Origin of the sequence: Glycomyces harbinensis (assembly GCF_900101745.1) — a bacterium.
In the GTDB taxonomy this organism is placed as follows: Bacteria; Actinomycetota; Actinomycetes; order Mycobacteriales; family Micromonosporaceae; genus Glycomyces; species Glycomyces harbinensis.
In genome coordinates this window covers 1-55,317 of the sequence record NZ_FNAD01000008.1, presented here as the reverse complement: position 1 = coordinate 55,317, position 55,317 = coordinate 1, and the positions used below count along the sequence as shown (strand labels likewise).

Here is a 55,317-nt window from a genome sequence, read left to right as displayed (position 1 = left end):
ACTCGCGTTTGGAGACCAGCCGCTCCTACGGCCGGTTCATGCGCGATTCACTGCCGCCGTTCTGGTACACGACGAAGTCCGATTCGGTGGCGGGCGCTCTGGGGCGCCTCGCGGACGACTCGGCGAAGATCGGCGCCGGGGCCGCGTCGTAGCGGCCGGGCCCTATCCCATTCACGTATCGACGCTCGTGAGTGCCGTTCTGCGCGATGCTTAACGCGCGGCCCTGCGGGGAACCCGGCCGAGCGGCGACGGCGGGCGCCCGCTCGAGCGTCGGCCGCGCCCGTCGAAGCCTAAGGTTAACAATAGATGAATTCAAGTGAAACCTTTGCATAACCCCAGCTTAGAGCGGTTTCGTGGAGTCTCACACAGGCGACTTCACAAGCTTGTCTCGCGTTCACCTGGATGTTAACTTCGCGGAGACGAATTCCAGCCCTCCTCTGGACCTATCGGTACAGTGAGGACAGACAAAGCGACCGAAAGCAGGGGTGCCCGGTGCGGTTCTCGCTGAAGCCTCAGGACGACACGTTCTACGCCTTCTTCAACGAAGCGGCGGACAACATCCGCCGCGGCGTGGTGATCCTGGGCGAACTGGGCGACGACACGCCCGACTACCAGAAGATCTCCGAGCGCCTCGTCGACGTCGAGCACGACAACGACCAGCTGACCCACCGCCTGTTCACCAAGATCAACTCCACGTTCGTCACCCCGATGGACCGCACGGACATGTACCACCTCGCCGGCAAGCTCGACGACATCCTCGACCACATCGAGGCCGCCGCGAACCTGGTCTACCTCTACGGCCTCTCCGACCTCCCGGCCCTGCCCCGCGAGATGATCGAGCAGATCACCGTCCTCGCCTCCCAGGCCGACCTCCTCGTGGAGTTCATGCCCAAGCTCAAGGGCCTCAACGAGACCATGAAGGAATTCTGGGTCGAGTGCAACCGCCTGGAGAACGACGGCGACCGCGCCTACCGCATGCTCCTGGTGCGCCTGTACTCCGGTGAGTACCCGGCCCTGACGGTCATGAAGCTCAAAGAGGTCGGCGACGAGCTCGAGGCCGCCTGCGACTCCTTCGAGTCGGTCTCCAACGTCGTCGAGTCGGTCTACGTCAAGGAATCCTGAACGTGGACAGTGTGCTCGTCGCGGTCGTCGTCTGCATCGGCGCCGCGCTGCTCTTCGGCTACACCAACGGCTTCCACGACTCCGCCAACGCGATCGCGACCTCCATCTCGACCAGGGCCCTGCGGCCCCGCGTCGCCCTGGGCATGGCCGCGATCGGCAACTTCATCGGCGCGCACCTCGGCGGCAAGGTCGCCGCGACCGTGGCGAGCGGCCTCGTGGAGCTCCCCGGCGGACTCGACGGCATCCTCATCGTCATCGCGGGCCTCCTCGGCGCGATCACCTGGAACTTCATCACCTGGTACTTCGGCCTGCCGACCTCCTCGTCGCACTCGCTGTTCGGCGGCATGGTCGGCGCGACCATCGCCGGCGGCGCCGTCGTCCTGTGGAGCGGCATCGTCGACAAGATCGTCCTGCCCACGCTCATCTCGCCGCTCGTCGGCTTCGTGCTCGGCTTCCTGGTCATGATCGCCGTCTACTGGCTCTTCCGCCGGGGACGCCCCGACAAGCTCAACCGCGGCTTCCGCCACGCCCAGACCGTCTCGGCCGCCGCCATGTCGCTCGGCCACGGCATGCAGGACGCCGCGAAGGTCATGGGCATCATCGTCCTCGCCCTGACCGTCGGCGGGTACTACACCGAAGGCGCCCCCATCCCCGAATGGGTCTACCTCGCCAGCGCCGCCGTCATGGCCGCCGGCACCTACGCGGGCGGCTGGCGCATCATCAAGACCATGGGCCGGCGCATCATCGACCTCGGCCCGCCCCAGGGCTTCGCGGCCGAGACCGTCGCCAGCGCCGTGCTCTACGCGAACACGTTCATGCTGGGCGCGCCGATCTCGACCACCCACACCATCACCTCCGCGATCATGGGCGTCGGCTCGACCGGCGGCAAGCGCGCGGTCCGGTGGGGCGTGGCCCGCTCGATCGTGATCGCCTGGATCATCACGTTCCCGATCGCGGCCCTGGTGGGCGCGCTGTTCTACCTCCCGATCCAGTTCCTCGGTTAGGCACGGGAGCGGCCGCGGCCGGTCCCGGTACGGCCTCGCGGCCCGGCTTCGGCCGGGCCGCGCCCGTTTCCCCCGAAGCGCCCGGGAAGGCCCTGCTCTTGGGCTAGCGTGGGGGACATGTCCATCCAGCGCTTCGGCAAGTGGGACTTCAGGGCTGTCGACTCGGCGTCGGCCGTCCGGGCTCTCGCCCGGCTCAAGGAGCAGGGCGCTCCCGCCGAGCCCGAGCGCGCCGCCGCCGTCGTCCTCCTGCGCGAGGCCCCGCTGCGGGTCTTCCTGCTGCGGCACGCCGCGAAGGAGCCGTTCGGCCTGCCGGTCCTCGACCGCTCCGACCTGCCCGTGGTCGTCGTCCGCGAGCGCTGGGCCCACCTGGACGTGGACGGCTACGACGGGCGAGTCGTCAACGGCCGCACCGTGCCCCGCAACGTCCTGTACGGCTTCCCCGGCGGGCGCCACAAGCCCGACGACCCCGACGTCGCCATGACCGGGGTCCGCTCGGTCGAGGAGGAGACCGGTGCGATGGTCGCCCTCCAGCGGGCCTGGTCGCGGTGGGTCACGCCCGAGTACGAGCCGGTCAGGTTCGACTCCTGGATCTACGTCGCCACGCTCGCCGAGGGCTTCCAGCCGCGCATCCGCGTGCGCGAACCCGAGTACGCGACCTGGATCGGCCCCGAGCAGGCCGTGTGCCAGTACGGCGGCCAGATGTCCATGCCCGAGGCCACCACGCTCGCCGAACTCGCCCGCTATTCCACCGTGGGCGAGGTCTTCGCCGCCGCCGAGCAGCGCGACATGTCGCCGATCCTGCCGCGCGTGAGCCTGGGCGACGGGACCGCCAGGCTCGTGCTGCCCGGTGAAGAGGACTACCCGGCCGACGCCCTCGCCTCGGCCTGACCGACATTCCGGATATGCCCTTACCGAAGGCCCCCTGGCGAACCAAGGCGGCCGCAGGGGCCGACAGCACTCGGCGGTGAGGCGACGCCGGTCTTGCGGGGAGGCGAGGCGTCCTCGCTCCCTACAGCCGCCTGGTCCACTGCACGTCGGTCCTGACCACTTCGAAGCCCTGCGACCGGTACAGGTTGACGGCCTTGGTGTTCGACTCGTCGGCGTACAGGTCGACCTGCCGGATGCCGTGCGCCGCAAGATGGGCCAGACCGGCCAGCGTCAGCGTCCGGCCCAGTCCGGTGCCCTGGGCCCTGGGGTCGACGCCGAGGACGTACACCTCGCCGACGCCGTGCTCCACTTTGGTCCAGTGGAAGCCGAGCATGCCCGCGTCGTCCTCGGCGACGATGAGCCCGTCGGGGTCGAACCAGGTCTCCGCCTCGCGCGCGGCCAGGTCCGCCGCCGTCCAGCGCCCCTGCTCGGGGTGGGCGGCGAAGGCCGCCGCGTTGACCCGCAGCCACGACGCCTCGTCCGCGCCCACCCTGAACGGCCGCAGGCGGACACCGGGCCGGAGCACAGCATTCGGCGCGTCGCCGGTCGGCCAGTTCCGGCCGATCCCCTCGGGCCACGCGGCCGGCCATGCGAACCCTTCGAGGCCCCGTGCGAACTGGAACAGCACCCGGGACCGCTCGAAGCCCCTCGATGCCGCGAACGCGCTCGAATCGGGCCGGTCGCCGTGCGCCCACACCCGCAATTGCGTGATCTCGGCCTCAAGCCAGGCCGTGACCTCCGCGAGGAGCGCGGTGCCCACACCGCGCCCGCGATGGTCCGGATCGACCGCCAGCTCCGCTTCGGCGCCGTCCCCGACGACCTCCGCGCCCGCGTAGGCGATGACCGTATCGTCTTGCCGCACAAGGAAATGCATGCGACCAGGCGCTGCCCCGCGGGACAGTGCCAAGGTGGTCTGCTCGTTGAAGGGGGCGATGCCGTCCGCCGATTCGCAGCGGTGCGCCATCGTAACGATTCTGTGAATATCCCGACCCGGAAGTGAAGCATGTTGCGCCATGGGGTTACCCTAATCATGGACTCAGCACCGTGCCGGGGTGCTGAGTCCTTTTTCCTGCCTCGGGCAGGGATCTTTCCTGAAGCGCGACAGGCATCGCCGTCGTTTCCGGGGTTGCGCCGCAGCAGGCGCGCGATCGTGGTGGCGGAGAGGGTGGGATTCGAACCCACGGTGAGCTTTGACACCCACGGCGGTTTTCAAGACCGCTGCACTAGTCCACTATGCGACCCCTCCAGGGCCCCTTGAGGCAAGCGCCAATCTACCAAACGGTGCGCGGCGGCGTCAGCGCTGCTCGGTGCGGACGCAGCACGTCGAGCAGGTGCGACTGCCCTCGATGGTGAGCGCGAGGCAGCAGGTGCGGCGCTGGTAGACCAGGCGCCCGGCCTCGTCGGTCGCGACGTCGACCAGGTGGCTCACGTCGAACACGTCCAGGAGGGTCTTGGCCACGACCTCGTCGGGCTCGGGCACGACCTGCGCCATCGAGGCGACCGCGTACGACAGCCCCGAGGCCAGCGACCCCATGAGCGTCCGGCGCCCGACCCGCACCCGCGCCAGGAACGCGTCCAGGACCGGGGACAGGTGGCCCTCGAACACGCCGGCGCGCAAGCGGTCCAACAGGTCGCCCTCGTTCGCCGCCACCTCGGTGCCCGGCGCGCCCGCGCACGGGTCGTGGGGCAGGACCAGGAAGCGGGGCCGGATCTGGCGGACCGCGAACATCGGGGCCCGGGGCGACACGGAGAAGACGGTGTTCGCGGCGTCCATGACCGGGACGCGGCGGTCGGCCAGGTAGCCGAGCACGACCGGGGCCACGGTCCAGTAGCAGTAGGTCTTCCACGCGAGCGCCGCGTTGGCGTGGGCCGAGCCGCCCCACAGCGCGGCGGCCGCGCCCATGAGCTCGTCGAGGCGCCGGCCCGAGGCCAGTTCGGTCGCGGGGAACTCGACCGCGCCCTCGCGGGAGCCGCCGTCGAGCCAGTCGCGGAGGCCCGCGACCGGATGGGTGCCGACCTGGTGCTCGACCCGGTCGGCGACGTCGCGGAGCGCGTCGATCGGCCTCGGGATCGGGCGTAGTCCGGGGCGGCGTGCGACGGCGGGCGCGCTCAGCACGCCAGGGCCTGCGCACTCGTGGGCCGCATAGACTACCGCCTCTCAGGTAAGGACTGGCTAACCTTACCTGATTGAGGCGATCCAGTGTCAAGAAACCGACAGACGCCGCGCCGACACAGGGTGTAGGGAAGCGAGGTGCCGTGAGGGTGAGCGTCGCCGAGTGGGATGAGTTTCACAGCACCTCGCTTACGGATCGATCATCCCCTTGACGAGGGGCGACGTGTCGCACACGCGGTGCGACCGGACCGCGGCGCTTCCCGCGGACGTCCCGCCTCGGTGCTCTGGCACTCTGGTGCGCATGTCTAACCGCTCCGATGCCGCACCGCTCCTCGCCCCCCGCGCGATCCGGCGCGAAGTGGTCGTCGTCCTCGCCGTCTCCCTGGGCGCCTCCGCGATCTGGTCGATCGTCGACATCATCGGCACCCTCACCGAGCCGGGCGGCCTGGCCGACAGCGTCCAGTCGATGAACTCCTCGCGCGCCGAACCCGAACGGCCCTGGTACGACCTCGCGCAGCAGCTGGTGAGCCTCGCACTCGCCATGGCGCCCGTCGCGCTCGCGCTCCACCTCCTGAGCCTCGACCGCGGCAACCCCTTCCGCGCCATCGGCCTCGACGCCCGCCGGCCCGCCTTCGACCTCCTCGGCGGGGCCGCCCTCGCCGCGTGCATCGGCATCCCCGGGCTCGGCCTCTACTTCACCGCCCGCGCGCTGGGGCTGAACGCGACGATCAGCGCGGCGAACCTGAACGACGTGTGGTGGGCCGTCCCGATCCTCGTGCTCGCCGCGTTCAAGAACGCGATCGTCGAGGAGGTCGTGGGCGTGGGCTACCTCATCACCCGCTTGCGGCAGCTGGCCTGGCGGCCCGCGGCGATCGTCGCGACCCACGCGCTCCTGCGCGGGACCTACCACCTCTACCAGGGTTTCGGCGGCTTCATCGGCAACGCCGTGATGGGCGCGGTCTTCGCGCTGTGCTTCATGAAGTGGAAGCGCACCGGCCCGCTGGTGATCGCCCACACCCTCCTGGACATCGCCGCGTTCGTCGGATACCTGCTGGTCGCGCCCCACGTGGGCTGGCTCTGATCGACCCGAACCCGCTTGGGGAACGGGGGATCGGACCGGTATGCTCTGTGCTTGGTACGTGCTCCGGCGCGTCCTGGAGGATTCGCATAGTGGCCTAGTGCGCCCGCCTGCTAAGCGGGTTTCGGGTGATACCCGATCATGGGTTCAAATCCCATATCCTCCGCCACTTTTGCTTATAGCAATGTAGATGACCTGCGGGGACACTGTTTTTGACAGTGTCCCCGCAGTCGTCTTCCCCGCGGTCATGCGCACCCGGCCCGTGCCTCCGCCGTTCGGGTGTGACGCAGACTTCGTCGTTGTTCAATCGTGATCTTTTCGAGTTCGTTTCGCAGCGGTCGGGTTGTAGGTTCAGTTAATCGTTTAACTGTGGCCGTCCAGTCTGCGGCGGACTTAGTTAATCGATTGACCGATTGGAGCTTGTCGATGGTGACCAGACCGCCCCGCCTGACCGACGTGGCCAAGGCCGCCGGGGTCTCTACGGCGACGGCCTCCATGGCGCTCAACGGGACCGGTGGCAACCGCATCGGCTCCGAGACGCGCGACCGGGTCCTCGCCGCCGCCGCCGCGCTGGGCTACCGGCCCAACACCGTCGCCCGGGGCCTGCGCACCCGGCGCACCCAGATGATCGGGTTCGTCGGGGACAACGTCGCCACCACTCCCTTTGCGGGCCAGATGATCCGCGGCGCGCACGACGCGGCCCGCGAGGCCGGGTTCCTCCTGCTCATGATCGACACCACGGGCGACCCCGAGGAGACCGGCGAGGCCATCGCCGCCCTCCAGGAGCGCCAGATCGACGGGATCCTCCTGGCGACCATGTACCACCAGGCCATCGACGTGCCGAAGGAGATCAAGTCCACGCCGGTCGTGCTGCTGGACTGCAGCGCCGACGGCACGGTCTCATCGGTGGTGCCCGACGAGCGCGGCGGCACGCTCGGCGTCCTCGCGGAGCTCGCCGCGGCCGGCCACCGGCGCATCGGCCACGTCACCACCGCCGAAGACGTCGAGGCCCGCCACATCCGCCTGGCCGCCTGGCGCGAGCACGTCACCGCCTACGGCCTCGACGCCGGCGACCTGCTGGCCGAGTCCCCGGAGGCGCGGACCCACGACGGCTACGAGGCGGCCATGCGCCTGCTCGGCCGACCCGAGCGGCCCACGGCGATCTTCTGCTTCAACGACCGGATGGCCATGGGCGTCTACCGCGCCGCCGCCGAACGCGGACTGTCCATTCCGGGCGACCTCTCCGTCGTCTCCTACGACGACCAGGAACTCATCGCCCCGGAGCTCGCTCCCGGGCTGACCTCGGCGGCCCTGCCCCACTACGAGATGGGCAGCTGGGCCGTCAAAGAGCTGCTCCGCAGGCTCGACGAACCCGACGCCGAGCCCGTCCAGCACCTCATGCCCTGCCCCACGGCCCGCCGGCAGTCCGTGGCCGCACCGCGATAGCCCTTCAGCCGCATTCACATTGGAGTGACCACCATGCAACGACGACACTTCTTCCAGCTCGCGGCCGCCACCGGCGGCGCCGCGCTCGCCGGGCCCGCGCTCGCCTCCTGCTCGACCTCCGCGGGCGCCGCCGACGGCGAACTGGTCCTGTGGAGCCACAACGCCGGCAGCCCCCTGGAAATCGCCGTCACCGAGGACATCATCGCGGCCTTCAACGCCGCGCAGGACGAGTACTCCGCGAAACTGGAGCCGTTCCCGCAGGACGTCTACAACGACACGGTCGCGTCCGCTTCCATCTCCGGCGACCTCCCCGACCTGCTCACCGTGGACGGACCCAACATCGCCAACTGGGCCTGGGGCGGCTACCTCCAGGTCCTCGACCTCCCCGCCGAGGTCACCGACCGGTTCCTGCCCTCCACCCTCGGCCGGTTCCAAGGCGAGATCTACGGCATCGGCCACTGGGAGGCCGCGTGCTCGATCTTCGCCCGGCAGTCGGTGCTCGAAGCGGCGGGCGTGCGCATCCCCACCATGGACGCGCCCTGGACCCGCGAGGAGTTCGACGACGCCCTCCAGCGGCTCGTCGCCGACGGCGCCTACAAGCACGCGATCGACTTCTCCACCGCCGACACCGGCGAGTGGTACCCCTACGCGTACTCGCCGTTCCTCCAGAGCTTCGGCGGCGACCTCCTCGACCGCGAGACCCACCTCTCGGCCGACGGGAAGCTCAACGGGCCCGAGGCCCTCGCCTGGGGCGAATGGTTCCAGGGCCTGTTCACGGGCGGGCTCGCTAGCGTCGAGTCCCCCGGCGGCGCCGAGGACTTCATGCAGGGCAAGGCCGCGATGGCCTACCACGGCAACTGGGGCGCCCTCGCCGCGATGGACCTGTACGACGACATGCTGTTCCTGCCCCCGCCGGACTTCGGCACCGGCCCCAAGATCGGCGGCGGCTCCTGGCAGTGGGCGGTCTCCGCGACCGCCGAGACCGCCGGGGCGGGCGAATGGCTCGCCACCGCCACCACCGACGAGTACGTCGCCCAGTACGCCGAGCAGACCGGCCTCATCCCCGCCACCGACGCCGCCGCCGAGCTCACCGAGCACTACGGCTCCGAAGGGGACCTGCGGATGATGGTCGAGTACTCCAAGGCGTACGCGGTGCTGCGCCCCGAGACGCCCGCCTACACCGTGATCGCCTCGGTGTTCAACCAGTACGCCGGCGACATCATCCACGGCGGCGACGTCCAGCAGAGCCTCGACGCGATGGTCGCCGAGATCGACGCCGACATCGAGTCGAACGGCGGATACGGGTTCTAGCCATGCCGATCCCGGTCTCCAGCCGCAGCGCGCCGCCCGCCGGCGCCGGGCGGCCGGCGGCGGCCCCCGCGCGGCCGGCCCCGGCCGCCGCACGGCGCCGCCGCAGCCACTCCCGCACCGAGCAGCGGGCCGGGGCGGCCTTCGCCGCCCCCGGCGTGGTGCTCCTGCTCGTGTTCGTCATCGGACCCGCCGTCGTCTCGCTGGTCCTGGCGTTCACCAACGCCCGGCTCGTCTCCCCGACGCCGCCGGAGTTCATCGGACTCGACAACTTCGAGCGGGCCTTCACCGAGGACGCCGCGTTCCACCGGTCCCTGCTGAACACCTTCGTGTTCGCCGCCGTCGTGGTGCCGCTCCAAGGCGGGCTCGGCCTGGTCCTCGCGCTCCTGGTCAACCAGCGCCTGGCCGGGCGCAACATCTTCCGCACCGTCTACTTCCTGCCCGTGATCACCTCGATGGTCGTCGTCAGCCTCCTGTGGCGCTTCCTCTACCAGGAGGACGGCCTCGTCAACTCCGGGCTGTCGATGATCACCGGCGGCGCGTGGGCCGGGCAGGCCTGGCTCGCGAACCCCTCGACCGCCATGGGCGCCATCGTGGTGATGAGCGTGTGGCAGGGCGTGGGCTTCCACATGATCATCTGGCTCGCGGGACTCCAGACCATCCCCGAAGAGGTCTACGAGGCCGGCGCGCTCGACGGGACCACCCCGTGGCAGCGCTTCAGGCACCTCACGCTGCCGCTGCTCAAACCCACGTTCGTGTTCGTGCTCATCACCATCACGATCGCCGCGATGAGCCTGTTCGTCCAGGTCAACATCATGACCGGCGGCGGGCCCGTCGGGTCCACCAGCACGCTGGTGCTCCAGATCGTCCAGAAGGGCTTCCAGCAGCAGCAGATGGGCTACGGCGCCGCGCTCTCGCTGGTGTTCTTCTGCGTCGTGCTCGCGCTGGCGCTCGTGCAGCGCCGCCTCACCAGGGACAGGGACTGACATGGCAGCGACCTTCAAGCCGCTCTCGCGCCGCCGGTCGAGCGGTCGACTGTGGACTTACGTGCCGATGTCGGTCCTCGCGGTGTTCTTCCTGTTCCCGATCGTGTTCATGCTCGTCGCGAGCCTCAAGAGCGACCACCAGATCTTCGCCGACATGGACTCGCTCAGGGCGTTCCTGCCGGTGGGGGAGCTCTCGTTCGCGAACTACGCGGCGGTGTTCGACCGGGTGCCGTTCTGGCGCTTCCTCGGGAACACGCTGTTCGTGACCTTCATGGTCACCGCGTTCGGGCTCATCGTGAACTCCATGTGCGGCTACGCGCTCGCGCGGATGCGCTGGAAGGGCCGCGGCCTCGTGTTCGGCCTCGTCATCGCCACGCTCATCCTGCCGTTCGACACCACGATCGTCCCGCTGGTGTACCTGGTCGCGAACCTGCCCTGGATCGGCTTCGACGGCCTGACGCCGGTGCTCGAGACCGGCTGGCTCAACACCTACCGCGTGCAGATCATCCCGTTCATCGTGAACGCCTTCTCGATCTTCCTGTTCGCCCAGTACTTCAAGAGCCTCCCCAAGGGACTCGAAGAGGCGGCGGCGATCGACGGCGCGGGCTGGCTGCGCACCTACTGGCGCATCATCGTGCCGCTCTCCAAACCCGTGTTCGCCACGGTCGCGATCCTGACCGTGGTCACCTCCCCGGCCACCTGGAACGCGTACCTGTGGCCGCTCATGACCGTGCAGAGCGAGGAGCTGCGGCCGGTCATGGTCGGCGTGCAGTACTTCTTCCAGCTCGACACCGCCTGGGGCGAGGTCATGGCCTACATCAGCATGATCACGCTGCCGATGGTGATCGTGTTCCTCGTCTTCCAGCGCGCGTTCATCCAGTCCATCGCCTCCGCGGGCATGAAGGACTGAACTCCCCGCACATCAGATAGGACGACAATGCTCAAGCTCGCCGACCACTGGGTCTGGGACTCCTGGTACGCGACCGACGACGACGGCCGCCACCACGTGTTCTTCCTCCGCGCCTCCAGGGCTCTACAGGAGGAGGGCCGCCGCCACCAGCGCGCCTCGATCGGCCACGCCGTCTCCCCGGACCTGGAGGACTGGACGCTCCTGCCGGATGCGCTGGTCTTCGCCGACGCGCCCGCGTGGGACGACCAGGCCACCTGGACCGGTTCGGTGGTGCGCGAGGACTCGGGGCGGTGGCGCCTGTTCTACACCGGCGTCTCCCGCGCGGAGGGCGGGCTGGTGCAGCGCATCGGCTCGGCCGTCTCCGACGACCTCCTCACCTGGCACCGCAGGCCCGGCCCGCAGGTCGAGGCCGACCCGGCCTTCTACGAGCGGCTCGGCGAGGGCACGGGCTGGTTCGACGAGGCCTGCCGCGACCCGTGGGTGTACCGGGGCGAGGACGGCTGGCACATGCTGTTCACCGCCCGCGCCGACGGTCCCGAGCCCGCGCGCGAGCGCGGCGTCGTCGGCCACGCCGTGTCCGCCGACCTCGAGACCTGGGAGGTGCGGGGGCCGCTGAGCCGGCCCGACGCGCTCGGGTTCGGGCAGGTCGAGGTCACGCAGCTGCACCGGGTGGACGGCCAGTGGCTCCTGCTGTTCTGCTGCGGCGAGGGCGAGGCCTCCGACGCCCGCCGCGCGCTCGGCGAGACCGGCGACAACTACGTGGTGCCGGTCGAGCTGCCGCTGCGGGGGGTCGACATCGCCAAGGCCCGGCCGTTCGAGCATGAGAGCCTCTACGCCGCAAGGCTTCACGACGTGGACGGCCAGACGGTCATCATCGGCTTCCGCAACAAGGAGGACGGCGAGTTCGTCGGCGAGCTCACCGACCCGATCCCGGTGCGATGGGACGGCGAGCGGCTGGTGCGCAAGTGATCGGCACCGCCTCCGAGGCGCGGACCCGCTCGGGCGGGACGAACTGATTCGACATGCGGGCCGCCGTTCGGCGGCCCGCAGTGCTTTCCGCCCCGATGCGTATTAACCGGACGCTTAACCTATTTATCCATTGATTTAACTATTTTAACTCTTTACGTTTATCGACATCAGTTCCCCGCCTCAGATTTGGAGCGACGATGCCTCGAACCTCGAGAAGAAACCTCATCCGGGCCGCCGGCCTCGGCGGCGCGACGGCGATGCTCCCGGCCCCCGCCGGCGCGGCCGGCGCGGCACAGGCGACGTACCGGCCCGTGTACCACTTCTCCGTCCCCGACCACTGGAAGAACGACCCGCAGCGGCCGATCCGCATCGACGGGAAGACCCACTACTACTACCTCTACAACAAGGACTACCCCGCGCCCGGGACCGGCACCTCCTGGCGCCTGGTCGCCTCCGACGACAACGTCGCCTTCGACGACCTGGGCACCGCCATCGCGAAGGAGGAGAACCCGAACGGGTCGATCTGGTCGGGCTGCCTGGTCGTGGACGAGGACGACACCGCCGGGTTCGGCGCGGGCGCCGTCATCGCGCTCGCCACCCAGGAGGACCGCACCGCGACCGCCCCGAACCGCCAGGCGCAGTTCCTCTTCCACTCCACCGACGGCGGCCGCACGTTCGAGCGGCACGAGCCGGCCGTGCTCCCCAACCCCGGCGTGGTCGACTTCCGCGACCCCAAGGTCATCTGGGACGCCGAGCGCTCGCAGTGGGTCATGGCCCTCGCCGAGGGCGACAAGATCGGCTTCTACGTCTCCGCCGACCTCAAGGGCTGGACGTACACCGACGGCTTCATCAAGCAGGGCATCGGCGTCATCGAATGCCCGGACCTGTTCTGGATGGCGTCGGACAACGGGCCAGGCCGGTGGGTGCTCGGCGCCAGCGCCAACACCAAGGGCTCGGGCGGGCCCGCGACCTACGCCTACTGGACCGGCGAGTGGAACGGCACGGCCTTCGTCGCCGACCAGGCGGATCCGAAGTGGCTCGACCACGGATGGGACTGGTACGGCGCCGTCACCTGGGAGCGGTGGGACGGCGGCGCGGTCGACCCGCGGACCCGCTACGCCATCGGGTGGATGAACCACTGGGACTACGCGGACAAGACCCCGTCGTGGGAGGCGGACGGGTTCAACGGCACCGACTCCATCGTGCGCGAGATCGCGCTCCACTGGCACGACGACGAGGCCGTGCTGCTCTCGACCCCGGTCCGGACGCTCGCCGACCGGGCCTTTCGGACCGTCGAGCTGGGGAACGTCACGGTCGACGGCCATGCGGTGGTCGACTACCGGGGGAGGGCCTACGAGGTCCGGGCCCGCGTCACCTGGGACCAGGTGAACAACATCGGCTTCCAGTTGCGGCGCTCGGACGACGGGCTGCGGCACATCGACGCCGGCGTCTACGCCGCCGGCGGCTACGCCTACCTCAACCGGGGCAACACCCCCAACCCCGACGCCAGGTGGACCGAGAGCAGGACGCCGTTCGACTCCGGCCCGCGCGAGGTCGACCTGCGCATCCTGGTCGACAACCTCTCCGCCGAGGTGTTCATCGACGACGGCCGGTACGTCCACACCAGCCTGGTGTTCCCCGACCCGGCCCACGAGGGCCTCGCCCTCTTCACCGACGGCGGCCCGGCGGTCTTCAACGGCCTCACCGTCACCGAGTTCGCCCCGATCGCCTGATCGCGGACCACGTCGCAGCGGGCCGCTCCGCATGACCACCGGTCATGCGGAGCGGCCCTCGCCGTGCCTGCGAATCCTCGCTCAGACCGACAGTTCGGTGCGGCGCGGCGGATTCGCCCCGGCGCGCGAGCAGGTCGCGGCGGCGACCGCGGAGGCGAACTCGACCGCCTCGCGGGCCTCGCTCTCGCGGAGGCCCGCCAGCCTGTCCGGTCGGAGCCGATCGGCCCGGTCCAGCCAGTGCAGCAGGCCGCCGCTGAAGGAGTCGCCCGCGCCGACGGTGTCGACGATGACCGCGCGGTGTGCCGCCACCGTGAACTCGTAGCCGCGCCCGAACACCCGCGAGCCGTCGCCGCCGCGGGTCACGACGACGAGGCGGCGCCCGCGGTCGATCCAGCCGCGCGCCAGTTCGGCGGCGTCGCAGCCGGGCCGGATCCACTCCAGGTCCTCGTCCGAGATCTTGACGAGGTCGGCGAACGACAGCCACCGCTCCCATCGCGCCAGGTACCGGTCCCGGTCGCCCAGGAGCTCCGGTCGCACGTTGGGGTCCAGGCTGATCGTGGTCGATCCGCCGAGCCCCTCGAGCCACGTCTCGACCACCGGGCCGCCGGGTTCGAGCGCCAGGCCGAGCGATCCGGCGTGCACGGCGTCGAAGCCCGGCGCGGCGGCCAGCTCGGCGGCCGACCACTGCCAGTCGGCGGTCCGGTGGACGTGGAAGGAGTAGTCCGCGCCGCCGCCGGGGGCGACCGACACGACCGCCAGGCTGGTCGGCTCCGATGCGTCCACCGACCATCGCAGGTCGACCCCCGACGACTCCAGGTGTCCCCGGAGCAGGTCGCCGAACGCGTCGCCGGACAGGCGTCCGAGGAACGCCACCGGCGTTTCCAAGCGCCCCAAGGTGACCGCCACGTTCATCGGGCTGCCGCCCGGGTGCGCCACCGGCCGGGACGGGTCGGATTCGGCGACCACCAGGTCGATCAGCGCTTCGCCGACGACGCCGATCAACGCACGTCCTCCCGCATCGCGCCGGTCATGATCGCCACCGCGTCGGTCATCGAGTGCGTCCGCGGCGTGATCGTGGCCGCGCGCTTGCCGAGCCGCTGGACGTGGATGCGGTCGGCCACCTCGAAGACCTGCGGCATGTCGTGCGAGATCAGGATGACCGGGACGCCCCGGTCGCGCAGGCTCGCGATCATCTCCAGGACCTGCTGCGACTCGCGCACCCCGAGGGCGGCGGTCGGCTCGTCGAGCACGACCACCTTCGAGCCGAAGGCCGCCGCCCGGGCGACCGCCACGGCCTGGCGCTGCCCGCCCGAGAGGTTCTCGACCGGGACGGTCACGTCCTGCAGTGTGGTGATGCCCATCTCGGCGAGCTCCTCCTCGGCGCGCTGGCGCATCCGCTTCCTGTCGATCACGCGCAGGACCGTCCCCAGCGGACCGGGCTTGCGCAGTTCGCGGCCCAGGAACAGGTTCGCGGCGACGTCGAGCGCGGGGGAGACCGCGAGGGTCTGGTACACCGTCTCGATACCGTGCGCGCGGGCGTCCTGGGGCCGCTTGAAGTGCACCTGCCGCCCTTCGAGCCGGATCGTGCCCTCGTCGGGGATCTCGGCGCCGGTGAGGCATTTGATCAGGGTGGACTTGCCGGCGCCGTTGTCGCCGATGACGGCCAGCACCTCGCCCGGGTAGAGCTCCAAGTCCACGCCGTCGAGGCCGACGACGCGACCGTAGGTCTTGACCAGGCCCGTCGCCTGCAGGATCGGCTCGCCGGAGCCGGTGCCGTCGGTGCTCATTTGCGTGCCTTTCGGATCCACTGGTCGATCGAGACGGCGGCGATGACGAGCACGCCGACCGCGAAGGTCTGCCACAGGACGTCGACGCCGACCAGGGACAGCCCGTTGCGGAAGACCCCGACGATGAGCGCGCCCAGGAGCGTCCCCCAGACGGTGCCGCGCCCGCCGAACAGGCTCGTCCCGCCGATCACCACGGCGGTGATCGAGTCGAGGTTCAGGTCGACGCCGGTGTTCGGCGAGGCCGCGTTGGACCGTCCGATCTGGATCCACGCGGCGACGGCGAGGATCGCCCCGGCCGCGAGGTAGACGCTCGCCAGCACCCGCTGCACCCTGATGCCCGCCAGGCGCGCGGCCTCCGGGTCGTCGCCGGCCGCGTACACGTGCCGGCCCCACGCCGTGCCCTGGAGGATCAGCGCCAGTGCGATGTAGAGGACCAGCATCATCACGACCCCGACGGTGATGTTGACGCCGCCGACGGCGAAGGTCTCGCCGGTCAGCGTCAGCAGGGCTGGCATGTCCCCGCCGCGGACGGTCGCGCCGCCCGAGTACAGCAGCGTCAGGGCCAAGAAGATGTTGAGCGATCCCAGGGTGACGATGAACGGCGGCAGCTTCAGCCTGGTGACCAGGAAGCCGTTGGCCGCGCCCGCGCCGAGTCCGACCGCCAGGCCGAGCCCGAGGCCGACCGGCGCGGGCACCCCGTTCTGCACGGTGGTCTGCGCGACCACCATGGAGCCGAGCACCATGACCGCGCCGACCGACAGGTCGATGCCGGCGGTGAGGATGATGAGGGTCTGGGCCAGGGCGAGCGTCCCGACCACCGCGACCTGCTGGCTCACCAGCGACAGGTTGGACGGTTCGAGGAAGCGCTCGTTGAGGCCGCCGAACACGGCGACGGCGGCGATGAGGACGATGGCCGGGCTGATCGCCGGGTGGCGGTGCAGGAGGTTGCGGATCGCGCTCAGGGGCGTCGACCGGTCGAGGAACTCCTCGGCCAGGTCGGGCCCGGGCGAGGCGGTGGCGTGCTGATTCACGTGTGCTCCGATGTTCTCAGGACGTCCGGGACCTAGCCCCAGCAGACGTCGGTCGCCTCGGTGGAGGTGATCGACTCGATGCCCTCGTGCGGCTGGTCGGTGACCAGCTCGACGCCGGTGTCGAAGAAGTCGAGGCCTTCGGAGGTCTCGGGGGCCTCGCCGGTGGTCGCGAGCGCGTGGATCGCCTCCACGCCGAGTTCGGCCATGCGCACCGGGTACTGCTGGCTGGTGGCCGAGATGACGCCCTCGGTCACCGCCGCGACGCCGGCGCATCCGCCGTCGACGGAGGCGACGATGAGGTCGTCGGTGGCGCCGGCGGCCTCGAAGGCCTCGTACGCGCCGTAGGCGGCCGGTTCGTTGATCGTGTAGACGACGTTGATGTCGGGGTTGATCGACAGGAGGTTCTCGGCCGCGGTGCGTCCGCCGTCCTCGGCCCCCTGGGAGGCCTCGTGTCCGACGATCTCGTACTCGCCGCCCGAGTACCGGCCGGTCTCCGCCTCGTCGCCGTAGGCGGCGGGGTCGGCCACGTCGATCCCCATGCCGTCCAGGAAGCCCTGGTCCCGCTGGACGTCGACCGAGACGACCTTGTCGTCGAACAGGTCGATCATGGCGATGACGGCCCGGTCGCCGCCGAGCTGGGCGGCGGTCCACTCGCCGATGCGCTGCCCGGCGAGGAAGTTGTCGGTCGCGAAGGTGATGTCGACCGCCTCGGGGTCGGACGGCGGCGTGTCCAGGGCGATGACGTACAGGCCCGCGTCGCGCGCCTGGATGAGCGCGTCTTCGACGCCCGGTCCGTTGGGGGTGATGAGGATGCCCTTGTCGCCGCGGGAGACGGCGTTCTCGATCGCCTGGATCTGGGTGTCCTCGTCGCCGTCCTCGCGTCCCGCCGCGAGGGTGAGTTCGACGCCGGCCTCCTCTGCGGCGGCTTCGGCGCCCTCCTGCATGGACACGAAGAAGGGGTTGGCGGTGGTCTTGACGATGAGCGTGACGCCGACGGCGTCCGCGTCGGATCCGTCGCCGGAACCGCACCCGGTCAGCGCGAGGGCCGCGCCGATCGTGAGCGCGCCGGTGGCCACGAGGGTCCGGCGGAGGCCGCCGTGTCGATTGCGATTCATCGGTGAATCTCCTCTGAAGGTCGGCACCGCCGCCTGATTGACAACGATGTCAAATCTAGTTCTAGAGCATGCGAGCGTGTATCGTCAAGCCCAGTCGATTTCTGGAGGTCAATTCGTGACATCGTTGTCAGCGCGGGATGCGGGCAGCCGCCCCCGCGCCACCATGCGACAGGTCGCGGAGCTCGCCGGCGTCGGCATCAAGACCGTCTCCCGGGTCATCAACGGCGAACCGAACGTCACCCCCCAGACCACCCAGCGGGTGCTCGACGCCGCCCGCGCCCTGGACTACCAGCCCGACCTGCACGCCGGCAACCTCCGGCGCGCCGACCGCCGCACCCGGACCCTCGGGCTGCTCGTCGGCAGCGTCGACAACCCCTTCTCCGGCGCGGTCCACCGCGCGGTCGAGGACGCCGCGGCCGAGCGCGGCGTCGCCGTGTTCGCTTCCAGCCTCGACGACGACCCCCAGCGCGAGCGGGAAGCGGTGGCCGCGTTCCTGCGCCGACGCGTCGACGGGCTCATCCTCACCACCGCGACCGCCGACCAGACCTACCTGGAGCCCGAACTGCGGCACGGCACCCCGGTCGTGTTCGTCGACCGGGAGCCGTCGGGCATCGAGACCGACGCCGTGGTCAGCGACAACGCCGGCGGCGCGGCCAGAGCCGTCGAACACCTGCTCGCGCACGGACACCGGCGCATCGCCTACCTGGGCGACCTCCACAGCATCCAGACCGCGCGCGAACGCCGCCGCGGCTTCCTCGACGCCCTCGACCGCGCCGCCGTCCCCGCCGACGATGCACCCGTGATCGAGGACCTGCACGACCAGGGCACCGCGCGCGAAGCGCTGCTGCGGCTGCTCGACGGGCCCAACCCGCCCACCGCCGTGTTCAGCGCCCAGAACCTCATCACGATCGGGGCGCTGCACGCGCTGCGCGAACGCGGGCGCCACCGCGACACCGCGCTCGTCGGCTTCGACGACGTCGAACTCGCCGACCTCCTCGAACCGGGCGTCACCGTCATCGCCCAGCACCCCGAAGACCTCGGCCGCATCGCCGCCGAGCGGATCTTCGAGCGGCTCGACGGCGACGACGCCCCCTCGCAGCGCGTCGTCGTGGGCACCACCCTGATCGTGCGGGGCAGCGGCGAGATCCCGCCGCCCGGTGGGCGACGTACCTGAGGCGCAGGGCGCGTGGCGAATCGATCGAGCGCGCCGACCCGTTCCACCGGCTGCCGGTCACCGCCGCCGCGGACGCCGCGGCGACCCTCCAGGGCCTCCCGATCCGCGGCCGCGCAGGCCGCCCCGGAATCGGGCAGCGCCGAAGGGGGGATCGCCAGGCCGTGGCTGCGCCCGGCCGCCGCCGGTATACATGGGTCAGACCGAAGGGGGCACGCCGTGATCGACCGCACCGGACTCGCCGAGTTCCTCCGCATGCGCCGCGAGGCGCTGCAACCCGAGGACGTCGGCCTGCCGCGCGGCTTCCGCCGCAGGACCAGCGGCCTGCGCCGCGAAGAGGTCGCGCTGCTGTGCCACATGTCGGTCGACTACTACGCCCGGCTGGAGCGCCGGCGCGGGCCCCAGCCCTCGGAGCAGATGCTCGCCTCGATCGCCCAGGGCCTGCACCTGTCGCACCTGGAGCGCGACCACATGTTCCGCCTCGCCGGGCACCAGCCCCCGGCGAGCGGGGTGGTGGGCGAGCACATCAGCCCCGGGCTCCTGCGCGTCCTCGACCGCCTCGACGACACGCCCGCCGAGATCGTCACCGAACTCGGCGAGACCCTGAAGCAGACGCCGCTGGGCGTCGCCCTCACCGGCGACTCGACCGCCTACGCCGGTCCCGAGCGCAGCCTCGGCTACCGGTGGTTCACCGAACCCGCCACGCGCCGCCTCTACGCCCCGGACCAGCACGCCTTCCTGAGCCGCATGTACGCCTCGGGGCTGCGCGAGATCCTGACGCTGCGCGGCCCCGACTCCCGCGCCGCCCACCTCGCCGACCTGCTGCTCGACCGCAGCGAGGAGTTCCGGCGCCTCTGGGCCGACCACGAGGTGGGCGTACGGCCCGACCAGGTCAAGCACTTCGTCCACCCCGAGGTCGGCGCCCTCGAACTCCACTGCCAGCGCCTCGTCGACCCCGGCCACGCCCACTCGCTGCTGGTCTACACGGCCGTCCCCGGCAGCGAGAGCCACGAGAAGCTGCGGCTGCTCGCCGCCGTCGCGGCCTCACTGCCCCACTGAACCCCGGCCCCCGCCGACCGGGACAGACCTAGGCGACGCCCGGCGCGTCCCCGAAGTCCTCGATCCGGAGGCGTTCGCCGCCGCGCAGCGCGGACTCGTGGGCCACGACGCCCGGCAGCGTGTACCGCGCGGCCACCCAGGCGTTGACGCTCGGCAGCCGCCGGTCGTTCACCGCGGACACGAAATCGTGCACGAGCAGCTGGTGGCTGCCCATGTGGCCGTTGCCGAGGCCCTTGAACTCGACCGGGAGCGCGGACGTGTCGTGCACCGGCGCGTGCCCGGAGATGAACGAGTCGTGCAGCTTCGGGTCCACGCCGGCCAGCACGGGGTCGTCGGCGCCGCTCGCCCAGCCGGGACGCACCAGGTCGGTGAGGTCGTTCAGCGGACCGGACCGGTCGTGCCACACCGTGGCGAGGGCGCTCTGCTCGAGGATGCCCTCGGTGCCGTAGAACGTGAACCGCGACTCGGGGACGTTGTTCGCGAGGCCCACGCGGCGGAACTCGTTGGTGCGCATACTGCCGCCGTCCGCCGTCTCGAACAGCGCGGTGGCGTTGGAGAAGTCGTTGGCGAACATGCTCACGGCCGCGTCGAACACGCCGTCGCCGCGCTGGTCGTGCACGCCCACGGCGCTCACGCTGACGGCGTGCGTGTTCCAGGCGCCGAGCACGCCGCCGATGGCGTGGGTGGGGTACTTCAGCGGCGGGAAGCTCGCGGTGCGCTTCCACTCGGGACCGCCGCTGTACTGGTAGGCGGCGTAGAAGCCGTGGTCCATGTCGTGCACGTAGTCGCCCTCGGCGTAGAAGAGGCGCCCGAACGCGCCCTCGGCCGCCTTCTGCCTGGCGAGCACCGTGGCCGGGTGGTAGAAGCTGGTCTCGCCCATCATGTAGGTGAGGCCGGTCTCCTTGACCGCGTCGATGATCGCGCCGATCTCCTCGACCGTGAACGCCATCGGCACGGCGGAGTAGACGTGCTTGCCCGCGCGCAGCGCCCGCACCACGAGCGGCCCGTGGGTCCACCGCTGGGTGAAGACCGCGACGGCGTCCACGTCCGAGGCGAGCATCGCGTCGAAGTCCTCTGCCACGCCCGCCAGGCCGAGCTCGCCGACGAGGTTCGCGGAGCGCTCGGGGAGGAGGTCGGTGACGGTGACGCGCGAGACCCCGGGGTGGGCGTTGAACAGTTTCGCGAAGGCGCCGGCGAACTGCCCGGCGCCGACGATGCCGATTGAGAACACAGGGAGACTCCTTGGTGATCGGGGCCGACCGGCCGAGGCCGGCACCGGCCGCTGCGGCATCACCGTATAAGTTCCGATCGGAGAAGTCTTCACCGATTGGAACGAGTCTTTCTTGGATCCTCAGATCGAGATCGCCCCGCCGGGGCTGGTGGGATGGGCCGGGCGCCCGATCCTCATGGACACCGCCCACCAGCACGACGACCTGGAGATCAACTTCATCGCCGAGGGCGGCACGATGCTCTACCTCTTCGGCGGCGAGCCCGTCGAGATCGGCCCGGGATCGGTGGCGGCGTTCTGGGCGGCCGTGCCCCACCAGCTCGTCGCGAACTCCGTGACGCGGGCGCACTGGGTGCACGTGCCGTTCGCGACGTTCCTGGGCTGGGGCCTGCCGACCGCGCTGGTCGGCCGCCTGCTCTCGGGGATGCCGCTCATCGCCCCGCCTTCGGCCGCAATGGACTCGGACCCCGCGAACTTCACCCAGTGGGCCGCCGACCTGTCCAGCGCGCAGCCGGAGCGCCGCCGCATCCTGCTGCTCGAGGTCGAGGCGCGGGTCCGGCGCCTCGCGCTGGACGCGCCGCAGGGCCCGGTCCGCCGGTACTCCGGCGGCGATCCCGCGCTGCGCCACGTCGTCACGATGGTCCGGCACATCGCCGAGCACTTCCGCGAGCCGCTGACGGTCGCCGACGTCGCCGCCGCCGCGCGCCTGCACCCGGGTTACGCCATGGCGCACTTCGGGAAGATCGTGCGCACCACGATCATCGACTACCTCACCCGCTGCCGCCTGGCGGAGGGGCGGCGCCTGCTCGTCACCACCGACCTCCCGATCGCGGCCGTGGCGTCCGATTCGGGCTTCAGCTCGGTCAGCCGGTTCTACGCCGCCTTCAAGACCGAATGCGGGGTCCCGCCCGCCGCCTACCGCCGACTGCACCGCTGACGCCGCTCACCGCGCGCCGTCGTCCTCCCGGCCGACCGCGTTCTCCAGGAACGCGACGGCCAGCGCCTGCGCGTCCCGGTTCCGGTCGAAGGGGAGCCCGGACGCGGCGCTCCAGCGCAGGTACAGGTCGACGCACGCCAGCAGCGCCCTGCCGGCCTCGTCGCGGTCGTACCCGCACACCGTGGCCCGCATCGCTTCCGCCCGTTCGGGATCGAGCGCCTCGAAGCGGCGCACGCCTTGCAGGAGCCGTCCCTCGCGGTGGCCGGTGAGGGGGCCGAGGACGGTCTCGCGCAGGAACGCGAGGAACCCGACGACCTCGAACAGCTCGCCTCGCGCGAGCTTGGTCGCCGCGTAGTGGACCCACACCCAGAACCGGTCCTCGATCCACTGGAGGTCCAACTGCGGCGGGCGGGGCGGCCTTCCGGCGAGGACCGCGCTCAGCCGCCCGTCGCGCTCCCAGAGCACGCGGAGCCCGTCGACCCGGTCGCCGACGTCGCTCACCCTCACGAACTTGAAGTCGACGTGCAGCAGCGGCGGGCCCACGACGGCGATGATGAGCCGGGGTTCGCCCACGTGCTCCCCGGTGAAGGCGGCGACGAGCGGCGTCCACGACCGCACCAGGTCGATCCGCTCGGGCAGCACCGAGTCGAACCGGTCGTCCTCGACCGCGAGCACGAGGTCGACGTCCGAGTGCTCGTCCGGCCGGCCGTTCGCGATCGAACCGGCCGCCGCCACCGCGACGATGCGCTCGTCGCGCTCGATGCGGGGCAGCACCTCTTCGAGGAACCGGCCGTGCAGTGCTGGGAGCGCCATGCTTTTTCCTTCCGATCGAAGCAAAGCAGGACAGCGTAACACCGCATCGGCCGGGCCCGTTCGACGAAGGATCTCGGGACAACGGCCCAGGTGTACGACCGCGTCCGCTGATCGAAGCGGGTCTACCCGCCCTGCAAGGCCGGAGCGCTGGTGTCGGTGAGGCGCTCGGCCTCGGCCCACAGGCGCTCGGCCGTCTCCTTCGACTTGGCCTGGCGCGGGACCGGCGAGGTCGCGGCGGGGCCGACGAGCAGCCACCTCGGCCCGTAGAAGGCGCCCTGCTCGGCTTCGGGCGAGGCCGCGGCGAACAGCAGCGGCTCGGTCCCGGTCTCCACGCCCTGCGAAGGCAGGATCGTCCGCGTGATCGGCGGCAGCGGGTCGCCGGGGTCCCGGGCGAGGTTCTTCGCCGCGGTCTGGAGGTTGGTGCGCGTATAGCCCGGGTGGGCCATGACGCTCAGCAGCGGCCACCCGCGCTCCTCGGCCATGGCGGCGAGCCTGCGGCCGTGGAGGAGGTTGGCGAGCTTGGACCGGGCGTAGGCGCCGTACTTCGAGTACCGCTTCGACATGCCCGTCAGGTCGTCGAAGTCGATGCGCCCGGCGTTGGCCGCGCCGCTGGACATGTTCACCACGCGGGCGCCGGGCGTCTCGAGCAGGAGCGGCAGCAGCAGGTTCGTCAGCGCGAACGGCCCGAAGAAGTTCGTGCCGATCTGCAGCTCGAAACCGTCGGCCGTCGCGTAGCGCTCGGGCGGGAACATCAGGCCCGCGTTGTTGACCAGGGCATGGAGCGGCCGCCCGTCCGCCGTGATGCCGTCGGCGAACTCGCGGACCGAGGCCAGGTCGGCCAGGTCGAGCCGCCGGACCTCCAGCCGCGCCTGCGGCGACTCCCGTCCGATCGCGGCGGCCGCCTCCTCGCCCTTGGCGACGGATCGCACGGCGAGGACGACCTCGGCACCGGACGCGGCGAGGCGGCGCGCGGCCTCCCGGCCGGTCCCCGAGTTGGCGCCGGTGACGATGAACCGGCGTCCTTGCTGGTCGGGCACGTCGTATGGCATGAGCACCACTTCCCCTGCATAATGAAACCTTTGGTCTGTTATTTGAAAATAACAGACCGACGGTCTCTTGAGTAGGGGGAATGATGGGCGACACGTTCGCACGTGCCCGCAGCGCCGAGCAGCGGGCGGCTCGCCGCGCCGCGATCCTGGCGACCGCCCGCCAGATGCTCGCGGGCGGGGGGCGCATCGCCGATCTCAGCCTGAACGAGCTGGCGCGCCAGGTCGGCCTGGCGAAGTCGAACGTGCTGCGCTACTTCGAGAGCCGTGAAGCGGTGCTGCTGGAGCTGCTGTCCGTCGAATGCGGGGCCTGGCTCGACGACTTCGAAGCGGCCCTCGCCGCCGCCGACGCCCCGGCCGGCGTCGAGCGCTTCGCCGACGCCTTCGCCCGCACGCTCGAGACCCGTCCGGTCCTGACCGAACTCATGGCCAACGCCGGGACCGTCCTCGAACGCAACGTGTCGACCGACGCCGTCGCCGAGTACAAGCGCCGTTCCTTCTCGCAGATCGCCAGGCTCGCCGCGATTCTCGACGGCGAGGTCGGGGTCCTGCCCGAACCGGGCCGGACCGCCTGCGTCGCCTCCATGCACATCATCGTCGGCGGGGCGTGGAGCGCCACCCGCCCCTATCCGGCCGTGGCCGCGGTCTACGAGCGGCATCCCGAACTCGCCTACGCCCGGGTCGACTTCCGCGTCGTGGTGCGCGAACTCGTCGCCGTCACCATCACGGGGATGCGCACCCGCCCCATTTCGCTCGAGCCCTGACCCCGTCGGCGCCGAACGCTTCCGGGATCAGAGGCGGAAGGCCTCGAGCATCGTCCGGGCCGCGTCCACTGCGGCGCCCGATGATCGCGAGGACGACCGGCCCTGCCTGCGACTGCACGCAGCGGGGCCGGGCCCGGACGCCTCCGCGTACCGGACCCGGCCTCGTTCACTGCTAGCCGCAGCAGCCGCCGGTCTGCTCGAGCTGCGGCAGTTCGGTCCGCTCGCCGGAGTATCCGTGCAGGACACCGGTGGCGAGTCCGCGCGAGCCGATCGCCACCGGCTCGGGCCGCGCGGTCCCGCAACCCGAATCGGCGCTCGTCCCGCAGCCGGAGTCGGCGCTCGCGGTCGAACCGCAGCAGCCGGAGCCTTCGGCGGCGTCGGCGATGCTGGTCGCCTCCAGCGACCGCGACGAGGAGCAGACGCCCGTCTCGGGCAGGTCGAGTTCGACCTTGTCGGCGGCCTCCCGGTCGCCCGCGAGCGCGGCGGCGATGGACCGGACCTGCTCGTATCCGGTGGCGAGCAGGAACGTCGGCGCTCGGCCGTAGGACTTCATGCCGACGAGGTAGAAGCCCTCGTCGGGTTGGGCGAGATCGGCTTCGCCGTGCGGGGGCACGGTGCCGCAGGAGTGGAAGTTCGGGTCGATGAGCGGCGCGAGCTTCGCCGGGGCCTCCACCGTGCTGTCGATCTCGAGGCGGACTTCGCGCAGCATCTCCAGGTCGGGCCGGAATCCGGTCGCGGCGGCGACGTGGTCGGTCTCGATGACCTGCTCGACACCGCCGATGTTCCCGACCACCGCCACCGCGCCGTCGCCCCGCTCCTCGAAGCGGTCGATCGTGAACCCGGTGACGAGTTCGATCGCACCCGTCTCGACCAGCTCCCGCAGGCGGGTGCCGATGGTGCCGCGCGCGGGCAGCGCGTCGGCCGAGCCGCCCCCGTACAGTCGCGCCGGGTCGTCGCCGCGGATCGCCCAGACCACCGTCGTCGACGGCTCGGCCTCCTTCAACGCCGCCAGGTTCAGCAGCGTGTTCGCCGCCGAGTGGCCCATGCCGACCACGAGAGTCCGCTTGCCCGCGAAGCGGTCGCGAGCCGATCCGAGGACGTCCGGGAGCGGGCCGGCCGCCCAAGCGGCCGCGTGGTCTTCACCGGGGGCGGCGAGGCCGTGGGCCCCTAGAGGGTTGCGCTGTCCCCAGGTCCCGGAGGCGTCGATGACCGCGTCCACGATGACGTCTTCCCACGCGCCCGCCGTGTTCTGCGTCCGCACCAGGTACGGGCGGCCCTCGCGGTCGACGGTGCGGGTCTTGTCCACGCCCAGGCGCGCGACCGCGGTGACGCGGGTGCCGTAGCGGAGGTGCGGGGCGATCCGGGGTGTCTTCGCGAGCGGCGCGAGGTAGGCGTCGATGAGTTCGTCACCGGTGGGGAGGCCGTCGGGGTCGGGTGCGACCCAGTCCTGGGCTTCGAGCAGTCGCCTTGCGGCGCTGTCGATGTCGAAGCGCCATGGGGAGAACAGGCGCACGTGGCCCCACTCGCGGATCGCCGCGGCCGGTCCGGCGCCGGTCTCGAGGACGATCGGGGTGAGGCCGCGCTCGACCAGGTGGGCGGCGGCGGCCAGGCCGACCGGGCCCGCGCCGATGACGGCCACGGTCCGCGCCGGGCGGCTGATGAGGTTCGACATGTCGGTCCTTCGTTGTCAGCGGGTCGCGCCGTTCGCGATCACATCAACTGAACTAAGTAATATCAGTATTTACTGTTGATAGCAAGTTCCGTGGTTTACTTGACCCATGAGCCGCACGATCGAACTCACCCTGACCGACGTGAGCGCCGCCGAGCACTCCGACGCATCGGTGATCGAGCACGCCAAGGGCCTCGCGCCGCAGTTCAAGGCCCTGGCCGACGAGAACCGGCTCGCGATCGTGCTGCTGCTGTCGGAGCACTCCCGCACGGTCCGCGAGCTGACCGAGGCCACCGGCCTCGCGCAGACCCTCGTCTCCCACCATCTCGCGCCGCTGCGCGAACTCGGCCTCGTCTCGGTGACCCCCAAGGGCCGCAGCAACGTCTACTCCCTGTGCTGCGACGCCTTCTCCGCACCGATGCGCGCCCTCGCCGGACTCTCGAACCCCGTCGAGCACAACGGCTGCTGCTAGGGCTCGCGGGCGCTCAGACCGCGACTTGGACGGCGTAGACGCCGGCCACGGCGACGGCGAGCGCGCCGAGGAGGCTTCGGAGGAGCCGCTCGGGAAGCCGGGGCTGGAGCGCGGCGCCGAGATAGCCGCCGATGAGTCCGCCGACGCCGCAGGCGATGCCGAGGGCCCAGTCGGGCGCCACGTCGCCGGGGGCCGTGAAGCTCAAGGCCGCGAAGGCGAGGCATCCGGCGATCGAGGTGGCGAAGGTCGACAGCAGGGCCGCCGGAGCGACGACCGCGACGGACAGCCCCGCGCCGACCAGGAGCGGGCTCAGCAGCGAGCCGCCGCCGATGCCGTAGACGCCGCCGACGCACCCGGCCGCGAACGCCAGCCCCAGGACCGCCTTGCGGCCCAGCCCCTTGCGAGTGGCCGTACGGGTGCGGCGCGGCAGCAGCAGCCAGACGCCGAGCGGCGCGAGGACGACGGCGGCGCACAGCCGGAACACGTCGGCGTCGGCGACGAGATGGACGCGCACGGACGCGCCGATCAGGACGCCGGGCAACGTGCCCAGGACGAGGAGGCCGGCCAGCGGTGAGCGGAGCGCGCCGCCGCGGGCGTACCGGGCGAGGGCGCCGGGACCGGCGACCACGTTGTACAGCAGGTTGGTCGGGGTGACCGCGGGGTTGGGCACGTGCAGGACGCTGAGTTGGACCGGCAGGAGGAACACCGCCCCCGAGACGCCGGCCGGGGTGGTGACGACCGAGATCGCCAGTCCGGCCGCGAATCCGAGCAGCAGGTTCCCGTCGGGCATGGTCAGTGCCCTCTCGCGCGCGGATGGCCGCGGTCTGCGGGGGAGGGGGCCATGGGCTTCCTTGCTGCGGGGCGACGGGTCGCCGTCAACTCTACTGAATCGCTAGGATTCGGGTCCGCGGCCGCTCCGGTCCCGGCCCGGAAGGCCCGAGCGACGAGGGCGGCGGCCGCTCGACGCCGCAAAGCCCCGTCGACCTGCGAACGCAGATCAACGGAGCTTCTCCGGCTGCTATGCCGCAGTGCCGGCCTTCGCACTCCGGTGGAGCCGCACCGCGGAGACCAGGAAGAAGACGCCGCCGATGGTGGCGTACCCGGCCAGGTTGGTCAGGGACGCGCTCGAGGTGCCCGCCTGGAGGATGAAGGCCGTGCCGGCGAGCGTCGAGAGGCCGCCGCTGAGGATCTGGGGCCACTGGCCGCCGAGCCTGCGGCGTCCGATCGCCACGACGAGCTGCACGATCCCCGCGGTGATCGCCCAGGCGCCCCACACCCGGAGCACGGCCGGGAGGTCCGCGGAGGCGGCGACGGCCAGGCCAGCCGCGGCGAGCAGGCTCAGCGCCATGTTGGCGTACAGGCCCCCGGCGGGCCGGGCCTCCTTCGACGAGCGGAAGTCGACCACGGCCGCGGCGACGTCGAACAGGGGGTAGATCACCAGCAGGGCGACGGCGAGCGGGCCGAGCTCGGCGCCGGTCGCGGCGAGCAGGGCCGCCCAGACGACGGCGAAGCCGAACCGGACGTAGTACAGGTTCCGCAGCGCGGCGGCGAGGCCGGGTCGGGCGGCGACATCGGTGGTCATGGCGACTTCCTTCGATCGTGAGTAAGGTAGAATGACTAGTCACTCTACATGGAGGGTACCGCACCGTCAATCCCGTCGATCCCGGGTCTGGGGAAGGGGCACGTATGATCGCGACCGTGAAGACCTCGATGCGCGAACGCCTGGTGGCGGCGGCGACCCGGCTGTTCTACGCCCACGGGCTGCGCGCGGTGAGCGTCGACAAGGTCATCGAGGCCGCGGGCACGACGAAGGTGACGTTCTACCGCCACTTCAAGAGCAAGGACGACCTCGTGGTGGCCTACCTGGAGGGCCGCGCGCTCCTCGAGCGGGAGGGCATCGGCGCGGCGATCGCGCACGGCGGCGGGGACGCCGAGACCGTCCTGCGCCTGATGGCCGAGCAGATCGGGATGATCGCGTGCGAGCCCGGCTTCCGCGGCTGCCCGTTCATCAACGCCGCCGCCGAGTACCCCGACCCCGACAGCCAGGTCCGCAAGACCGTCGCCGCGCACCGGCGGTGGTACAAGGAGGCCTTCGCCTCACTGGCCGCCCCGCTCGGCCCCGAGCGCTCGGCCGAGATCGCGGACGACCTGATGCTGCTGCGCGACGGCGTCATGGTCGCCGGCTACCTCGACGAGCCGGACCGGATCGCGGCCTCGTTCCTGCGCAGCGGCAAGGCCGTCATCGCGGGCGCCTGACCCGCCCGCCGCTCAACCGGTCGACCCGGCGGGACCGCCTACGCCGGCGGATCGACCGAGGCCCGGCCGTTGCGCTCGGCCGGCCGCTCGCTGAACCGGTCCATCTGCGGCGCGAGCTCGTCAGTGATGAGGAGGTCGGTCCGGGTCTGGCCGTCGCGGTAGGCCGCGCGGCCGACCATGTGCGCCGCGACCGGAGCGGTCGCGAGCTGGAAGAACGCGATGAGCACCATGGTGGTCACGTCGACGACCGTCGCGATGCGGATCGCGCAGCCCGTGAGCACCAGCAGCAGGCCGAGCACCTGCGGCTTCGCGGCGGCGTGCATGCGGCTCAGCAGGTCCGGGAACCGCAGCAGCGCCACGCCCGCGGCCAGACTGAGCAGCGCCCCGGTGACCATGCAGACGGCGGCGATCGCGTCGAGGACCCCTTGGAGCGTCACGGCTTCTCCCTGGTGACGAAGCGGGCCACGCCGACCGAGCCGGTGATGCCCAGGAGCGAGACCACCACGACGACCGGCAGCGCGGTCGGGTCGCGGGTGAACGCCGCCTCGGCGATGATCGCGGTGGCGGTGATCGCCAGGAGCACGTCCGTGGCGACGATCCGGTCCAGTGTGGTCGGTCCGCGGATGATCCTGACCAGGGCCATCGCGCACGCGGCGATGAGCAGGGCGGCGACGGCGACTGCGGCGACGGTCATGTCGCGGGCTCCTCTCGGGGGGCGTTCACTCGGCGCAGCTCCTCGTCCGAGCCGATCGCCCGGATCAGCCGCGCCTCGACGTGCAGGACCTCGGCGCGGAGCCGCTCGAGATGCTCGGCGTCCCTGACCCCGAGCATGTGGATGTACAGCGTCCCGGTCTGCTGGTCGGCCTCGGCGATGAGGCTGCCGGGCACGAGCGAGACCGCCTCGGCGACCAGCGTCATGTTCAGGTCGGACTTGACCCGCAGCTCCACGGCGACGATCGCGCTCTTGGGCTCGCCGGGGCGAAACGCCAGGAACGCCACCTGGAAGCTCGCCACCACGAGGTCGTAGAAGAACCGCGCGAAGAACCCGATCACGTGCAGCGGCCGCAATCGGCCGCCGAACTTGACCGGCGGCAGCGGGAACACCAGCAGGATCGCGACCGCGATGACGGCGCCGGAGATCGTGTTCATCCAGGTGAACTCGCCCCACAGGAGGTTCCACACCAGGACGAGGCCGATGACGGCGGTGATCCGGCTGCGGATCCGCTCGCGCTTGGTCAGAGGGCTCATGGCGCACCGTCCGGGAAGACCGCTTCGATGTAGGGCGTGCGGGAGAGCAGGTCGGCGGCCGCGTCCGAGGTGATGCCGAACAGCGGCCCGGCCACGACGGTCAGCGCGACGCTGAACGCCACCAGCGCGAACGTGGGGGCGATCATGAGCCGCGGCAGCAGCACCGTCGACCCGTCGGCCTCGTCCTCGGCCGTCGGCATCTGGGGGTGCGGCCTGCGCCAGAACGCGAGGTTCCAGACCCGCCCGATCGCGTACAGCGTCAGCAGGCTCGTGACGACGCCGCCGGCGACGACGGCCCAGACCAGCGGCCCGGACTCGTCCACCCCCGCCTGGAGCAGCCCGAGCTTCCCGAGGAACCCGGAGAACGGCGGGATGCCCGCGAGGTTGAGCGCCGGGATGAAGAACAGGATCGACAGCACCGGCGCGATCTTCCCCAGTCCGCCGAGCCGGTCGAGCGCGGTCGTGCCGCCACGGCGCTCGATGAGGCCCGCGGCGAGGAACAGCGTCGTCTGGATCGTGATGTGGTGCGCGATGTAGAAGATCGCCCCCGACAGTCCGGCCTCGGTCGCGAGCGCCACCCCGAACAGCATGTACCCGATGTGGCTGATGAGCGTGAACGACAGGAGCCGCTTGATGTCCGACTGCGCGACCGCGCCGAGGATGCCGACGACCATCGTCAGCAGCGAGATCACCAGCAGCACGTCGGCTATGCGCCCGTCGGGGAACAGGAGCGTCTCGGTGCGGATGACCGCGTAGATGCCGACCTTCGTGAGCAGGCCCGCGAAGACGGCGGTGACGGGCGCGGGCGCGGTCGGGTAGCTGTCGGGCAGCCACGCGCCGAGCGGGAACACCGCGGCCTTGATCCCGAAGGCCAGCAGCAGCATCCCCTGCAGCAGCAGCCGCAGGTTGTCCGGCAGCTCGTCGAAGCGCCCCGCGAGCTGGGCCATGTTCAGCGTCCCGGTCGCGGCGTACACGAGGCCGAGGGCGCTGAGGAAGATCACCGAGGACAGGAGGCTCACCACGACGTACGTGGTCCCGGCCCGGATGCGGTTCTCGGTGCTGCCCAAGGTCAGCAGCACGTAGCTCGCCACCAGGAGCACTTCGAAGCCGACGTAGAGGTTGAACAGGTCGCCCGACAGGAACGCGTTGGTGACGCCGGCGGTCAGCGCCAGGTACGTCGGGTGGTAGATCGACAGCGGCGTCTCCTCGTCGCCGTCGGCCGCGCCCTGTCCGATCGAGTAGACCAGGACGCACAGCGTCACCGCGGTCGAGACCACGAGCATGAGCGCGGCGAGCTTGTCGGCGATGAGGACGATCCCCAGCGGCGGCGCCCAGCCGCCGACCGCGACGACCTGCGGGCCGTCGGTCACGGTGAGCACGAGCAGGACCGAGGAGACGGCGAGCGTGGCCGTGAGCGCGGTGAGGCTGATCGCGCGCTGGGCGACCGGGCGCCGGGCCAGCATCAGGGTCAGCGCGGCGCCGAGCAGCGGGATGACGACCGGGAGCGGGACGAGTGAGGTCATCGGACGGCCTCCCTCCCCGGCGCGCAGTCGTAGACCGGGTTCGGGAGGTCGTCGTCGTCCTCGTCGGCGTGCGGCACCTCGTCGCGGTCGGCGAGTTCGATGATGCGGGTGTCCTCGGCGTCGTCCTGCACCTCGTCGTGGCCCAGGAGCTGCCAGCTGCGGTAGGCCAGGGCCAGGAGGAACGCGGTGATGCCGAGCGTGATCACGATGGCGGTCAGGATCATCGCCTGCGGCAGCGGGTCGCTCATGCCCTCGACCGGCTCGTCGCCGACGATCGGCGGCGTCCCGAACGCGCCGCCCATGAGGATGAGCACGTTGACGCCGTTGCCGATGAGGACCACGCCGATGAGGATGCGGGTGAGCGTGCGCTCCAACAGCAGCGACACCCCGGCGCCGAACAGCACGCCGATCACGATCACGTAGACCAGGTTCGGGGTCATGCGGCCTCCTTCTCGAGCTGCGGCAGGGTCTCGGTGTCCTCACCGGACTCCTGGTGCCGGTCGATCTCGGCGCCGAGGCTGCGCAGGATGTCCAGGACCAGGCCGACCACGATCAGGTAGACGCCGATGTCGAAGAACGTGGAGGTGACGAAGTGGACGTGCCCGACCAGCGGCAGGTCGAAGTCGAGGATGGCGCTCTGGAGCACCTCGCCGCCCAGCAGCATCGACGCGGCGCCGGTGCCGACCGAGATGAGCAGGCCGGTGCCGAGGAGGCGCCCGGCGTCGACCGGTGCGGCGGCGTTGAGTTCGGCCCGCCCGCCCGCGAGGTAGCGGATGGCGAGCGCGAGCCCGGCGACGAGGCCCCCGGCGAAGCCGCCGCCGGGGTGGTTGTGGCCGGTGAACAGCAGGTAGATCGAGAACAGGACGATGGTGTGGAACAGCAGCCGCGTGACGACCTGGAGGATGATCGCCTGGTGGCTGCCGTCGGTCTCGGGCCGGTAGAGCCACTTGACGTGCTCGCCGGTCCGCGGTGGTGCGGGGCGTGAGCCGCCGCGGCGGTGCATGAGCCGGTCGCGTCCGAAGATGAGGCTCGCGACGCCGGTGGCGGCGACGAGGAGGACCGCGATCTCGCCCATGGTGTCCCAGGCGCGGATGTCGACGAGGATGACGTTGACGATGTTGTGGCCGCCGCCGTAGGAGACCGCCAGGTCGGGGAAGAGCTCGGAGATCGGCGCGGCCTGCCTGCCGCTGACGGCCACGTACGCCATCCCCGAGGCGACGACGCCGACCGCGATGCCGACGGCGACGCGGAAGCGGCGGACCTTCTTCAACGGGCGTTCGGAGAAGCGCGCGGGCAGCCGGCGCAGCACGAGCACGAACATGACGATGGTGACCGTCTCGACCAGGAACTGGGTGAGCGCCAGGTCGGGCGCGCCGTGGAAGATGAACAGCGTCGCCACGCCGTAGCCGGAGACGCCGGTGAGGACCATCGCGGTCAGGCGCCGCTTGGCGACGGCGGCCGAGATGGCCGCGATGACGATGATGCCGCCCGCGGCGACCTGGAGCGGGGTGTCGAACAGCTCGATGCCCACGGGCCACGGCCCGTCGAAGACCAGCAGCCCGCCCGCGAACACGACGAGCGTCACCAGGATGACGCCGAGGTAGAACGGCAGCGAGCCGCGCTGGGTGCGGCCGGTGAGTTCGACCGCGACGCGGTCGACCCCGCCGATGGCCTGCTTGTACACCGTCCCGGACTTGAACGGCAGCTTCAGCGACCGCCACGCGCTCGTGCGGTGGAGCGCCAGGAAGAGCCCGAATCCGGTGGCGAGCGCGAGGGCCGAGAAGCCGAGCGCGGGGGTGAGGCCGTGCCACAGGGCCAGGTGGTAGGCGTGCCCGGCCTCCGGGAAGCCGTCGGCGTACGGCGCCAGAAGTTCGTCGACCCCGGGTGCGAAGAGCCCGGCGCCGAGGCCGGCGAGCGCCAGCAGCACGGGCGCGGCGATGAACCCGGGTCCGATCGGCGCGGCGTCGGTCTCCTGCGCGTCGGCCTTGCGGGCGAACGCGCCCCACAGGAACCGCAGTCCATAGGCGACGGTGAGCGCGGCGCCGGCGATGAGGCAGGCGAGCATGGCCCGGCCCCACGGCCCGCCGTCCCAGAACGCGGCGAGCATCGCCTCCTTCGCGACGAACCCGAGCGTCGGCGGGAAGCCGATCATCGAGGCCACCGCGACGGCGGCGACGGCCGCGAGCAGGGGCCTGCGGGCGCCGAGGCCGCTGAGCGTGTAGATCTCGCGGGTGCCGGTCGTCTTGTCCACGATGCCGACGACCAGGAACAGCGCGGCCTTGAACATGGCGTGCCCGGCCAGGAGCGCGGCCCCGGCGAGCGCGGCGGTCCGCGTGCCGGTGCCCAGGACGATGCTGATCATGCCGAGCTGGGAGACCGTGCCGTAGGCCAGCATGAGCTTCAGGTCGGTCTGGCGCAGCGCCGTCCATCCTCCGAACAGGAAGGTGACGGCGCCGCAGGTCCAGATCACCTGCTGCCACGGCGCTTCGGAGGCCAGTGCGGGGGTGAGCATCCCGATGAGGAACACGCCGGCCTTGACCATGGCGGCGGCGTGGAGGTAGGCGCTGACGGGCGTCGGCGCGGCCATGGCGCTGGGCAGCCAGAAGCTGAACGGGAAGACCGCCGACTTCGACAGGGCGCCGAGGAGGACCAGGACCAGCGCGATCACGAGGTACGCGCCGCCGGGCAGGTGGCCGACGACCTCCGAGAGCCGGTAGGTGCCCGCGTGCTGGCCGAGCATGATGAAGCCCGTGAGCATCGCCAGGCCGCCGAGCGTGGTGACCAGCAGCGCCTGCATCGCGGCCCAGCGGCTCGCGCTCCTCGCCGGGTCGTGTCCGATGAGGAGGTAGGAGAAGACCGAGGTCAGCTCCCAGAAGACGTAGAGCAGGAGCAGGTCGTCGGCGACGACCAGCCCGAACATGGCGCCGGCGAACGCGGTGAAGACCGCGGCGAAGCGCCCGAGTCCGGCCTCGCCGGACGAGAAGTAGTGGGCACTGTAGGCGAGCACGAGCGCGCCGACGCCGCTGACGAGGAGCACCATGACCCACGGGAAGGTGCTCATCCGCAGCGAGATCTCGAGTCCGAGTTCGGGCACCCACGGGTGGGTCTCGGCGACCGCGCCGCCCGACCGCATTGCGCCCGTTCGGGTCAGGGCCCACACGAACGTCGCCGCGGGAACGGCGGCGACGGCGTACATGGCCTTGGGGCCCCACCACCGGACGAGGGCGGGCGCACCGATCGCCGCGATGGCATAGCAGGCAAGCAGAACTAGCAAACGACCCCCCGGGAACACGACCGCGCCGACTTGGCACCGACCCTATCCGCTATGACGGAGCCGTCGCCAAACTCGACGATCAAGAACACGTCGTGTCCGCCGGGACCGGTCCGAAATGCCCGGGGGCCGCCGGAATGTGCGGCCTGAAGGCGGAACCGGAACGGGGCGGGACCGATGGTCCCGCCCCGTCCGCACCCGGAATGTGGCTATTGGCAGGTCCAGACGACCGCGTTGAAGTTCGCCAGGCCCGCGTCGTCGTCGCCGACGTAGATGTCGCCGGCGATCAGGGTGCCGTCGGCGCTGATCTCCTGCGCGGTCTCGCCCATGGTCCGCTCGGCCGGGGGAATGACGCCCGGCAGTTCGACGACCGTGTCGCCGGCCTGGTAGGCCGCGTTGTCGGGCGTGCCCGCCACGAACCCGGCGACGGTCCCGTCGGCGCTGACCGCCACCTGCTGGTCGAGTTGGGTCCGCTCAGCGGTGCCCTCGGCGAGGTTCCAGCGGACGCCCAGGGGCTGCGACCCCGCGCCCGGCACGAAGAACTGGCCGGAGGCCCAGTCGCCGTTGATGTCCACGGCGATGGAGAACGCCTCGGCCGGGTCGGCCCCTTCCGGAACCGGCAGCGCCTCGCCGGTGCGGTCCGCGTCCCACCGGTAGGCCGTGGCGGTGCCGTTCTCGTTGTAGACGGCCCCGATGATCGTGCCGTCGTCGCCGATGTCGTGGGCGTAGCCCGAAGTCGCGCCGGCGGGCAGCGGCAGCCTGACGCGAGTGGAGCCGTCGGCGGGCCACAGGAGCGGGACGCCGCCGTCGGCGGTCTGGACGCTGCCGACGATGTCGCCGTGCTCGTTGATCCCCTCGGCCCGTCCGCCTGTCGAGGCGATCGGGAGCTTTTCGAGGACGCCGTCGCTCCAGACGTAGGGGACGTCGCGTCCCTGGGCATTCGTCGAGTACCCGGTGCCGTTCCCGAGGGAGTTCACGTCTCGGATCCGCGGGTGGTTGCCGGGCATGGGCACGTCGGTGACCTCGCCGTCGGCGTACAGGCGCGGGTACGCCCCGAGCCCGTCGGGCCAGCTCTGGTCGAGCGGCAGGGCGAAGTAGGCGATGACCGAGCCGTCGTCGCTCATGGCGCTGACGCGGCTGGAGGCGAGCCCTTCGGGAATCGGCAGGGCCTCCCTGACGCACGTCTGCGCGGCCTGGGGCTGCTCCTCGGCCGACGCGTACTGGACCGTGAACACCGTGGCGCCGGCCGCCGCGGCGGCCGCGATCCCGGCGGTGATCGCCTTGCGTGCGGTGCGTCTCGCCTTGGTCTGCATGTTGTCGTCCACCCGTCCTGTAGGAATCTGGTCGGCTGCCGGGCGGGCTTGCGCTCCGCGAGTCCGGCAACTCGTACAGGGTGCGGCGGCCGAAGCCCGATTTCAAGGCGGCATACCGGCGGGAAACCGGCAGTTCTGCACTATTCGACGCTGACGGTCACACTGTGGAGCCCGGTGGCGCCGTCGGGGATGACGCCCTGCTCCTCGCTGGTCTGCACTTCCCCCTCGCCGTCGGTGGCCCGCACCGTGAGGGTGTGCTCGCCGGGCTCGGCGTCCCATTCGAGGCGCCACTGCCGCCACGTGTCGCCGGTGGCCACGTCGGACAGCTCGCACGGGCGCCAGTCGCCGTCGTCCACCCGCAGCTCCACGGCGCTGATGCCCCGGTGCTGGGCCCAGGCGACCCCGGCGACGGCCACGGTTCCCCCGCTCGCGCGCGAGCGGGGCGTGTCGATGCGCGAGGCGGTCTTGATCGGCCGGGGCTCGGACCAGCCGCGGGTGATCCAGTAGGCGTCGTACGCGTCGAACGTGGTCAGCTCGAGTTCGGTGAGCCACTTGGTGGCCGAGACGTACCCGTAGAGGCCGGGGATGACCAGGCGGGCGGGCCAGCCGTGGTCGACCGGCAGCGGTTCGCCGTTCATGCCCACGGCGATTATGGCGTCGCGGCCGTCGAAGACCAGTTCGCTGGGCGATCCGGCGGTCCAGCCGTCGTCCGAGCGCGAGACGAGCTGGTCGGCGGCCGGGTCGGGCCCGGCCTCGGCGAGGAGCTCGGCGAGGGACACGCCGAGCCAGCGGGCGTTGCCGACCAGGTCGCCGCCGACGGGGTTGGAGACGCACGCGAGGGTGATGTCGCGTTCGATCAGTTCGCGGCCGAGCAGGTCGTCGAAGGTGTAGGTCCGCTCCCGGTCGACCATGCCGTGGACCCTCAGGCGCCAGGAGTCGACGTCGATGCGGGGCACGGTGATCGCGGTGTCGATCCGGTAGAAGTCGCCGTTGGGGACCCGGTACGGCGACAGGCCCTCGACCTCGAAGTCGGCGACCGGGCCCGGCTCGGTCGCGGGCACGTCGGCCTCGGGCAGCGCGACGGCGTCGCGGTCGGCCTCGATCGCGGCGGGCCCGACGCGCGAGGCCCACCACGAGCCGACGAGCGCCGCGACGCCGACGCCCCCGGCGACGAGCAGGAACCGGCGCCGCGTCCCGGACTCGGCGTCGCGGCCCGCGCGGGCCCACCACTCCAGTCCGGCGAAGGCGAGCGCGCCGGCCAGCAGCGACGGCACCACCGCGGCGGCGCCCAGTCCCGGACGCGTGGCCGCGGCGGCCGCGCCGACCGCCGCCAGCGCGACGACGGCGGCCCGCGCCGGCCACGGGCGAGTCCGCCGCAGTGCGCCGATCGCGGCGCCGGCCGCCGCGACGCCGAGCCCGAGGCCGGTGATCAGCAGCGGCTTGTCGGCGGTGCCGACCAGGTCGATGAACCAGTGCGACACCTCCAGGGGGACGACGGCGATGACGGCGTCGCTCAGCGCCGACAGCGGCGCGGAGCGGGGCTCGGTCAGTGCGGCGGCGAGGTGGCCGACCGCCAGGCCGGCGAGGGTCGCGATGAGCCCGGCGGCGGCCCAGGCGCGCGGCGAGGCGGGGAGCGTGGTGTTCACTCCTCCATGATCGCCCCTTCGGGGCGCCGTGTCCGGCGGCGCTGCTTACGATCCGCTAAACAACGCCGAGGCGGGAGCGGACGGCGCGGCGCGGCATCGGACGGCACGAAGCCCTGCCGCGGCTTTCACCTTGGGCGCCTTGGCGAACGCGGCCTGCCGGCGTCAGGCCCCGAGCGCCTGGGCGAAGTCGGCGACCAGGTCCTCGGCCGCCTCGATGCCCGCCGAGAAGCGGATGAGGTCGTCCTCCAGGCCCGCGGGACCGAACGCCGCGGCTCCGGTGTGGCCGCCCGCCGCCAGGCGCGTCACCAGCGACTCGACGCCGCCCAGGCTCGACGCCGCATAGGGCACGCGCAGCGCCCTGATGAGCGCCTCGGCCGCCGCCGTCCCGCCGACGGGCTGGAACGAGAGCACCGACCCGAACCCGTCGAACAGCTCGGCCGCCCGCCGGTGGTCCGGATGGGCGGCCAGGCCCGGGTACCGCACGTGCGCGATCTTCTCGTGCGCGGCGAGGAACTCGGCCACCGCGAGCGCGTTCGCGTTCTGCTGCCTGACGCGCAGGGCGAGGGTCTTGAGGCCGCGCGAGAGCAGGAACGCCGCGTGCGGGTCGAGGCTGCACCCGAAGGCGCTCAGCACCGATGCGACGCGCTCGATCCGCTCGCTCGACCCGGTCACCACGCCGGCGGCGATGTCCGAGTGCCCGTTGAGGGCCTTGGTCGCCGAGTGGCACACCAGGTCGAAGCCGACCGCGTGCGGCCTGAAGACGACCGGGGTCGCGAACGTGTTGTCGATGATGGAGGTCAGGCCGTGCTCGCGGGCGAAGCGGGCGGCGCCGACCAGGTCGCCGACCTGGATGAGCGGGTTGGTGATCGACTCGGTCAGGAACGCCTTGGTGCCGGGGCGCAGCGCCTTGCGCCACGACTCCTCGTCCTCGGGGTCGACCAGGTCGAAGGCCCAGCCGAGGCGTTCGGCGTGCTCGGCGAGGAACTGGTGCGTCCCGCCGTAGAAGGCCCCCGCGGCGATGAGGTGGCCGCCCGCGCCGAGGACGCTGTGGAGCGCGGTCGTGATGGCGGCCATGCCCGAGGAGGTGGCGACGGCGGCCTCCGCGCCTTCGAGGGCCGCGAGCCTGCGGTGGAGGTGGCGCTGGGTCGGGTTGGTGCCGAGCCTGATGTACGGGGCGGCCGAATCGTCGGGGCCGGCCTCGAAGACCGTGCCCTGGTAGATGGGGAACACCACCGAGCCGCCCGCGGCGGGCCGCGGCTCGCCGCCGTGCACGGCCAGGGTCTCGAAGCGCTCGGCGCTCATGCGGCCAGCCCCGGGATCGCCGCGTCGAGCAGCCTTCGGATCTTGTGGAGGTTCGCCGCGAAGACCGCGAAGACCGCCTCCTGGTTCACCGGTTCGACGTCCGGGTCCTCGTCGAGCCCGGCGTCGTAGTCGGTGACGAGTGCGATCCCCGCGAACGGGATCCCCGCTTCCATGGCCAGGGGCGCCTCGGGGGACTGGGTCATGTTCACCACGTGCCAGCCGGCGTCGCGGTGCCAGCGCGACTCGGCCCGGCTGGAGAAGCGGGGGCCGTTGACGACCACGACGGTGCCGCCGTCGTGCGCGGTGACGCCCGCTTCCGATGCCGCGTCGAGCAGGACGCGGCGCAGGCGCCGGTCGTACGGCTCGTTGAAGGCCACGTGCACCGGCACGTCCTCGAACTCGTCGTGGAACGTGGACGCCCGCCCCCACGTGCGGTCGACGATCTGGTCGCACACGACGAAGTCGCCCGGGCGGATCTCGGGGCGCAGCGAACCGGCCGCGAACGGCGAGACCAGGGCCCGCACGCCCAACTGCCGCATCGCGTCCACGTTGGCCCGGTAGTTCACCCGGTGCGGCGGGAGGCGGTGGCCGGTGCCGTGCCGAGGCAGGAACGCGACCCGCACCGGGTCCTCGGACCCGAACGCGGCGATGGTGACCGGCGCCGAGGGCGGTCCCCACGCGGTCGCGACCTCGACGCTCTCGGCGTCCTCGGTGAGGGTGTAGAAGCCGGTGCCGCCGAAGACGCCGATGTCGGCCCGGGGCTGCGGTCGGTCGTTCACTCGTCGCTCCTCATCGCTGCGTTCCGGGCCCGCGCCAGCTGGGCCCGCATGTCCTTGACGGCGCGCAGGGTGCCGCCGAGGGTGCCGGTCACCTTGCTCCTGCCGACCCTGGCCCGGTAGGGGACTTGCAGTTCGGTGATGCGCCAGCCGTCGAGCCCGGCCCGCAGGACCATCTCGAGGGGCCATCCCGAGCGCCGGTCGGCGATGCCGAGGCCGAGCAGGGACTCGCGGCGGGCCGCCCGCATCGGCCCGATGTCGGTGACGTGCGCGCCGCAGTGGCGGCGCACCTGCCGGGCGAGGTAGCGGTTGGCGATGCGGTTGTGCGGGGCCAGCGCCCCGGCCTCGGCGTCCCTCGCGCCGAGCGCGAGGTCGGCCTCGCCGGCGATCACGGGCTCGCAGACGCCGGGCAGGTCGGCGGGGTCGAGCGAGGCGTCGCAGTCCATGAAGGCCACGACCGGTGCGGTCGCGGCGGCGAGCCCGGCGAAGCAGGCCGCGCCGAAGCCGCGGCGCGGCTCGCGGACCACCTCGGCGCCGAGGCCCGCGGCCAGTTCGGCCGAGCCGTCGTCGGAGCCGTTGTCGACCACGATCGGCCGGTATCCGGGAGGCATCCGCTCCAGCACCCACCCGATCGCGTCGCGCTCGTTGAGCACGGGGAGGACGACGTCGACCGCCGCCGCACCGTCGAGCACGGCGCGCACCGCCGCGGCGGTGCGGGTGCGCGGGGCCAGGCGTGCGAGGGCTCGGGCGTCCTCGGCGTCGTCGAGGTCGCGCAGCACCGGCAGGTCCGCCACGGCGAGGCCGAGGGCCTGCAACTGCTTGTGCTGCATCAGTCCCGTGTCGCTCTCGCTCATCGGGACGTCCCGGAACGCCTCGGGGTGCGGCCGGACCATGCCCAGCGCCCACCACCCGCCGTCCTCGGCCAGGCCCAGCGCCGCGTCGCAGCCGCTTCCGGTCACGACCTCCAGTGCGGCGTCGAGCAGCCCGGGCGTCACCTGCGGGGTGTCCATGCCTATCTGGAGGCCGGGTCCGCCCGCGTGGCCCCAGGCCGCGGCCAGCCGCTCGTTGAACGTGCCGTCCACCTGCTTCACGACCTCGAAGCCCTCGGGCAGCCACGGGCCGGGCTCGCCGTCGAGCGCGACGATGCGCCGGTCGGCGCCGCACGCGGCCACCGCTTCGAGGGTGTCGGCGAGCGCCGCCTCGGCGACGGCGGCGGCCTCGGCGGGCGTCAGCGGGGGCGTGAGCCTGGTCTTCGACCGGCCCGGGAACGGGGCTTTCGCCAGGATGAGGAGATGTGTCCTCTGCATGGGGCCGATGCTACTGAGCGGAGGGCCTTCCGAGGCCCGGAAGTTTCTTACGGTATGCGAAAGTCTCGGCCCGTCGGTTGGCGGCGGCGGCCGCGATCGGTCAAGGTATTCCCATGAGCTCAGAAGCCGACCCGCGCGTGCTGGTCGTCGACGACGACCCCGCGCTCGCGGAGGTCGTCGCACGCTACCTGCGGCGCGAAGGCTTCGAGGTCGACTACGCCGCCGACGGGGCCACCGGCCTCGCACGGGCCCTGTCGACCCTGCCCGACCTCGTCGTCCTCGACCTGATGATGCCGGGCATGGACGGCTTCGAGGTCTGCCGCCGCCTGCGCCGGGCCACCGCGATCCCCGTGGTCATGCTGACCGCGCGCGGCGAGGAGAACGACCGCATCGCCGGCCTCGACCTCGGCGCCGACGACTACGTGACCAAGCCGTTCTCCCCGCGCGAGCTCGCCGCCCGCGTCCGGGCGGTCCTGCGCCGCGCCTCGCCCGAGACCGCGCCCGCCGCGGTCCTCGCCGGCGGCGGCGTCGAGATCGACACCGTCGCCCACCAGGTCCGCCGCAAGGGCGAACCGCTCGGACTGACCACGAAGGAGTACGACCTGCTCGTGTGCTTCCTCTCCAACCCCGGGCGGGCCTTCCGCCGCGAAGAGCTCCTGGAGACGGTGTGGGGCTGGAGCATCGGCGACACCTCCACCGTCACCGTCCACGTCCGCCGCCTGCGCGAGAAGATCGAGGACGACGCCTCCGCGCCCCGCCACCTGGCGACCGTGCGCGGCGTCGGATACCGGTGGGAGCCGTGACGGCCCGCCGCAGTCGCCGCCGCATCGGCTCGCTGCTGATCCTCGCGACCGCGCTCGGGGCGGCCACCGCGCTCGCGGTCGCCTTCGACTTCCCGCCCCGCGACATCGCGATCCTGGTGGCCACCGCCGCCGTCGCCTCCGCGGTGGCCGGCGGCGTCGGCGGCCTCGCGCTGCGGCGCCTGCGCAGCCGCCCCGCCCGCGTCCAGACCATGACCGTCGCCCTCTCCTCGGTCCTGGTCACGGCCACCGGCGTCGTGACCGCCGCGCTGGCCATGTTCATCTCCTTCCACGACCTCGTGCTGCTCTTCGTCGTCCTCATCGTCGCCTCCGGCGTCGCGTTCGGCGCCGCCTGGCAGCTCGGCGACGACATCGGCGCCGGCGCCGAGCAGGTCGGCGCCTACGCCCGCACCATGGTCGGCAGCGACGGGCACGTCGCCGCCGAACGCGCCCCCGCGGTCACCGGCCCCGGCGAACTGGCCGCGCTCGCGGGCGGACTCGCCGACGTCTCCCGCCGGCTCGAGGAGTCCCAGCGGCGCGAGCGGGCCCTCGAATCCTCACGGCGCGAACTCATCGCCTGGGTCTCGCACGACCTGCGCGCGCCGCTTGCGACCATCCGCGCGATGGCCGAGGCCCTGGACGACGGCATGGTGGACGACGACGCCGCCGTCAAGCGCTACCACTCCCAGATCCGCACCGACGCCGAACGCCTCACCGCCCTCGTGGACGACCTGTTCGAACTGTCCCGCATCAACAGCGGCTCGCTGCGCCTCGGCCGCGAGAAGGTCGACCTGTGCGACGCGGTCGCCGACGCCCTCGCCGGGGCCAGCGCCGCCGCCGACCTCAAGGGCGTCAAGGTGATCGAGCGCCTCGGCGCGCTCCCGCCCATCGAGGTGTCCGCGCGCGAGTGCTGCCGGGCCCTGGACAACCTGCTCGACAACGCCATCCGCCACACCCCCGCCGGCGGCACCGTGGCCGTCCGGGCCGGTGCGGCCGACGGCGCCGCCGTCCTCCACATCGAGGACCAGTGCGGCGGCATCCCCGAAGCCGACCTGCCGCGCGTCTTCGACATCGCCTTCCGCGGCGACGAGGCCCGCCAGCGCGACGACCGCGGCGGCGGCCTCGGCCTGGCCATCAGCCGCGGCCTCATCGAGGCGCACGCCGGGTCGCTCGCCGTGGCCAACGCCGCGGGCGGCTGCCGCTTCACCGTGCGGCTGCCCGCCGCGGGGCGCCGGTGACCGTGCGCCGCCCGGCCGTCCAGGCCGCCGCCGTCCTCGCCGCCTGGGCGCTGCTCCTGGTCGCGGTCTGGTTCCTCGGCCAGCACAAGCTCGCGAACGCCACCGGGCGCATGCAGCTGGGCGCGATGCCCTTGTTCGGCAGCTGGGAATGGCACGTCGAGTCGTACCTGTTCGCTCCGATCATCGTGGGCGCCTTGGTCATCGTTGTCCTGCCGGTGATCGCCGCGCGCTGGCGGTGGCGGTACGCGGTCCTCGCGACCGCTCTCGCCGCCGTCGCCTTCAGCCTCGCGCTGGCCTTCGCGCACTCCCACCCCCGGACCTGGACCGACCTCGACCACCACTACGCGAGCAACGCCCATTTCGTGGACGACGCGGGCGGCTTCGGGCCGTTCCTCCAGGGCTACACCGGTCTCCAGCTCGAAGGCGTCTACCCGGTGCACCTCCAGTCGCACCCGCCCGGCCTGGTCCTGTTCTTCTGGGGCGCCGCCCGGATCGGCCTCGAAGGGCTCCTGTTCCAGAACGCCCTCATCAAGCTCGCGGTCGCCGCCGCGGTGGCGGCCGCGCTGGTGATCGCGCGCGACGTCGCGGGGGAGCGGCTCGCGCGCAGGGCCGCGCCGTTCCTGGTCGTCGCGCCGGCCGCGTTCTGGCAGAACACCGCCGACCTGATCTTCGCGGGCGTCACGCTCGCGGCCGTCGCCTGCCTGATCCTGGCGACGAGCCGCACCGGCGCCCGGGCCGCGGTGCTGGCGGTCGCGGGCGGCCTGCTCGCGGGCGCGGCCCTCATGCTGTCGTTCTCCGCCGCGCTGCTGGCCCTGCCGGTGCTGGTCGTGGCGCTCTGGCGGCGGCGCTGGGCCGCGCTGCTGGGCGGCGGCGCTCTGGCGGCCGCGGTGGTGCTCGCGCCGTTGCTGTGGGGCTACTGGTGGCTCGAAGGGCTCCAGACCACGCGCGTGCGCTATTACGCGGGAGTGGCCGCGTTCCGCGGGTACTGGTACTTCCTGCTGGCGAATCTCGCGGTATTGGCGCTCGCGCTCGGACCGGCGACCGCGGTCGCACTCGCCCGGCTCCGCGAACGTCGCATGTGGATAGTCGTCGGCTCGTGCCTCGCGGCCGTCGCCGTCGCGGACCTCTCGGGCATGTCCTCCTCCGAGACCGAGCGGATCTGGCAGCCGTTCATGCCGCTGCTGCTCCTCGCCGGATGCGCGCTGAGCCGTCCGCGCGCCTGGCTCGGCCTCCAGCTGGCCGTGGCCGTCGTCCTCGCCGCCGCACTGCGCGTGCAGTGGTGACCGAGAGAAAGGCAATTCCATGCGTGTACTGGTGACCGGCGGCGCCGGGTTCATCGGCGGCCACATCGTCGAGCAGCTCTGCGCCCGCGGCGACGACGTGGTGGTCCTCGACTCCCTTGCGGCCCATGAGGGCCCGCCCGACCACCTCCCGGACTCGGTCGAGTTCATCGTCGGCGACCTCCGCGACGAGAGCGTCCTGCGGCGCGCGGTCGAAGGCGTCGACGCGGTCTGCCACCAGGCCGCGCGCGTGGGCCTGGGCGTCGACTTCGACGACGTGACCGACTATGTCGCCGACAACGACGGCGGTACGGCGAACCTGCTGCGGGCCCTGTGGCGGCGCTCCTTCGCCGGGCGCCTCGTCGTGGCCTCCTCCATGGTCGTCTACGGCGAGGGCCGCTACCGCTGCCCCGAGCACGGCGTCATCCACGTCGCGCAGCGGGGCGAAGAGGCCCGTGCCAGAGGGGAGTTCGAACCGCGCTGCCCCCGCTGCACCGTCGAGGTCTCCTGGGCTCCCGTGGACGAGGAGACCCCGTTCGATCCGCGAAACGTCTACGCCGCCACCAAGGTCCACACCGAGCACCTGTCGTTCCTGTACGGCCGCGAATCCGGCGTCGGCGTCTGCGCCCTGCGCTACCACAACGTCTACGGTCCGCGGATGCCCCGCGACACCCCCTACGCGGGCGTCGCCAGCATCTTCCGCAGCGCCCTGGAGTCCGGGAAGGCCCCCCGCGTGTTCGAGGACGGCGCCCAGACCCGCGACTTCGTCCACGTCCGCGACGTCGCCCGCGCCAACCTCCTCGCCCTCGACGGCTCGTTCCGCGGCGCCTGCAACATCGCCAGCGGCGAACCGCACACCGTCGGCGAGATGGCCCGCGCCCTCGCCGCCGGGTTCGAGGACGCCCCGGAGCCCGTCGTCACCGGCGAGTACCGGTACGGCGACGTCCGCCACATCGTCGCCTCGCCCGAACTCGCCGACTACGTCCTGGGTTTTCGCGCCGAGACCGGCTTCGCCGAAGGCATGGCCGCCTTCGCGCACGACCCGCTCCGATAGGAACCCGTTTCGCGAAACGTCGAGAGTTTCATAGATATCGATTTCATATCGAAATACGACCTATTCGTGAGAGCGATTCCACAGTTGTATACGCAATTCGTGCGATCGCGCTCCCGAAAGCCGCGAAATATGTCGGAAAGCGGGTCGATGCCGGGCTGCGAACTGCGATAACTTGAAGGCACCGCAAGGCCGCGGACTCCGATGCGGAGGCGACCCCACCCACGTGCCCGGCCTCGCGCACCGGCCGTCCGGAGCGCTCCCGATCGGGCCGCTCCGGCCGACTCGCGACCGCAACTCGGGATGCGCGTAATTTGCTTGAAATGACCTGCTCCTCACCTGCCGTCATTGATGCGAATGGATTGTCACCACTTGCGGCATTCGTGCATCGACATCGATCAGCGGCAGGACAGGTCATCCCTCATACCGAAAGCAGTTCCGAAATGACCAAGAGGCGAAATCTGCCCGCCATCGCCGCCACGGCGGCCCTGGCGGCGGCGGCGTGCACCGACGGGGAAGCCACCGGGGGCGGCGGTGACGCGAGCGACCTGTCGATCGACGAGTTCCCCCGCGGCGAGACCCTGTACACGACCGGCACGGCCTGGGGTCCGCCCGGCGACTTCAACACGATCTCGACGGGGCAGGTCACCGGCCTCAACGGCCTGGGCTACGAGTACCTCTTCCTGTTCGACACCGAAGAGCAGCAGCTCACCCCCTGGCTGGCCGAGTCCGGAGGATGGACCGGCGCCCGCGAGTTCGAGCTGACCCTGCGCGGCGGCATCGAGTGGAGCGACGGCAAGCCGCTGACCGCCGAGGACGTCGCGTTCACCCTCGAGCTCGGCAAGGTCGACGGCGTGCCCTACGGGAGCGTGTGGGACTGGCTCGAATCGGTCGAGGTCCTCGACGACCTGACCCTCAGGTGCTACTTCAGCGAAGCCCGCCACCAGGAATGGGACAACTTCCTCTACACCAACGAGATCGTGCCCAAGCACGTCTTCTCCGCGTACACCGAGGACGAGCTGCTCAACGGGACGCTCGACCCCGCGCCGGTGGTCTCGGGACCCTACGAGGTGCACAGCTTCGACGAGCAGCGCATCGCCTGGGTCAAGCGGGACGGCTGGTGGGCCACCGAGGCGCTCGGACTCGAAGTGCAGCCCCGGTTCATCGTCGACCTCGTGACCCCCGGCAACGCCGACACCCTCAACATGCTCATGGACGGCAGCCTGGACCTGGCCAACAACTTCCTGCCCGGCATCTCCGACTTCCTCTCCGGCGAACCGGAACTGAGCACCTACTACGACAAGCCGCCGTTCATGGCCGCCGCGAACACGGCGATGCTCATCCCGAACACCACGCGCAAGCCCCTCGACGACCCCGAGTTCCGCCGGGCCATGGCGTTCGCGATCAGCCCGGGCGAGATCGTCGACTCCGTCTACGGGAGCGTGGTCGGCGAGGCGAACCCGACCGGTCTGCTGCCGATTTGGGAGCGCTACATCGACGCCGGCGCGCTCGGCGAGTACGGATTCGCGTTCGAACCGGCCCAGGCGATCACGATCCTGAGCGAGGCCGGGTACACCGACGAGGACGGCGACGGCTTCGTCGAGACCCTCGACGGCGAGAAGGTCGAGCTGACGCTCGTCGTCCCCGCCGGCTGGACCGACTGGGAGGAGGCCGCGCAGTCGATCGCCCGCGGCCTGCGCGACGTGGGCATCAACGTCACCGAGGAGTTCATCGACGCCGCCGAGGTCGACGCCGCCCGCGGCAACGGCCAGTTCGACCTGCTCGTCAACAACTACAGCCGCATCACCAACTCCCCGTGGAGCCACTTCCGGTACCTGTTCGAGCTGCCGGTCGGTGAGATCCAGAGCAGCAACTTCTCCCGCTGGGAGAGCGAGGACGCCTGGGAGCTGACGCAGGAGCTGGCGACCGTCCCGACCGACGACCCGCGCTACCCCGAGCTCATCGCCCAGCTCGAGTTGATCTCGCTGCGGGACCTCCCGGCGATCCCCATCTGGTACAACGGCGCGTGGTCGCAGGCGAGCAACGCGGTCTGGACCAACTGGCCCTCCGAGGACTCCGAGAAGCCCGGCGTCTACTCCAGCGTCTGGGACGAGATGTGGGGCCTGGGCGCGGTGCGGATGCTGACCGACCTCAAGCGGGTCGAGTAGCCCGGCGGGCCGGGGGCGCCGCCGCGGCGCCCCCGGTCACCGCCGCATCCTCGGATCGCGGCTCGGGTCGGGGTACATCGGCGGGCAGCCGCCTTCGACGGCCTCGGGCCGCAGCTCGTAGTGCCAGGGCTCGTTGCGGAAGATCTGGCACAGCCCGTAGGCGGCGCCGTGCTCGGACAGCCACGCCTGCGCCTCGGCGCGCCCGACGTCGATCGCGTCCCCCGACACGTGCGGCGACGTCGCGGGGGTGGACACCCAGCGGGCGGCCTCCTCCTCCGAGCCGTACTCGGCGACCGCCTTGCGGCGCAGGCGGTGCTGGTACTCCGGGGAGCGCCAGCCGCCGTTGACGGTGAACGCGACGCCGTCGCCCGCCGCGTCCGAGGCCGCCCGGCGCAGCGCGTCCAGGAACGCCGGATCGAGGTTGCCCACGGCCGGGACGTCGTCGTCGAAGACCGTCGTGCGGTAGGGGACCGCGCCGTCGTCCGGGCCCAGTCCGGTGCGCTGGCGGATGCGGAGCAGCCGGTAGCCGAGGGCCTTGGCGATCGGTGCGATGACGGCCAGCAGGCCCGCGTTGATGCCGCCCCGGATCCGGCGGGTGGTTCGTGCTGCTGCTGCTTGACTCATGCGGCCAGTCAAGGAAATGCGGCGTTACCAGCGCGTATGCGGGTTTCCATATGCCGGCGATATGCCCCGGCTCGTACCATGGCACCCATGCGCGTACTGGTCGTGGAGGACGAGCCCTATCTGGCGGAGGCGATCCGGGACGGACTGCGCCTGGAGGCGATCGCGGCCGACATCGCCGGCGACGGCGACACCGCGCTGGAGATGCTCAGCGTCAACGCCTACGACATCGCCGTCCTCGACCGCGACATACCCGGGCCCTCCGGCGACGAGATCGCCGAGCACATCGTCGCCGCCGGCACCGGCATGCCGATCCTGATGCTCACCGCCGCCGACCGCCTGGACGACAAGGCCTCCGGGTTCGAACTCGGCGCCGACGACTACCTCACCAAGCCCTTCGCGCTGCGCGAACTCGTGCTCAGGCTCAGGGCGCTCGACCGCAGGCGCGCGCACCACCGCCCGCCCGTGCGCGAGATCGCGGGCCTGCGGCTGGACCCGTTCCGCCGCGAGGTCTACCGGGACGGGCGCTACATCGCGCTGACCCGGAAGCAGTTCGCCGTGCTCGAAGTCCTCGTCGCCGCCGAGGGCGGGGTCATCAGCGCCGAGGAGCTGCTGGAGCGGGCGTGGGACGAGAACGCCGACCCGTTCACCAACGCCGTGCGCATCACCGTCTCGGCGCTGCGCAAGCGGCTCGGCGAACCCTGGCTCATCGCCACCGTGCCCGGCGTCGGCTACCGCATCGAGGTCGACGGCGACGGAGCCGACCGTGGTTAGGGAGCCAGGCATGAGCGCCCGCCTCAAACTCGCCCTCAGCTACGCCGGGTTCCTCATGGTCGCCGGCGCCCTGCTGCTGGTGATCGTCTGGGTGTTCCTGCTGCGCTACGCGCCCAGGGAGGCGATCTCGCTGCGCGGCGGCCTCGACGAGAACGGGATGCGCGGCCCCGGATTCTTCATCCCCGGCCGGCTGGACCTGTGGGAGGCGTTCTATCCGAAAGCCGGTGCGGCCCTGGGGCTCCTGCTGGTCCTCGGGCTCGCGGGCGGTTGGTTCCTCGCCGGGCGGATGCTCGCCCCGCTCAACCGCATCGCGGCCGCGGCCCGGCTCGCGACGGGCGGCTCGCTCTCCCACCGGATCCGGATGGAGGGCCGCAACGACGAGTTCCGCGAGCTCGCCGACGCCTTCGACGCCATGCTCGAACGGCTCGACGCGCACGTCGCCGAGCAGCAGCGGTTCGCGGCCAACGCCTCGCACGAGCTGCGCACCCCGCTCGCCATCTCGCAGACGATGCTCGACGTGGCCCGCAGCGACCCGGCCCGCCGCGACGACGAGCTCCTCGACCGCCTGTACCTCGTCAACGCCCGGGCGATCGAGCTCACCGAGGCGCTGCTCCTGATGAGCCGCAGCGATCAGCGGACCTTCACCAGGGAGCGCGTGGACTTGTCCCTGGTGGCCGAGGAGGCCGCCGAGACGCTCCTGCCCCTCGCGGAGCGGCGCGGCGCGGCGATCACCGTCTCCGGAGACGTCGCCGCCGCCGACGGCTCGCACGCGCTGCTGCTCCAGATGGCCACCAACCTGGTGCACAACGCGATCGTCCACAACCTGGACGACGGGGGCACCGTGCGGGTCGCGACCGCGGTGCACTCCGGCCATGTCGTGTTCACGGTCGAGAACACCGGCCCGATGCTCACGCCGCACCTGGTCTCCACGCTCACCGAGCCGTTCCAGCGCGGCACCCGGCGCATCCGCAGCGACCACCCCGGCGTCGGCCTGGGCCTGGCGATCGTCAAGAGCATCGTCGGCGCGCACGACGGCACCCTCGCCCTCGCGGCCCGCCCCGAGGGCGGGCTCCGCGTCGAGGTCCGGCTACCCCTGAAGGTCGCGTAGGAACCGCGACGAGGTCCCCGCCTGGTCGCGGTAGCCGCGGCGCTCGTAGAACCCGTGCGCGCCGCGGCGCCGGTCGGCGCTGGTGACCTCCATGCGCACGCATCCGCGGCTCGCGGCGAACGACTCCGCCTCCGCGACGAGCCGGCCGCCGACGCCCCGGCCGCGCGCGCCGTCGGCGACGACCAGGGCCACGATCCGGCCCCAGGAGCCGGCGCGCTCGAAGAACGGGCAGGTGTGGACCGCGACGACGCCGAGGACGGCGCCGTCCGCCTCGGCCACGAAGACCGCTCCGGACGGGTCCCCGCCCCACGACTCGATCCGGGCCGCGGCCGGCTCCGGCCCGTTCTGGGGGTAGCCCAACTGGCCCAGCAGCTCGCCGACGGCGGCGGCGTCGTCGGTGCGCGCCGGTCGTATCCGCATCCGCGCCTACCGGATCGGGAAGTCGAAGTACGTGTCCGGGTGCGGCTCGTCCTCCAACGTGTAGTGCCACCACTCGTTCTCGTACGCGGCGAAACCGCAGCCCTCCATGATGGAGCGCAGCCTCCGGCGGTGCTCCGCCTCGGCCCCGGTGACGCCCTCGGCCCCGTGGTGCGAGACCGCGTCCATCAGGTCGTGGCCGCCGCCCATGTCCACGAGTTCGCCGGTGTCGAGGCGGTAGAGCGTCAGGTCGACGGTGCTGCCGCGGCTGTGGCCCGACTTGGCGATCACATAGCCCTTCGCGAACATCTCGCCCCGGTCGATGTTCGGGTAGTGCCGCTCCTTCGTCCGGCCGTCCTCGGGCAGCCGCGACCACCGCATGAAGTCGTCGACCGCGCGCTGCGGCCGGTACCCGTCCCACAGCAGCAGCCCGAGATCCTGCGACGCCGCCTTCTCCCGCACCTTCTCGAGGGCCGCGCACAGGGCCCTCGTGCCGACGACGCGGTTCGCCAGATAGCCGTCGACCGGTCTGCCGGTGAAGTTGTCCCAGGTGGCGTATTTGGCGTCCCAGCGGATGCCGGGCACGAGCTCGTCCACGAAGGCGAAGCCGTCCCTCATCGGCGCGCCCCCGCCAAAGCCAGCGACACCATCCTGTCGATCAGCCCGGTGAGCCCCAGCCCCGCGGCCGCCATCATCCTCGGATAGCGGCTGTACGAGGTCAGCCCGGGCAACGTGTTCACTTCGTTCAAGACCACGGTCCCATCCTCCTTGAGGAACAAGTCGACCCGCGACAGCCCCCTGCACCCCAGGGCGCGGTAGACCGCCTTGGCCGTCTCCTGCACGAGCGCGCGCGAGGCCTCCGGGATGTCGGCCGGGACGATGAACGTCGAGTTCTCGGACCCGCTCTCGGGCGCGGCCTCCTGATGGATCCTGAAGAAGCCGTGGGAGAGCGCGACCCGGTCGACCTCGCCGACGAACAGGTCCGGATCGTCGCCCAGCACGGCGCATCCGATCTCACCGCCGTCGACCGCCTCCTCCACGAGCACCTTCGCGTCGTACCGCCTCGCCTCCTCCACCGCTCCCTGCAGCTCCTCCTTGTGCGACACCTTGGTGACGCCGAACGAGGAGCCCGAGCGGGCCGGTTTCACGAAGACGGGGTAGGCGAGCTCGTCGGCGTCGACCTTCTCGTCGGGGCCGACCGTGAGGAAGTCCGGCGTGGCGATGCCCGCGCCCCGCACGACGGCGTAGGTCAGGGACTTGTCCATGCACAGCACCGAACTCTGCACGTCGCAGCCCGCGTAGGGGAGGCCGGAGAGCTCCAGCAGGCCCTGGATCGCGCCGTCCTCGCCGAGCGTGCCGTGCAGGACCGGCAGCACGACGTCCAGCCTGACGACCTCGTACTTCCCGTCCTCCAGGACCAGCAGGCCCGGCGTGTACCGGTCCGGCGACAGCACGGCCGGTCGGCCGCGGAGCTCCCAGCCCTCGTCGGGACCGTCGCAGAGCCGCCACACGCCGCTCTCGGTGATGCCGAGGTAGAACGGCTCGTACTTCGCGGTGTCGATGCTCCGCGCGACCTCCCGGGCCGACTTGACGGAGACGGGGTGCTCCTCCGAGCAGCCCCCGAAGACGATGCCGACGTGCGTCTTACCCATGCTGTTTCCCGCTTTCGAATTCGAGGCAGTTGATGATGGAGTTCTCGACCGTGTCCGTCAGGGCGTGGTCGGTGTAGTAGGCGCTGTGCGGGCTGACGAGCACGTTCGCCATCTCCTGGAGCCGCAGGAGCGGCTTGCTCTCGATGGGCTCGTTCCTGCGGTCGGCGTAGAAGACGCCCTCCTCCCCTTCGAGGACGTCCAGCGCCGCGCCGCCCAGCCGGCCGCTCTCCAGGGCCGGGACGAGCGCCTCGGTGTCGATGAGCGCGCCGCGCCCGGTGTTGACGACGAGCGCGCCGGGCTTCATCCGGTCGATGCGCCCGCGGTCGAGCAGATGGTGCGTCGTCGCGTTGAGCGGCGTGTGGAGCGTGACGATGTCGCTCAGGCGAAGCAGCTCGTCGAGCGGCACGTGGTCGGCGCCGGTCCGGGGGTTCCGGTCGCACGCGAGGATCCGGCATCCGAAGCCCCGCAACCGGTCCACGACCGCCGCGCCGATGCGCCCCGTCCCGACCACGCCCACGGTGAGGTCGCGCAGCTCCCTCCCGCGCGCCTCGTGCAGCCGGTAGTCGTGGACCTCCGTACGCAGCACTGTGGACTTCGCGTGGCGGATCGCCATGAGCATCAGCATGAGCGTGTAGTCGGCGACGCTGTCGGGCGAATAGGCGACGTTCCCCACGGCGATGCCGACGCTCTCCGCGTACTGCACGTTGACGTGGTTGAAGCCGACGCTCCTCGTGGAGACGTACGCGACGCCGCCGCGGCCGAGCGCTCGCAGCGTGCCGTTCGCCACCCGGGTCTTGTGCCCGACGCTGACGCACCGGTTGCCCAGGGCCAGGTCGACGTTGGCCTCGGACACCGGCGCCTCGGTGATGGTCGGCACCACCCCGAAGCGGGGCGCCATCGCCCGGAACAGGGCGGCCTCGTCCTCGCCGCATCCGTAGATCGTGATCCCCACCGGGTCGCTGTCGGTCATGCCGCACAGTCAAGGCGGTGCGGCGTTGTCGCACCGTATGGGTTTTTCGATATGCCGCCGATATGCCCGGCCGCGTTGACTGTCGCCATGAACCACAGCGAACCGACCACCAGCAGCCGCGGAGCCTCGACGTGATCCCGCTGCGCCTGGAAGAGATCGCCGCGATCGTCGGAGGCGCCGTCGCGGGGGGCAACGCCGAGAGCGCCGTCCTCGAAGCGACCGCCGTGACGGTCACCGCGCCCGCCGTGCTCGACGGCCGCCGGGCGGCGCCCGGGGGCCTCTTCGTCGCGTTCGCCGGCGAGCAGGCCGACGGCCACGACTTCGCCGCCCAGGCCGGCCGGGCCGGCGCGGTCGCCGTACTCGGCTCCCGGCCCACGGCGCTGCCCACCGTCGTCGTCGCGGACGCCCAATGCGCACTCCAGACCCTCGCCGCCCACGTCGCGGCCCGGCTCCGCGACCGGCTCACCGTCGTCGGAGTGACCGGCTCCCAAGGCAAGACCAGCACCAAGGACCTGCTTGCGGCCGTGCTGTCGAGCGCCGCGCCGACGATCGCCGCGCCCGGCTCGTTCAACAACGAACTCGGCGTGCCGATCACGATGCTGCGCGCCGACGCCGACACCCGGTTCCTCGTGCTCGAGATGGGCGCCCGCCGCGTCGGCGACATCGCCGCGCTCACCGACCTGGTCGCGCCCGACGTCGCCGTCGTCCTCAACGTCGGCCAGGCCCACCTCACCTATTTCGGCACGCGCGGGGCCATCGCGAAGGCCAAGGGCGAGATCGTGGAGGGCCTGGCCCACGGCGGCACCGCCGTCCTCAACGCCGACGATCCCGGCGTGGTCGCCATGCGGGCGCTCACCGACGGCCCGGTGCTGACCTTCGGCTCGGCGGAGCACGCCGACGTGCGGGTGCTCGACCTGACGCTGGACCGGTTCGGCCGGCCGTCGTTCACACTGCGGACCGCCGACGCCTCGGCTGCGGTCGCGCTGCCGCTCGTGGGCGCCCACCAGGCGCTCAACGCCGCGGCGGCCGTAGCGGCGGGACTGGCGGCCGGCGTGCCCCTGGAGAAGGCCGCGGCGGCGCTCGCCACCGCCTCACTGTCCAAGTGGCGCATGGAGAGGTGCGACCTCCCCGGCGGGGTGACGCTGCTCAACGACTCGTACAACGCCAACCCCGATTCGGCCCGCGCCGCCTTGGACGCGCTGGCCGCGATCGAGGGCGGGCGCCGCATCGCGGTCCTCGGCGGGATGCTCGAACTCGGCGACGAGAGCGAGGCCGAGCACCGGGCGATCGGGGCGTACGCGGTGTCGCGGGCCGACCTGGTGGTCGCCGTGGGCGAGGACGCCTGGCCGATCGCGGAGGGCGCGGGGGAGCGGGCGGTGGCGCTGGCCGACAACGAAGCGGCCGTCGACTGGCTGCGCGGATGCCTCACCGGCGGGGACGTGGTACTCGTCAAGGCCTCCCGAGAAGCCCGCCTCGACGAGGTCGCCGCCGCGCTGGCCTAGGGGGCGTTGAAGAAGAACCACCGCAGGTCGCTGCCCGGTTCAAATGCGCTGGCGGGGCTCGGCTGGTTGACGGTCGATGTTCAGGCGCGCAGCAAAGAAGCGGCGAGGGAGTGGTGGGTGGTGGGTCAGGGGTGCGTCGCTGATCCGGGCGCCGTCTGGGTTGGGGTTCGGGCGGGCGGCGACGAAGTGGTGATGGGTGGGGCGGGGTCGGAGGCGGTCGCGCGGTGAGTGTTGCCCGGTCTTGTTGCGGTGCAAGGGGAGTGGTGGGGTAATGCGAGTGGTCTCTACCCGTGTGGGTGTTGCGGGTGGTGTCTGTGCGAGAGAGAATTGGGGTACGCACAAGGGTAAGGGATTCATACAGGCGGCGGCCGGTGTAAGCAGACTACGCCAAGCCTCTGGCCGAGAG

Annotated in this window: 54 protein-coding genes and 2 tRNA genes (1 of these 56 only partly in view); 27 read left to right on the top strand and 29 right to left on the bottom strand. The window is 71.7% G+C overall.

From position 1 onward, the window contains the following. The 4 genes from BLQ63_RS14585 to BLQ63_RS14570 all read left to right on the top strand — a co-directional run. Positions 1-152: the final stretch of an ATP-dependent DNA helicase gene (locus tag BLQ63_RS14585; RefSeq protein WP_091036196.1), read on the top strand. It extends 1,813 nt beyond the left edge of the window; the window shows 152 of its 1,965 coding nt (coding positions 1,814-1,965); its start codon lies beyond the left edge, outside the window; its stop codon occupies positions 150-152. A 340-nt stretch (positions 153-492) separates the two neighbouring features. Further along, positions 493-1,122, top strand: coding sequence for a DUF47 domain-containing protein (locus tag BLQ63_RS14580; RefSeq protein WP_091036192.1), 630 nt, complete (start codon positions 493-495; stop codon positions 1,120-1,122). Positions 1,123-1,124: 2 nt separating this feature from the next. After that, complete coding sequence (locus BLQ63_RS14575; RefSeq protein WP_091036189.1) at positions 1,125-2,126, top strand: inorganic phosphate transporter; 1,002 nt, start codon at positions 1,125-1,127, stop codon at positions 2,124-2,126. Positions 2,127-2,243: 117 nt separating this feature from the next. After that, on the top strand, positions 2,244-3,014 hold the full coding sequence (locus tag BLQ63_RS14570; protein WP_091036186.1) for an NUDIX hydrolase: 771 nt from the start codon (positions 2,244-2,246) through the stop codon (positions 3,012-3,014). A gap of 121 nt (positions 3,015-3,135) precedes the next feature. Here BLQ63_RS14570 and mshD read toward each other — a convergent pair whose 3' ends face one another. The 3 genes from mshD to BLQ63_RS14555 form a co-directional block, all read right to left on the bottom strand. Beyond that, positions 3,136-4,068 carry a mycothiol synthase gene (gene mshD / locus BLQ63_RS14565; RefSeq protein ID WP_091036183.1) on the bottom strand — a complete coding sequence of 311 codons (933 nt, stop codon included), beginning with the start codon at positions 4,066-4,068 and terminating at the stop codon, positions 3,136-3,138. A 139-nt stretch (positions 4,069-4,207) separates the two neighbouring features. Continuing rightward, positions 4,208-4,299 (bottom strand) — tRNA-Ser (locus tag BLQ63_RS14560). A 48-nt stretch (positions 4,300-4,347) separates the two neighbouring features. Continuing rightward, positions 4,348-5,169 (bottom strand): hypothetical protein, encoded by an 822-nt coding sequence (locus BLQ63_RS14555; protein ID WP_091036178.1) that lies wholly within the window; start codon positions 5,167-5,169, stop codon positions 4,348-4,350. A 298-nt stretch (positions 5,170-5,467) separates the two neighbouring features. On the opposite strand from BLQ63_RS14555, the gene BLQ63_RS14550 reads away from it, so the two are divergent. The 8 genes from BLQ63_RS14550 to BLQ63_RS14515 all read left to right on the top strand — a co-directional run bounded on the left by BLQ63_RS14550 (position 5,468) and on the right by BLQ63_RS14515 (position 13,596). Then, positions 5,468-6,247 (top strand): CPBP family intramembrane glutamic endopeptidase, encoded by a 780-nt coding sequence (locus BLQ63_RS14550; protein WP_091036173.1) that lies wholly within the window; start codon positions 5,468-5,470, stop codon positions 6,245-6,247. Positions 6,248-6,322: 75 nt separating this feature from the next. Continuing rightward, positions 6,323-6,413, top strand: a tRNA-Ser gene (locus BLQ63_RS14545). Positions 6,414-6,670: 257 nt separating this feature from the next. Continuing rightward, the gene (locus BLQ63_RS14540) at positions 6,671-7,690 is read left to right on the top strand and encodes a LacI family DNA-binding transcriptional regulator (RefSeq protein WP_218125276.1); all 1,020 of its coding nucleotides are present in this window, start codon (positions 6,671-6,673) and stop codon (positions 7,688-7,690) included. A 33-nt stretch (positions 7,691-7,723) separates the two neighbouring features. After that, positions 7,724-9,001, top strand: a complete 1,278-nt coding sequence (locus BLQ63_RS14535; RefSeq protein ID WP_091036169.1) for an extracellular solute-binding protein — start codon at positions 7,724-7,726, stop codon at positions 8,999-9,001. 2 nt (positions 9,002-9,003) lie between these two features. Next, positions 9,004-9,984 (top strand): carbohydrate ABC transporter permease, encoded by a 981-nt coding sequence (locus BLQ63_RS14530; protein WP_091036166.1) that lies wholly within the window; start codon positions 9,004-9,006, stop codon positions 9,982-9,984. Between the two features lies 1 nt (position 9,985). After that, on the top strand, positions 9,986-10,894 hold the full coding sequence (locus BLQ63_RS14525) for a carbohydrate ABC transporter permease (protein WP_218125275.1): 909 nt from the start codon (positions 9,986-9,988) through the stop codon (positions 10,892-10,894). 27 nt (positions 10,895-10,921) lie between these two features. Beyond that, positions 10,922-11,863 (top strand): glycoside hydrolase family protein, encoded by a 942-nt coding sequence (locus BLQ63_RS14520; RefSeq protein ID WP_091036162.1) that lies wholly within the window; start codon positions 10,922-10,924, stop codon positions 11,861-11,863. A gap of 197 nt (positions 11,864-12,060) precedes the next feature. Then, entirely contained in the window at positions 12,061-13,596 is a 1,536-nt protein-coding gene (locus BLQ63_RS14515) for a glycoside hydrolase family 32 protein (protein ID WP_091036157.1), read from the top strand. A gap of 81 nt (positions 13,597-13,677) precedes the next feature. Here the strand turns inward: BLQ63_RS14515 and BLQ63_RS14510 are convergent, their stop codons facing one another. The 4 genes from BLQ63_RS14510 to BLQ63_RS14495 are packed head-to-tail and all read right to left on the bottom strand — an operon-like array spanning position 13,678 to position 17,529. Further along, positions 13,678-14,598, bottom strand: a complete 921-nt coding sequence (locus tag BLQ63_RS14510; RefSeq protein ID WP_091036154.1) for a carbohydrate kinase family protein — start codon at positions 14,596-14,598, stop codon at positions 13,678-13,680. Beyond that, positions 14,595-15,383: an ATP-binding cassette domain-containing protein gene (locus tag BLQ63_RS14505; protein ID WP_091036151.1), complete on the bottom strand. Its 789-nt coding sequence runs from the start codon at positions 15,381-15,383 to the stop codon at positions 14,595-14,597. Before BLQ63_RS14505 ends, BLQ63_RS14510 begins: the two co-directional genes overlap by 4 nt. Beyond that, positions 15,380-16,414, bottom strand: a complete 1,035-nt coding sequence (locus BLQ63_RS14500; protein WP_218125274.1) for an ABC transporter permease — start codon at positions 16,412-16,414, stop codon at positions 15,380-15,382. Before BLQ63_RS14500 ends, BLQ63_RS14505 begins: the two co-directional genes overlap by 4 nt. A 32-nt stretch (positions 16,415-16,446) precedes the next feature. Further along, complete coding sequence (locus BLQ63_RS14495) at positions 16,447-17,529, bottom strand: substrate-binding domain-containing protein (RefSeq protein ID WP_091036149.1); 1,083 nt, start codon at positions 17,527-17,529, stop codon at positions 16,447-16,449. A 163-nt stretch (positions 17,530-17,692) separates the two neighbouring features. On the opposite strand from BLQ63_RS14495, the gene BLQ63_RS14490 reads away from it, so the two are divergent. Together BLQ63_RS14490 and BLQ63_RS14485 are read left to right on the top strand one after the other, a co-directional pair. Beyond that, on the top strand, positions 17,693-18,703 hold the full coding sequence (locus tag BLQ63_RS14490) for a substrate-binding domain-containing protein (protein ID WP_091036145.1): 1,011 nt from the start codon (positions 17,693-17,695) through the stop codon (positions 18,701-18,703). Positions 18,704-18,919: 216 nt separating this feature from the next. Continuing rightward, entirely contained in the window at positions 18,920-19,759 is an 840-nt protein-coding gene (locus BLQ63_RS14485; protein WP_091036140.1) for a helix-turn-helix transcriptional regulator, read from the top strand. A gap of 28 nt (positions 19,760-19,787) precedes the next feature. On the opposite strand, the gene BLQ63_RS14480 is transcribed toward BLQ63_RS14485, so the two are convergent. Beyond that, entirely contained in the window at positions 19,788-20,990 is a 1,203-nt protein-coding gene (locus BLQ63_RS14480) for a Gfo/Idh/MocA family protein (RefSeq protein ID WP_218125272.1), read from the bottom strand. 112 nt (positions 20,991-21,102) lie between these two features. On the opposite strand from BLQ63_RS14480, the gene BLQ63_RS14475 reads away from it, so the two are divergent. Next, positions 21,103-21,924: a helix-turn-helix domain-containing protein gene (locus BLQ63_RS14475; RefSeq protein WP_091036132.1), complete on the top strand. Its 822-nt coding sequence runs from the start codon at positions 21,103-21,105 to the stop codon at positions 21,922-21,924. A gap of 6 nt (positions 21,925-21,930) precedes the next feature. Here BLQ63_RS14475 and BLQ63_RS14470 read toward each other — a convergent pair whose 3' ends face one another. Further along, positions 21,931-22,737, bottom strand: coding sequence for a nucleotidyltransferase domain-containing protein (locus BLQ63_RS14470; RefSeq protein ID WP_091036129.1), 807 nt, complete (start codon positions 22,735-22,737; stop codon positions 21,931-21,933). Between the two features lie 122 nt (positions 22,738-22,859). After that, the gene (locus tag BLQ63_RS14465) at positions 22,860-23,786 is read right to left on the bottom strand and encodes an SDR family oxidoreductase (RefSeq protein ID WP_091036876.1); all 927 of its coding nucleotides are present in this window, start codon (positions 23,784-23,786) and stop codon (positions 22,860-22,862) included. Positions 23,787-23,869: 83 nt separating this feature from the next. Between BLQ63_RS14465 and BLQ63_RS14460 the strand changes: the two genes are divergently transcribed. Further along, entirely contained in the window at positions 23,870-24,547 is a 678-nt protein-coding gene (locus BLQ63_RS14460; protein ID WP_091036872.1) for a TetR family transcriptional regulator, read from the top strand. Positions 24,548-24,719: 172 nt separating this feature from the next. On the opposite strand, the gene BLQ63_RS14455 is transcribed toward BLQ63_RS14460, so the two are convergent. After that, positions 24,720-26,219, bottom strand: coding sequence for an NAD(P)-binding domain-containing protein (locus BLQ63_RS14455; protein ID WP_091036124.1), 1,500 nt, complete (start codon positions 26,217-26,219; stop codon positions 24,720-24,722). 106 nt (positions 26,220-26,325) lie between these two features. Between BLQ63_RS14455 and BLQ63_RS14450 the strand changes: the two genes are divergently transcribed. Then, positions 26,326-26,688 (top strand): ArsR/SmtB family transcription factor, encoded by a 363-nt coding sequence (locus tag BLQ63_RS14450; RefSeq protein WP_091036120.1) that lies wholly within the window; start codon positions 26,326-26,328, stop codon positions 26,686-26,688. Between the two features lie 13 nt (positions 26,689-26,701). Here BLQ63_RS14450 and BLQ63_RS14445 read toward each other — a convergent pair whose 3' ends face one another. Together BLQ63_RS14445 and BLQ63_RS14440 are read right to left on the bottom strand one after the other, a co-directional pair. Beyond that, complete coding sequence (locus tag BLQ63_RS14445; RefSeq protein WP_091036118.1) at positions 26,702-27,478, bottom strand: sulfite exporter TauE/SafE family protein; 777 nt, start codon at positions 27,476-27,478, stop codon at positions 26,702-26,704. Positions 27,479-27,706: 228 nt separating this feature from the next. Beyond that, positions 27,707-28,270 (bottom strand): hypothetical protein, encoded by a 564-nt coding sequence (locus BLQ63_RS14440; protein WP_091036115.1) that lies wholly within the window; start codon positions 28,268-28,270, stop codon positions 27,707-27,709. Positions 28,271-28,374: 104 nt separating this feature from the next. Here BLQ63_RS14440 and BLQ63_RS14435 point away from each other — a divergent pair, with 104 nt between their 5' ends. After that, the gene (locus BLQ63_RS14435) at positions 28,375-28,944 is read left to right on the top strand and encodes a TetR/AcrR family transcriptional regulator (protein ID WP_091036111.1); all 570 of its coding nucleotides are present in this window, start codon (positions 28,375-28,377) and stop codon (positions 28,942-28,944) included. Positions 28,945-28,982: 38 nt separating this feature from the next. On the opposite strand, the gene mnhG is transcribed toward BLQ63_RS14435, so the two are convergent. From mnhG to BLQ63_RS29285, 11 genes are all read right to left on the bottom strand, one after another. Further along, positions 28,983-29,381, bottom strand: coding sequence for a monovalent cation/H(+) antiporter subunit G (gene mnhG / locus BLQ63_RS14430; RefSeq protein WP_091036106.1), 399 nt, complete (start codon positions 29,379-29,381; stop codon positions 28,983-28,985). Next, entirely contained in the window at positions 29,378-29,638 is a 261-nt protein-coding gene (locus tag BLQ63_RS14425; RefSeq protein WP_091036102.1) for an MrpF/PhaF family protein, read from the bottom strand. Before BLQ63_RS14425 ends, mnhG begins: the two co-directional genes overlap by 4 nt. Next, positions 29,635-30,192 carry a Na+/H+ antiporter subunit E gene (locus BLQ63_RS14420; RefSeq protein ID WP_091036097.1) on the bottom strand — a complete coding sequence of 186 codons (558 nt, stop codon included), beginning with the start codon at positions 30,190-30,192 and terminating at the stop codon, positions 29,635-29,637. Before BLQ63_RS14420 ends, BLQ63_RS14425 begins: the two co-directional genes overlap by 4 nt. Next, positions 30,189-31,715: a Na+/H+ antiporter subunit D gene (locus BLQ63_RS14415; protein ID WP_091036094.1), complete on the bottom strand. Its 1,527-nt coding sequence runs from the start codon at positions 31,713-31,715 to the stop codon at positions 30,189-30,191. The genes BLQ63_RS14420 and BLQ63_RS14415 overlap by 4 nt, the downstream gene beginning before the upstream one ends. Beyond that, positions 31,712-32,155 (bottom strand): Na(+)/H(+) antiporter subunit C, encoded by a 444-nt coding sequence (locus BLQ63_RS14410; RefSeq protein WP_091036089.1) that lies wholly within the window; start codon positions 32,153-32,155, stop codon positions 31,712-31,714. The genes BLQ63_RS14415 and BLQ63_RS14410 overlap by 4 nt, the downstream gene beginning before the upstream one ends. Further along, positions 32,152-34,989 (bottom strand): Na+/H+ antiporter subunit A, encoded by a 2,838-nt coding sequence (locus BLQ63_RS14405; protein ID WP_091036085.1) that lies wholly within the window; start codon positions 34,987-34,989, stop codon positions 32,152-32,154. Before BLQ63_RS14405 ends, BLQ63_RS14410 begins: the two co-directional genes overlap by 4 nt. A 206-nt stretch (positions 34,990-35,195) precedes the next feature. Next, the gene (locus BLQ63_RS14400) at positions 35,196-36,299 is read right to left on the bottom strand and encodes a hypothetical protein (RefSeq protein ID WP_143014902.1); all 1,104 of its coding nucleotides are present in this window, start codon (positions 36,297-36,299) and stop codon (positions 35,196-35,198) included. Between the two features lie 140 nt (positions 36,300-36,439). Further along, positions 36,440-37,945, bottom strand: coding sequence for a molybdopterin-dependent oxidoreductase (locus tag BLQ63_RS14395; RefSeq protein ID WP_091036076.1), 1,506 nt, complete (start codon positions 37,943-37,945; stop codon positions 36,440-36,442). Between the two features lie 162 nt (positions 37,946-38,107). After that, entirely contained in the window at positions 38,108-39,247 is a 1,140-nt protein-coding gene (locus BLQ63_RS14390; protein ID WP_091036073.1) for a trans-sulfuration enzyme family protein, read from the bottom strand. Further along, the gene (locus tag BLQ63_RS14385) at positions 39,244-40,026 is read right to left on the bottom strand and encodes an MTAP family purine nucleoside phosphorylase (RefSeq protein ID WP_091036070.1); all 783 of its coding nucleotides are present in this window, start codon (positions 40,024-40,026) and stop codon (positions 39,244-39,246) included. Before BLQ63_RS14385 ends, BLQ63_RS14390 begins: the two co-directional genes overlap by 4 nt. Beyond that, positions 40,023-41,330 (bottom strand): glycosyltransferase family 2 protein, encoded by a 1,308-nt coding sequence (locus BLQ63_RS29285; RefSeq protein WP_091036067.1) that lies wholly within the window; start codon positions 41,328-41,330, stop codon positions 40,023-40,025. The genes BLQ63_RS14385 and BLQ63_RS29285 overlap by 4 nt, the downstream gene beginning before the upstream one ends. A 113-nt stretch (positions 41,331-41,443) precedes the next feature. On the opposite strand from BLQ63_RS29285, the gene BLQ63_RS14375 reads away from it, so the two are divergent. The 5 genes from BLQ63_RS14375 to BLQ63_RS14355 all read left to right on the top strand — a co-directional run bounded on the left by BLQ63_RS14375 (position 41,444) and on the right by BLQ63_RS14355 (position 47,867). Next, positions 41,444-42,133 (top strand): response regulator transcription factor, encoded by a 690-nt coding sequence (locus BLQ63_RS14375; RefSeq protein WP_091036064.1) that lies wholly within the window; start codon positions 41,444-41,446, stop codon positions 42,131-42,133. After that, positions 42,121-43,368, top strand: a complete 1,248-nt coding sequence (locus BLQ63_RS14370) for a sensor histidine kinase (protein ID WP_218125268.1) — start codon at positions 42,121-42,123, stop codon at positions 43,366-43,368. The genes BLQ63_RS14375 and BLQ63_RS14370 overlap by 13 nt, the downstream gene beginning before the upstream one ends. Next, positions 43,365-44,651, top strand: a complete 1,287-nt coding sequence (locus BLQ63_RS14365; RefSeq protein WP_091036059.1) for a hypothetical protein — start codon at positions 43,365-43,367, stop codon at positions 44,649-44,651. The genes BLQ63_RS14370 and BLQ63_RS14365 overlap by 4 nt, the downstream gene beginning before the upstream one ends. 19 nt (positions 44,652-44,670) lie before the next feature. Continuing rightward, complete coding sequence (locus tag BLQ63_RS14360) at positions 44,671-45,702, top strand: NAD-dependent epimerase/dehydratase family protein (protein ID WP_091036055.1); 1,032 nt, start codon at positions 44,671-44,673, stop codon at positions 45,700-45,702. A 440-nt stretch (positions 45,703-46,142) separates the two neighbouring features. Then, positions 46,143-47,867, top strand: a complete 1,725-nt coding sequence (locus BLQ63_RS14355; protein ID WP_091036052.1) for an ABC transporter substrate-binding protein — start codon at positions 46,143-46,145, stop codon at positions 47,865-47,867. A 36-nt stretch (positions 47,868-47,903) separates the two neighbouring features. Here the strand turns inward: BLQ63_RS14355 and BLQ63_RS14350 are convergent, their stop codons facing one another. Next, positions 47,904-48,491 (bottom strand): M15 family metallopeptidase, encoded by a 588-nt coding sequence (locus BLQ63_RS14350; protein ID WP_091036049.1) that lies wholly within the window; start codon positions 48,489-48,491, stop codon positions 47,904-47,906. Positions 48,492-48,578: 87 nt separating this feature from the next. Here BLQ63_RS14350 and BLQ63_RS14345 point away from each other — a divergent pair, with 87 nt between their 5' ends. Together BLQ63_RS14345 and BLQ63_RS14340 are read left to right on the top strand one after the other, a co-directional pair. After that, complete coding sequence (locus BLQ63_RS14345; protein ID WP_091036044.1) at positions 48,579-49,262, top strand: response regulator transcription factor; 684 nt, start codon at positions 48,579-48,581, stop codon at positions 49,260-49,262. Continuing rightward, the gene (locus BLQ63_RS14340) at positions 49,255-50,370 is read left to right on the top strand and encodes an ATP-binding protein (protein ID WP_091036041.1); all 1,116 of its coding nucleotides are present in this window, start codon (positions 49,255-49,257) and stop codon (positions 50,368-50,370) included. The genes BLQ63_RS14345 and BLQ63_RS14340 overlap by 8 nt, the downstream gene beginning before the upstream one ends. Here BLQ63_RS14340 and BLQ63_RS14335 read toward each other — a convergent pair. The 4 genes from BLQ63_RS14335 to BLQ63_RS14320 are packed head-to-tail and all read right to left on the bottom strand — an operon-like array spanning position 50,350 to position 53,409. After that, positions 50,350-50,790 (bottom strand): GNAT family N-acetyltransferase, encoded by a 441-nt coding sequence (locus BLQ63_RS14335; RefSeq protein ID WP_091036037.1) that lies wholly within the window; start codon positions 50,788-50,790, stop codon positions 50,350-50,352. The genes BLQ63_RS14340 and BLQ63_RS14335 overlap by 21 nt on opposite strands. Positions 50,791-50,796: 6 nt before the next feature. Beyond that, the gene (gene vanX, locus BLQ63_RS14330) at positions 50,797-51,405 is read right to left on the bottom strand and encodes a D-Ala-D-Ala dipeptidase VanX (protein ID WP_091036032.1); all 609 of its coding nucleotides are present in this window, start codon (positions 51,403-51,405) and stop codon (positions 50,797-50,799) included. After that, positions 51,402-52,439 carry a D-alanine--(R)-lactate ligase gene (gene vanA, locus BLQ63_RS14325; RefSeq protein ID WP_091036027.1) on the bottom strand — a complete coding sequence of 346 codons (1,038 nt, stop codon included), beginning with the start codon at positions 52,437-52,439 and terminating at the stop codon, positions 51,402-51,404. Before vanA ends, vanX begins: the two co-directional genes overlap by 4 nt. Further along, a complete protein-coding gene (locus tag BLQ63_RS14320; protein WP_218125267.1) occupies positions 52,432-53,409 on the bottom strand; it encodes a D-isomer specific 2-hydroxyacid dehydrogenase family protein in 978 nt (325 codons plus the stop codon). The genes vanA and BLQ63_RS14320 overlap by 8 nt, the downstream gene beginning before the upstream one ends. A 131-nt stretch (positions 53,410-53,540) precedes the next feature. Between BLQ63_RS14320 and BLQ63_RS14315 the strand changes: the two genes are divergently transcribed. Together BLQ63_RS14315 and BLQ63_RS28875 are read left to right on the top strand one after the other, a co-directional pair. Then, the gene (locus BLQ63_RS14315; protein WP_091036023.1) at positions 53,541-54,911 is read left to right on the top strand and encodes a UDP-N-acetylmuramoyl-tripeptide--D-alanyl-D-alanine ligase; all 1,371 of its coding nucleotides are present in this window, start codon (positions 53,541-53,543) and stop codon (positions 54,909-54,911) included. Positions 54,912-54,917: 6 nt separating this feature from the next. Continuing rightward, positions 54,918-55,139, top strand: a complete 222-nt coding sequence (locus BLQ63_RS28875; protein ID WP_218125265.1) for a hypothetical protein — start codon at positions 54,918-54,920, stop codon at positions 55,137-55,139. The last annotated feature ends 178 nt before the right edge of the window (positions 55,140-55,317 follow it).

What these genes read in the sequence shown, in the direction of transcription:
- BLQ63_RS14465 (WP_091036876.1), bottom strand. Translation starts at nt 23,786, where the DNA reads ATGCCATACGACGTGCCCGACCAGCAAGGACGCCGGTTCATCGTCACC.
- BLQ63_RS14460 (WP_091036872.1), top strand. Translation starts at nt 23,870, where the DNA reads ATGGGCGACACGTTCGCACGTGCCCGCAGCGCCGAGCAGCGGGCGGCT.
- BLQ63_RS14450 (WP_091036120.1), top strand. Translation starts at nt 26,326, where the DNA reads ATGAGCCGCACGATCGAACTCACCCTGACCGACGTGAGCGCCGCCGAG.
- BLQ63_RS14345 (WP_091036044.1), top strand. Translation starts at nt 48,579, where the DNA reads ATGCGCGTACTGGTCGTGGAGGACGAGCCCTATCTGGCGGAGGCGATC.
- BLQ63_RS29285 (WP_091036067.1), bottom strand. Translation starts at nt 41,330, where the DNA reads ATGCAGAGGACACATCTCCTCATCCTGGCGAAAGCCCCGTTCCCGGGC.
- BLQ63_RS14355 (WP_091036052.1), top strand. Translation starts at nt 46,143, where the DNA reads ATGACCAAGAGGCGAAATCTGCCCGCCATCGCCGCCACGGCGGCCCTG.
- BLQ63_RS14530 (WP_091036166.1), top strand. Translation starts at nt 9,004, where the DNA reads ATGCCGATCCCGGTCTCCAGCCGCAGCGCGCCGCCCGCCGGCGCCGGG.
- BLQ63_RS14400 (WP_143014902.1), bottom strand. Translation starts at nt 36,299, where the DNA reads ATGCAGACCAAGGCGAGACGCACCGCACGCAAGGCGATCACCGCCGGG.
- BLQ63_RS14540 (WP_218125276.1), top strand. Translation starts at nt 6,671, where the DNA reads ATGGTGACCAGACCGCCCCGCCTGACCGACGTGGCCAAGGCCGCCGGG.
- BLQ63_RS14520 (WP_091036162.1), top strand. Translation starts at nt 10,922, where the DNA reads ATGCTCAAGCTCGCCGACCACTGGGTCTGGGACTCCTGGTACGCGACC.
- BLQ63_RS14410 (WP_091036089.1), bottom strand. Translation starts at nt 32,155, where the DNA reads ATGACCCCGAACCTGGTCTACGTGATCGTGATCGGCGTGCTGTTCGGC.
- BLQ63_RS14435 (WP_091036111.1), top strand. Translation starts at nt 28,375, where the DNA reads ATGATCGCGACCGTGAAGACCTCGATGCGCGAACGCCTGGTGGCGGCG.
- BLQ63_RS14320 (WP_218125267.1), bottom strand. Translation starts at nt 53,409, where the DNA reads ATGACCGACAGCGACCCGGTGGGGATCACGATCTACGGATGCGGCGAG.
- BLQ63_RS14335 (WP_091036037.1), bottom strand. Translation starts at nt 50,790, where the DNA reads ATGCGGATACGACCGGCGCGCACCGACGACGCCGCCGCCGTCGGCGAG.
- BLQ63_RS14505 (WP_091036151.1), bottom strand. Translation starts at nt 15,383, where the DNA reads ATGAGCACCGACGGCACCGGCTCCGGCGAGCCGATCCTGCAGGCGACG.
- BLQ63_RS14415 (WP_091036094.1), bottom strand. Translation starts at nt 31,715, where the DNA reads ATGACCTCACTCGTCCCGCTCCCGGTCGTCATCCCGCTGCTCGGCGCC.
- vanA (WP_091036027.1), bottom strand. Translation starts at nt 52,439, where the DNA reads ATGGGTAAGACGCACGTCGGCATCGTCTTCGGGGGCTGCTCGGAGGAG.
- BLQ63_RS14535 (WP_091036169.1), top strand. Translation starts at nt 7,724, where the DNA reads ATGCAACGACGACACTTCTTCCAGCTCGCGGCCGCCACCGGCGGCGCC.
- BLQ63_RS14425 (WP_091036102.1), bottom strand. Translation starts at nt 29,638, where the DNA reads ATGACCGTCGCCGCAGTCGCCGTCGCCGCCCTGCTCATCGCCGCGTGC.
- BLQ63_RS14495 (WP_091036149.1), bottom strand. Translation starts at nt 17,529, where the DNA reads ATGAATCGCAATCGACACGGCGGCCTCCGCCGGACCCTCGTGGCCACC.
- BLQ63_RS14570 (WP_091036186.1), top strand. Translation starts at nt 2,244, where the DNA reads ATGTCCATCCAGCGCTTCGGCAAGTGGGACTTCAGGGCTGTCGACTCG.
- BLQ63_RS14375 (WP_091036064.1), top strand. Translation starts at nt 41,444, where the DNA reads ATGAGCTCAGAAGCCGACCCGCGCGTGCTGGTCGTCGACGACGACCCC.
- mshD (WP_091036183.1), bottom strand. Translation starts at nt 4,068, where the DNA reads ATGGCGCAACATGCTTCACTTCCGGGTCGGGATATTCACAGAATCGTT.
- BLQ63_RS14455 (WP_091036124.1), bottom strand. Translation starts at nt 26,219, where the DNA reads ATGTCGAACCTCATCAGCCGCCCGGCGCGGACCGTGGCCGTCATCGGC.
- BLQ63_RS14515 (WP_091036157.1), top strand. Translation starts at nt 12,061, where the DNA reads ATGCCTCGAACCTCGAGAAGAAACCTCATCCGGGCCGCCGGCCTCGGC.
- BLQ63_RS14550 (WP_091036173.1), top strand. Translation starts at nt 5,468, where the DNA reads ATGTCTAACCGCTCCGATGCCGCACCGCTCCTCGCCCCCCGCGCGATC.
- BLQ63_RS14360 (WP_091036055.1), top strand. Translation starts at nt 44,671, where the DNA reads ATGCGTGTACTGGTGACCGGCGGCGCCGGGTTCATCGGCGGCCACATC.
- BLQ63_RS14445 (WP_091036118.1), bottom strand. Translation starts at nt 27,478, where the DNA reads ATGCCCGACGGGAACCTGCTGCTCGGATTCGCGGCCGGACTGGCGATC.
- BLQ63_RS14490 (WP_091036145.1), top strand. Translation starts at nt 17,693, where the DNA reads ATGCGACAGGTCGCGGAGCTCGCCGGCGTCGGCATCAAGACCGTCTCC.
- BLQ63_RS14350 (WP_091036049.1), bottom strand. Translation starts at nt 48,491, where the DNA reads ATGAGTCAAGCAGCAGCAGCACGAACCACCCGCCGGATCCGGGGCGGC.
- vanX (WP_091036032.1), bottom strand. Translation starts at nt 51,405, where the DNA reads ATGAGGGACGGCTTCGCCTTCGTGGACGAGCTCGTGCCCGGCATCCGC.
- BLQ63_RS14390 (WP_091036073.1), bottom strand. Translation starts at nt 39,247, where the DNA reads ATGAGCGCCGAGCGCTTCGAGACCCTGGCCGTGCACGGCGGCGAGCCG.
- BLQ63_RS14525 (WP_218125275.1), top strand. Translation starts at nt 9,986, where the DNA reads ATGGCAGCGACCTTCAAGCCGCTCTCGCGCCGCCGGTCGAGCGGTCGA.
- BLQ63_RS14470 (WP_091036129.1), bottom strand. Translation starts at nt 22,737, where the DNA reads ATGGCGCTCCCAGCACTGCACGGCCGGTTCCTCGAAGAGGTGCTGCCC.
- BLQ63_RS14440 (WP_091036115.1), bottom strand. Translation starts at nt 28,270, where the DNA reads ATGACCACCGATGTCGCCGCCCGACCCGGCCTCGCCGCCGCGCTGCGG.
- BLQ63_RS14420 (WP_091036097.1), bottom strand. Translation starts at nt 30,192, where the DNA reads ATGAGCCCTCTGACCAAGCGCGAGCGGATCCGCAGCCGGATCACCGCC.